General features: G+C 68.8%; 56 protein-coding genes and 2 pseudogenes (2 of these 58 only partly in view). 32 read left to right on the forward strand and 26 right to left on the reverse strand.

What is annotated here, in order from left to right:
* The 5 genes and pseudogenes from SK854_RS44550 to SK854_RS44570 form a co-directional block, all read left to right on the forward strand.
* On the forward strand, positions 1–145 hold the final stretch of the coding sequence (locus tag SK854_RS44550; RefSeq protein ID WP_319981239.1) for a sulfate adenylyltransferase subunit 1. Its footprint begins 1,124 nt before the window's first position; only the last 145 of its 1,269 coding nucleotides appear in the window; its start codon lies off the left edge, out of view; its stop codon occupies positions 143–145.
* Positions 138–1,529: an FAD/NAD(P)-binding protein gene (locus SK854_RS44555; protein WP_319981240.1), complete on the forward strand. Its 1,392-nt coding sequence runs from the start codon at positions 138–140 to the stop codon at positions 1,527–1,529. The genes SK854_RS44550 and SK854_RS44555 overlap by 8 nt, the downstream gene beginning before the upstream one ends.
* A gap of 5 nt (positions 1,530–1,534) precedes the next feature.
* Positions 1,535–3,106, forward strand: coding sequence for an aldehyde dehydrogenase family protein (locus tag SK854_RS44560; protein WP_319981241.1), 1,572 nt, complete (start codon positions 1,535–1,537; stop codon positions 3,104–3,106).
* Positions 3,103–3,468: pseudogene (locus SK854_RS44565) on the forward strand (SRPBCC family protein); the annotation flags it as partial. The gene SK854_RS44560 and the pseudogene SK854_RS44565, both read left to right, overlap by 4 nt.
* 66 nt (positions 3,469–3,534) lie before the next feature.
* Entirely contained in the window at positions 3,535–4,581 is a 1,047-nt protein-coding gene (locus tag SK854_RS44570; RefSeq protein WP_319981440.1) for an NAD(P)-dependent alcohol dehydrogenase, read from the forward strand.
* Here SK854_RS44570 and SK854_RS44575 read toward each other — a convergent pair.
* Positions 4,578–5,474, reverse strand: a complete 897-nt coding sequence (locus tag SK854_RS44575; RefSeq protein WP_319981242.1) for a LysR family transcriptional regulator — start codon at positions 5,472–5,474, stop codon at positions 4,578–4,580. The two genes, SK854_RS44570 and SK854_RS44575, sit on opposite strands and share 4 nt — an antisense overlap.
* A gap of 71 nt (positions 5,475–5,545) precedes the next feature.
* Here SK854_RS44575 and SK854_RS44580 point away from each other — a divergent pair, with 71 nt between their 5' ends.
* Positions 5,546–6,214, forward strand: coding sequence for a nitroreductase family protein (locus SK854_RS44580; RefSeq protein WP_319981243.1), 669 nt, complete (start codon positions 5,546–5,548; stop codon positions 6,212–6,214).
* Positions 6,215–6,243: 29 nt separating this feature from the next.
* A complete protein-coding gene (locus tag SK854_RS44585; RefSeq protein WP_319981244.1) occupies positions 6,244–7,107 on the forward strand; it encodes an AraC family transcriptional regulator in 864 nt (287 codons plus the stop codon).
* Here the strand turns inward: SK854_RS44585 and SK854_RS44590 are convergent.
* Genes SK854_RS44590 through SK854_RS44600 form a run of 3 tightly spaced genes read right to left on the reverse strand, consistent with a single transcriptional unit; the run spans position 7,085 to position 10,769 of the window.
* Entirely contained in the window at positions 7,085–8,263 is a 1,179-nt protein-coding gene (locus SK854_RS44590; protein ID WP_319981245.1) for a hypothetical protein, read from the reverse strand. The two genes, SK854_RS44585 and SK854_RS44590, sit on opposite strands and share 23 nt — an antisense overlap.
* 3 nt (positions 8,264–8,266) lie before the next feature.
* Complete coding sequence (locus tag SK854_RS44595; RefSeq protein ID WP_319981246.1) at positions 8,267–9,082, reverse strand: SDR family NAD(P)-dependent oxidoreductase; 816 nt, start codon at positions 9,080–9,082, stop codon at positions 8,267–8,269.
* 37 nt (positions 9,083–9,119) lie between these two features.
* A complete protein-coding gene (locus SK854_RS44600) occupies positions 9,120–10,769 on the reverse strand; it encodes an AMP-binding protein (protein WP_319981247.1) in 1,650 nt (549 codons plus the stop codon).
* A gap of 94 nt (positions 10,770–10,863) precedes the next feature.
* Between SK854_RS44600 and SK854_RS44605 the strand changes: the two genes are divergently transcribed.
* Together SK854_RS44605 and SK854_RS44610 are read left to right on the forward strand one after the other, a co-directional pair.
* Positions 10,864–11,625: a LuxR C-terminal-related transcriptional regulator gene (locus SK854_RS44605; RefSeq protein ID WP_319981248.1), complete on the forward strand. Its 762-nt coding sequence runs from the start codon at positions 10,864–10,866 to the stop codon at positions 11,623–11,625.
* Positions 11,626–12,048 (forward strand): nitroreductase family deazaflavin-dependent oxidoreductase, encoded by a 423-nt coding sequence (locus SK854_RS44610; protein WP_319981249.1) that lies wholly within the window; start codon positions 11,626–11,628, stop codon positions 12,046–12,048.
* Here the strand turns inward: SK854_RS44610 and SK854_RS44615 are convergent.
* Together SK854_RS44615 and SK854_RS44620 are read right to left on the reverse strand one after the other, a co-directional pair.
* Entirely contained in the window at positions 12,004–12,567 is a 564-nt protein-coding gene (locus tag SK854_RS44615; protein ID WP_319981250.1) for a hypothetical protein, read from the reverse strand. The two genes, SK854_RS44610 and SK854_RS44615, sit on opposite strands and share 45 nt — an antisense overlap.
* Positions 12,564–13,127, reverse strand: a complete 564-nt coding sequence (locus SK854_RS44620; protein WP_319981251.1) for a TetR/AcrR family transcriptional regulator — start codon at positions 13,125–13,127, stop codon at positions 12,564–12,566. The genes SK854_RS44615 and SK854_RS44620 overlap by 4 nt, the downstream gene beginning before the upstream one ends.
* A 130-nt stretch (positions 13,128–13,257) precedes the next feature.
* Here SK854_RS44620 and SK854_RS44625 point away from each other — a divergent pair, with 130 nt between their 5' ends.
* Both SK854_RS44625 and SK854_RS44630 read left to right on the forward strand, forming a co-directional pair.
* Positions 13,258–14,691 (forward strand): trypsin-like serine protease, encoded by a 1,434-nt coding sequence (locus SK854_RS44625; RefSeq protein ID WP_319981252.1) that lies wholly within the window; start codon positions 13,258–13,260, stop codon positions 14,689–14,691.
* Between the two features lie 211 nt (positions 14,692–14,902).
* The gene (locus SK854_RS44630; protein WP_406601902.1) at positions 14,903–16,120 is read left to right on the forward strand and encodes a family 16 glycosylhydrolase; all 1,218 of its coding nucleotides are present in this window, start codon (positions 14,903–14,905) and stop codon (positions 16,118–16,120) included.
* 103 nt (positions 16,121–16,223) lie between these two features.
* Here the strand turns inward: SK854_RS44630 and SK854_RS44635 are convergent, their stop codons facing one another.
* Genes SK854_RS44635 through SK854_RS44645 form a run of 3 tightly spaced genes read right to left on the reverse strand, consistent with a single transcriptional unit; the run spans position 16,224 to position 18,109 of the window.
* Entirely contained in the window at positions 16,224–17,081 is an 858-nt protein-coding gene (locus SK854_RS44635; protein ID WP_319981253.1) for an ornithine cyclodeaminase family protein, read from the reverse strand.
* A gap of 25 nt (positions 17,082–17,106) precedes the next feature.
* Positions 17,107–17,268, reverse strand: a complete 162-nt coding sequence (locus SK854_RS44640) for a DUF397 domain-containing protein (protein ID WP_319981254.1) — start codon at positions 17,266–17,268, stop codon at positions 17,107–17,109.
* 10 nt (positions 17,269–17,278) lie between these two features.
* Positions 17,279–18,109 (reverse strand): DUF5753 domain-containing protein, encoded by an 831-nt coding sequence (locus SK854_RS44645; RefSeq protein WP_319981255.1) that lies wholly within the window; start codon positions 18,107–18,109, stop codon positions 17,279–17,281.
* Here SK854_RS44645 and SK854_RS44650 point away from each other — a divergent pair.
* Positions 18,108–18,425, forward strand: coding sequence for a zinc finger protein (locus tag SK854_RS44650; protein ID WP_319981256.1), 318 nt, complete (start codon positions 18,108–18,110; stop codon positions 18,423–18,425). The genes SK854_RS44645 and SK854_RS44650 overlap by 2 nt on opposite strands.
* Complete coding sequence (locus tag SK854_RS44655) at positions 18,350–18,655, forward strand: hypothetical protein (RefSeq protein WP_319981448.1); 306 nt, start codon at positions 18,350–18,352, stop codon at positions 18,653–18,655. The genes SK854_RS44650 and SK854_RS44655 overlap by 76 nt, the downstream gene beginning before the upstream one ends.
* A 77-nt stretch (positions 18,656–18,732) precedes the next feature.
* Here the strand turns inward: SK854_RS44655 and SK854_RS44660 are convergent, their stop codons facing one another.
* Positions 18,733–19,584, reverse strand: a complete 852-nt coding sequence (locus tag SK854_RS44660) for a DODA-type extradiol aromatic ring-opening family dioxygenase (protein ID WP_319981257.1) — start codon at positions 19,582–19,584, stop codon at positions 18,733–18,735.
* Positions 19,585–20,063: 479 nt separating this feature from the next.
* On the opposite strand from SK854_RS44660, the gene SK854_RS44665 reads away from it, so the two are divergent.
* Both SK854_RS44665 and SK854_RS44670 read left to right on the forward strand, forming a co-directional pair.
* Entirely contained in the window at positions 20,064–21,749 is a 1,686-nt protein-coding gene (locus tag SK854_RS44665) for a DEAD/DEAH box helicase (RefSeq protein WP_319981258.1), read from the forward strand.
* A 106-nt stretch (positions 21,750–21,855) separates the two neighbouring features.
* Positions 21,856–22,365 (forward strand): hypothetical protein, encoded by a 510-nt coding sequence (locus SK854_RS44670; RefSeq protein ID WP_319981259.1) that lies wholly within the window; start codon positions 21,856–21,858, stop codon positions 22,363–22,365.
* A gap of 1 nt (position 22,366) precedes the next feature.
* Here the strand turns inward: SK854_RS44670 and SK854_RS44675 are convergent, their stop codons facing one another.
* The 5 genes from SK854_RS44675 to SK854_RS44695 all read right to left on the reverse strand — a co-directional run bounded on the left by SK854_RS44675 (position 22,367) and on the right by SK854_RS44695 (position 28,942).
* Complete coding sequence (locus tag SK854_RS44675) at positions 22,367–23,104, reverse strand: methyltransferase domain-containing protein (protein WP_319981260.1); 738 nt, start codon at positions 23,102–23,104, stop codon at positions 22,367–22,369.
* A 191-nt stretch (positions 23,105–23,295) separates the two neighbouring features.
* Positions 23,296–26,697, reverse strand: a complete 3,402-nt coding sequence (locus SK854_RS44680) for a S8 family peptidase (protein WP_319981261.1) — start codon at positions 26,695–26,697, stop codon at positions 23,296–23,298.
* 64 nt (positions 26,698–26,761) lie between these two features.
* Entirely contained in the window at positions 26,762–27,160 is a 399-nt protein-coding gene (locus SK854_RS44685; protein WP_319981262.1) for a VOC family protein, read from the reverse strand.
* Complete coding sequence (locus tag SK854_RS44690; RefSeq protein WP_319981263.1) at positions 27,157–27,957, reverse strand: helix-turn-helix domain-containing protein; 801 nt, start codon at positions 27,955–27,957, stop codon at positions 27,157–27,159. The genes SK854_RS44685 and SK854_RS44690 overlap by 4 nt, the downstream gene beginning before the upstream one ends.
* 10 nt (positions 27,958–27,967) lie before the next feature.
* Complete coding sequence (locus SK854_RS44695; protein ID WP_319981264.1) at positions 27,968–28,942, reverse strand: ROK family transcriptional regulator; 975 nt, start codon at positions 28,940–28,942, stop codon at positions 27,968–27,970.
* A gap of 38 nt (positions 28,943–28,980) precedes the next feature.
* Between SK854_RS44695 and SK854_RS44700 the strand changes: the two genes are divergently transcribed.
* From SK854_RS44700 to SK854_RS44740, 9 genes and pseudogenes are all read left to right on the forward strand, one after another.
* Positions 28,981–29,988 (forward strand): Gfo/Idh/MocA family oxidoreductase, encoded by a 1,008-nt coding sequence (locus tag SK854_RS44700; RefSeq protein ID WP_319981265.1) that lies wholly within the window; start codon positions 28,981–28,983, stop codon positions 29,986–29,988.
* On the forward strand, positions 29,985–30,455 hold the full coding sequence (locus SK854_RS44705; protein WP_319981266.1) for a heme-degrading domain-containing protein: 471 nt from the start codon (positions 29,985–29,987) through the stop codon (positions 30,453–30,455). Before SK854_RS44700 ends, SK854_RS44705 begins: the two co-directional genes overlap by 4 nt.
* Positions 30,456–30,860: 405 nt before the next feature.
* Complete coding sequence (locus SK854_RS44710; RefSeq protein ID WP_319981267.1) at positions 30,861–32,267, forward strand: family 2B encapsulin nanocompartment shell protein; 1,407 nt, start codon at positions 30,861–30,863, stop codon at positions 32,265–32,267.
* A 3-nt stretch (positions 32,268–32,270) separates the two neighbouring features.
* A pseudogene (locus SK854_RS44715) lies at positions 32,271–33,320 on the forward strand (terpene synthase family protein); the annotation flags it as partial.
* 46 nt (positions 33,321–33,366) lie between these two features.
* Positions 33,367–34,350, forward strand: a complete 984-nt coding sequence (locus SK854_RS44720) for a terpene synthase family protein (protein WP_319981269.1) — start codon at positions 33,367–33,369, stop codon at positions 34,348–34,350.
* Positions 34,351–34,386: 36 nt separating this feature from the next.
* A complete protein-coding gene (locus SK854_RS44725; RefSeq protein WP_319981270.1) occupies positions 34,387–35,787 on the forward strand; it encodes a family 2B encapsulin nanocompartment shell protein in 1,401 nt (466 codons plus the stop codon).
* A 3-nt stretch (positions 35,788–35,790) separates the two neighbouring features.
* Positions 35,791–36,837, forward strand: a complete 1,047-nt coding sequence (locus SK854_RS44730; RefSeq protein WP_319981271.1) for a family 2 encapsulin nanocompartment cargo protein polyprenyl transferase — start codon at positions 35,791–35,793, stop codon at positions 36,835–36,837.
* A 22-nt stretch (positions 36,838–36,859) separates the two neighbouring features.
* Positions 36,860–37,801, forward strand: coding sequence for a 4-hydroxy-3-methylbut-2-enyl diphosphate reductase (locus SK854_RS44735; RefSeq protein WP_319981272.1), 942 nt, complete (start codon positions 36,860–36,862; stop codon positions 37,799–37,801).
* Positions 37,791–39,497: a 1-deoxy-D-xylulose-5-phosphate synthase gene (locus SK854_RS44740; protein WP_319981273.1), complete on the forward strand. Its 1,707-nt coding sequence runs from the start codon at positions 37,791–37,793 to the stop codon at positions 39,495–39,497. The genes SK854_RS44735 and SK854_RS44740 overlap by 11 nt, the downstream gene beginning before the upstream one ends.
* Here SK854_RS44740 and SK854_RS44745 read toward each other — a convergent pair.
* Entirely contained in the window at positions 39,460–40,557 is a 1,098-nt protein-coding gene (locus SK854_RS44745; RefSeq protein WP_319981274.1) for an acyltransferase family protein, read from the reverse strand. The genes SK854_RS44740 and SK854_RS44745 overlap by 38 nt on opposite strands.
* A 59-nt stretch (positions 40,558–40,616) precedes the next feature.
* Positions 40,617–41,216 carry a TetR/AcrR family transcriptional regulator gene (locus tag SK854_RS44750; protein WP_319981275.1) on the reverse strand — a complete coding sequence of 200 codons (600 nt, stop codon included), beginning with the start codon at positions 41,214–41,216 and terminating at the stop codon, positions 40,617–40,619.
* Positions 41,217–41,306: 90 nt separating this feature from the next.
* Between SK854_RS44750 and SK854_RS44755 the strand changes: the two genes are divergently transcribed.
* Positions 41,307–42,167, forward strand: coding sequence for an alpha/beta fold hydrolase (locus tag SK854_RS44755; RefSeq protein ID WP_319981276.1), 861 nt, complete (start codon positions 41,307–41,309; stop codon positions 42,165–42,167).
* Positions 42,168–42,218: 51 nt separating this feature from the next.
* Here SK854_RS44755 and SK854_RS44760 read toward each other — a convergent pair whose 3' ends face one another.
* On the reverse strand, positions 42,219–43,340 hold the full coding sequence (locus tag SK854_RS44760) for a citrate synthase (RefSeq protein ID WP_319981277.1): 1,122 nt from the start codon (positions 43,338–43,340) through the stop codon (positions 42,219–42,221).
* 42 nt (positions 43,341–43,382) lie between these two features.
* Here SK854_RS44760 and SK854_RS44765 point away from each other — a divergent pair, with 42 nt between their 5' ends.
* Entirely contained in the window at positions 43,383–44,498 is a 1,116-nt protein-coding gene (locus SK854_RS44765) for a citrate/2-methylcitrate synthase (protein ID WP_319981278.1), read from the forward strand.
* A gap of 1 nt (position 44,499) precedes the next feature.
* Here the strand turns inward: SK854_RS44765 and SK854_RS44770 are convergent, their stop codons facing one another.
* The gene (locus tag SK854_RS44770) at positions 44,500–44,649 is read right to left on the reverse strand and encodes a hypothetical protein (protein ID WP_319981279.1); all 150 of its coding nucleotides are present in this window, start codon (positions 44,647–44,649) and stop codon (positions 44,500–44,502) included.
* 70 nt (positions 44,650–44,719) lie between these two features.
* Here SK854_RS44770 and SK854_RS44775 point away from each other — a divergent pair, with 70 nt between their 5' ends.
* Entirely contained in the window at positions 44,720–45,664 is a 945-nt protein-coding gene (locus tag SK854_RS44775; protein ID WP_319981280.1) for a helix-turn-helix domain-containing protein, read from the forward strand.
* Here the strand turns inward: SK854_RS44775 and SK854_RS44780 are convergent.
* Positions 45,569–46,048 (reverse strand): MarR family winged helix-turn-helix transcriptional regulator, encoded by a 480-nt coding sequence (locus SK854_RS44780; protein WP_319981281.1) that lies wholly within the window; start codon positions 46,046–46,048, stop codon positions 45,569–45,571. The two genes, SK854_RS44775 and SK854_RS44780, sit on opposite strands and share 96 nt — an antisense overlap.
* A 148-nt stretch (positions 46,049–46,196) precedes the next feature.
* Between SK854_RS44780 and SK854_RS44785 the strand changes: the two genes are divergently transcribed.
* Complete coding sequence (locus tag SK854_RS44785; RefSeq protein WP_093604141.1) at positions 46,197–46,754, forward strand: YceI family protein; 558 nt, start codon at positions 46,197–46,199, stop codon at positions 46,752–46,754.
* Here the strand turns inward: SK854_RS44785 and SK854_RS44790 are convergent.
* Complete coding sequence (locus tag SK854_RS44790; protein WP_319981282.1) at positions 46,741–47,544, reverse strand: universal stress protein; 804 nt, start codon at positions 47,542–47,544, stop codon at positions 46,741–46,743. The genes SK854_RS44785 and SK854_RS44790 overlap by 14 nt on opposite strands.
* Positions 47,545–47,628: 84 nt before the next feature.
* On the opposite strand from SK854_RS44790, the gene SK854_RS44795 reads away from it, so the two are divergent.
* Positions 47,629–48,279, forward strand: a complete 651-nt coding sequence (locus SK854_RS44795) for a response regulator transcription factor (protein ID WP_319981283.1) — start codon at positions 47,629–47,631, stop codon at positions 48,277–48,279.
* Between the two features lie 88 nt (positions 48,280–48,367).
* Here SK854_RS44795 and SK854_RS44800 read toward each other — a convergent pair whose 3' ends face one another.
* Positions 48,368–49,933, reverse strand: a complete 1,566-nt coding sequence (locus SK854_RS44800) for a sensor histidine kinase (RefSeq protein WP_319981442.1) — start codon at positions 49,931–49,933, stop codon at positions 48,368–48,370.
* 157 nt (positions 49,934–50,090) lie between these two features.
* On the opposite strand from SK854_RS44800, the gene SK854_RS44805 reads away from it, so the two are divergent.
* Positions 50,091–50,741: a nitroreductase family protein gene (locus SK854_RS44805; RefSeq protein WP_319981284.1), complete on the forward strand. Its 651-nt coding sequence runs from the start codon at positions 50,091–50,093 to the stop codon at positions 50,739–50,741.
* A gap of 18 nt (positions 50,742–50,759) precedes the next feature.
* On the opposite strand, the gene SK854_RS44810 is transcribed toward SK854_RS44805, so the two are convergent.
* The 3 genes from SK854_RS44810 to SK854_RS44820 all read right to left on the reverse strand — a co-directional run bounded on the left by SK854_RS44810 (position 50,760) and on the right by SK854_RS44820 (position 53,360).
* Positions 50,760–51,434 carry a family 16 glycoside hydrolase gene (locus SK854_RS44810; protein WP_319981285.1) on the reverse strand — a complete coding sequence of 225 codons (675 nt, stop codon included), beginning with the start codon at positions 51,432–51,434 and terminating at the stop codon, positions 50,760–50,762.
* A gap of 123 nt (positions 51,435–51,557) precedes the next feature.
* Complete coding sequence (locus SK854_RS44815) at positions 51,558–52,715, reverse strand: hypothetical protein (protein ID WP_319981286.1); 1,158 nt, start codon at positions 52,713–52,715, stop codon at positions 51,558–51,560.
* A gap of 81 nt (positions 52,716–52,796) precedes the next feature.
* Positions 52,797–53,360 (reverse strand): CGNR zinc finger domain-containing protein, encoded by a 564-nt coding sequence (locus SK854_RS44820; protein WP_319981287.1) that lies wholly within the window; start codon positions 53,358–53,360, stop codon positions 52,797–52,799.
* An 81-nt stretch (positions 53,361–53,441) separates the two neighbouring features.
* Here SK854_RS44820 and SK854_RS44825 point away from each other — a divergent pair, with 81 nt between their 5' ends.
* Together SK854_RS44825 and SK854_RS44830 are read left to right on the forward strand one after the other, a co-directional pair.
* Positions 53,442–53,876, forward strand: a complete 435-nt coding sequence (locus tag SK854_RS44825) for a nuclear transport factor 2 family protein (protein WP_319981288.1) — start codon at positions 53,442–53,444, stop codon at positions 53,874–53,876.
* On the forward strand, positions 53,873–54,562 hold the full coding sequence (locus SK854_RS44830; protein WP_319981289.1) for an MOSC domain-containing protein: 690 nt from the start codon (positions 53,873–53,875) through the stop codon (positions 54,560–54,562). Before SK854_RS44825 ends, SK854_RS44830 begins: the two co-directional genes overlap by 4 nt.
* A 115-nt stretch (positions 54,563–54,677) precedes the next feature.
* On the opposite strand, the gene icmF is transcribed toward SK854_RS44830, so the two are convergent.
* A protein-coding gene (gene icmF, locus SK854_RS44835; protein WP_319981290.1) for a fused isobutyryl-CoA mutase/GTPase IcmF crosses the window boundary here: on the reverse strand, positions 54,678–55,835 show its 3' portion. The gene runs 2,049 nt beyond the window's last position; only the last 1,158 of its 3,207 coding nucleotides appear in the window; its start codon lies beyond the right edge, outside the window; it ends in the stop codon at positions 54,678–54,680.

A 55,835-nucleotide genomic window follows, 5' to 3' on the forward strand; every position in this document is an offset into this window, starting at 1 on the left:
GGAGGTCGCGGACGCGCTGCCGTTCGACGCCTACACCGACTGCGTGGCAACGGGCGCGTTCCTGCTCATCGACCCCAACGGCGGTGACACGCTCGCGGCCGGCCAGGTGGGCGACACGTTGTCCGCGGTGACCGGTGATGCCTGACCGCGTTGTCGTCGTCGGCGCGGGCGCGAGCGGAACGCTGGCGGCGATCCACCTGTTGCGCGCCAACGCTTCGCTGGAGCTGGTGCTGGTCGACCGCAGCGGGGAGTTCGGACCGGGGCGGGCCTATCGCACCGGAGATCCGGGGCACCTGCTCAACACCGCCGCGGGGAAGATGAGCGCGCTCGACGACGATCCCGGGCACTTCGCGCGGTGGAGCGGGGCCTCTGCGGAGGAGTTCCTGCCGCGTGGGGAGTACGGGCGGTATCTGGCGGAGACGTTGCGGGCGGAGGAGGAGAGGGCCGCAGCGCGGCAGGTCACCGATGCCGCCACGGGATCCGGCGCCGCTGCCAGCGGCACCGCCACACGGCACGCCTCAGGCACCGCCACCACACCCACCCGCCCCAGCAACGGCACCCTTGTCCGGCACATCGCCGACACCGCCACCAGAATCACCTCCTCCCCCGCCGGTGTGACCGTCGAACTCGCCCGAACCGGCCCCGTCCACGCGGACTTCGCAGTCCTGGCCCCTGGCGTGGGCAGCGGCAACCCGCTCGCCGGTCTTCTGCCGGAGGACTCACCCCGGTACGTGGCCGATCCCTGGGCGGGCCCGCTCCCCCACACCGGCGGCGCACCCGTCCTGGTGCTCGGCACCGGACTGTCCATGATGGACGTCTCGGTCGCGGTGGCACGCGACTCCGTGGTGCACGCGGTGTCACGCCACGGCCTGCTCCCCCAGCCACATCACCGCCGCCCAGGACCGGCACCGTCCCTGCCAGATCCACCGCGCCGCGGTTCGCTCAGCGAGCTGATGCGGTTCGTGCGGCGCAGCATCTCGGCCGACCCGGACCGCTGGCGTGACGTCGTCGACCAGCTGCGGCCGCACACGCACCAGCTGTGGCGGCAGCTCGACGTGCCCGAACGGCGCCGCTTCCTCGACCGCGTCGGCCACTACTGGAACGTGCACCGCCACCGGGCCGCGCCCACCACCCACCGCCGGGTGCGCAGGCTGATGGACGAAGGCCGGGTGAAGCTGCACCGAGGCCAGGTCACGGCGGTCCGGCCCACCGAAGAAGGGTTCCAGGTCGACCTGACGGGCAGCCGGACGCTCACGGTGGGCTGGCTGGTCAACGCGACCGGGTTCCGCCAGGACGGGCCGTTGGTGCGCGGGCTCGTGGCCGACGGCACGGCTCGCCCGGACCCGATCGGGCTCGGCGTGCGGACCGGTGGCGGCGGCCGCGTGCTGGACGAGGACGGCGTGCCGTGCCGCATCTTCACGCTCGGCGCGCTGCGGCGCGGTGAGTTGTTCGAAAGCACCGCCGTGCCGGAGATCCGCGCCCAGGCGGCCGAGATCGCGGCGACCGTGGCCGCGCACAGGACGAGGTGAGGACCATGAACGACCTGCTGATGTACCCGGCCTACATCGACGGCAAGGACGTCGAGCACCCGGAGGGCCGGTACGTCCACACCGTCGCGGCGCGCGCGGTGCTGGAGGACACGATGCCCGCGCTGGCGTTGAAACGCGACCTCGACGCCGGACTGATCGACCCGCGCGACGCGGGCCCGGACGTGACCGGTGGCTGTGCGCTGGCCGACGACCGGATGGCCACCGACGCGCTGGAAGCCGCCGCGCGGGCGGCACCGGAGTGGGCGCGCGTGCCGTTGATCGACCGGATGGAGGTCGGGAGGCGCATCGGCGAACGGTTGCGCGAGAAGCGCGACGAGATCGTCGAACTGCTGGTGGCCGAAGGACAGCCGCGCGACCTGGCCGGGCCGACGCTCGACGAGTACTGGCAGGCCGACTTCAGCGCGGAGACGCTGACGTTCTGCGCCACGCAGATGCAGACCACCAAACACCGCGGCTGCGGCGGTCACGCGGTGGTGCGCCGCGTGCCGGACGGCGTCGTCTGCGTCAACCCGCCGCAGAACGCCTCCACGCCCAACGCCCTGTTCGGCGTGACGGCACTGCTCGCGGGCAACGCCGTGGTGATCCGCGCGCCCCGTGGCGTCCCGCTGGCGACTACGCACGCGTTGCGCGAGGTCGTCGTGCCGGTGCTGGAGGAGGCCGGCGCGCCCACCGGCGTGTTGAACATCCTTTGTGGACCGCCGATGACCGACCTGTGGCTGGAGAGCCCGCACGTCAACGACATCGTCTACGTCGGCGGTAGCACGAAGGGCCTGGAGTTCGAACGGGCCGCCGTCGCCGCGGGCAAGAAACCCGTGCTGGAACTGGCGGGCAACGACTGCGTGGTGGTGTGGGCCGACGCCGACCTCGACGCGGCCGCCGCGGCGATCACCGAGAACTTCCGCCAGTCCGGCCAGATCTGCAACATCCCCAACCACGTCATCGCGCACCCGGCCATCGCCGATGCTCTGCTGGACCGCCTGGTGACAGCCGCGGCCGCCACGAAACCCGGCTATCCCGACCAGAAGGGTGTCGTGCTGACGCCGGTGCTGATGGCGGAGAAGTACTTCGCCGACATCGCCGACGCGGTCCGCAGAGGCGCGCGTCTGCTGCACGGCGGACGACGGCTCGAAGTCGACGGAACGCCGTCCGGCACGGGGTTCTTCGTCGAACCGGCGGTGCTCAGGATCGACGGCCTCGACCTCGCGCGCCGAACCCCGGCCGTCCAGGAGGAGACCTTCTCGCCGCTGCTGCCGGTCGTCGTGCCCGAGGAGCACGACGGGCTGTTCGACGAGGTGCTGAAGTTCGTGGGCGCCAACCGCTACGGGCTGCGCAACTCGTTCTGGGTGGAGGACGAACGGCTCATCAACGCCATCACGGCCGGCGTGACCACCGGCGGCGTCGTGAACGTCAACGACTCGCACTCGGCGTTCCGGCCGTTCCTGCCGACGCACGGCGGCACCGGCCTGACCGGCGGCGTCTTCGGCGAGGCCAACTACCTGATGCTGCGGACCACCCGTCTGCAGGGCGTCAACGTCAAACGGGGAGGAGCCCGGTGAAGGACCACAGCATCACACTCAGCACGGCCGCACCCGCGGACGAGGTCTTCGACCTCCTGCTGCACCCTTCCCGTTTCGCCGCCGCCGACATCGCGTCCGTCGAGCCGTCCGCCGAGGGTGACCGCTACGCCCTGCGCTTCCGCGGCGGCCTCGCGAGGTGGATCCAGCGCACCGAGGCCGACCACGCCGCGCGGGTGCTGCGGTTCGAGCAGGTCAGCGGCGACTTCGTGGACTTCGGCGGCAGCTGGGAGGTCACGCCCGACGGCACCGGCAGCCGGGTCGTGCACCGGGTCGCCTTCCGCACCAGCGTCCCGCACCTCGCCGGAGCCATCGAACCGATGATCGCGCGCGTGCTGCTGCGGGCGGCGGCGGACGTGGTGAACGGGCTGGGTCCGGCGAAGATCGTCGAGGGCACGCTGCACGACGAGATCCCCGCGTCCTCGGTCGCCGCCTACGCCGCTCCTTCCCCTGGCGCGCCTCTGGAACCGACCACCATCGAACGCCGCCCCCTGCGCACCAACGACGTCGCCATCGCCATCCACTACTGCGGCGTCTGCCACTCCGACGTCCACCAGGTCCACGGCGACTGGGGCGACGGCACGTTCCCGATGGTCCCCGGCCACGAGATCACCGGCATCGTCACCGACATCGGCAGCGAGGTCTCCAAGCACGCCATCGGCGACCGCGTCGGAGTGGGCGTCATCGTCGACTCCTGCCGCGACTGCGACCAATGCGCCCAGAACAGGGAGCAGTACTGCCCTCACTCGGTCGAGACCTACGCCGCCATCGATCCCCACGACGGCGAACCGACCCGAGGCGGCTACTCCACGCACATCGTGACCGATGAGCACTTCGTCCTGCGCATCCCGGACGCAGTGCCCCTGGATCAAGCCGCCCCGTTGCTGTGCGCGGGCATCACCACCTACTCCCCGCTGAAGCACTGGAACGCCGGCCCCGGCAAGAAGGTCGCGGTGCTGGGCCTGGGCGGACTCGGCCACCTCGCCGTGAAGATCGCGCGCGCGATGGGCGCCGAGGTCACCGTCCTGTCCCGCTCGCTGCGCAAGGAGGACGACGGCCGGAACCTGGGCGCCGGCCACTTCCACGCCACCGACGACCCGGCGACGTTCGAACAACTCGCCGGCACGTTCGACCTCATCGTGTGCACGGTCTCGACCCGGCTCGACGTGGACGCCTACCTGTCGATGCTCGCCCACGGCGGCACGATGGTCTACCTCGGCATCACCGACGAACCGCTGGACGTGAGCGTGTTCTCGTTGCTGCGCGACCGCAGGTCCCTCGCGGGCTCCCAGATCGGCGGCATGGCCGAGACGCAGGAGATGCTCGACTTCTGCGCGGAGCACGGCATCGGCGCGGACATCGAGGTCATCGACGCCGCGAAGATCAACGAGGCGTTCGAACGGGTGCGGCACGGCGACGTGAGGTACCGGTTCGTCATCGACGCCTCGACGTTCTAGAACAAGCCCGCGCAGTGCTCGGCGAACGCTTGCGCGCGGCGCGTCAACGGCCCACTCGCCCAGCCGAGCACCACGGGTGTGGTGGGCACGTTGTCGCGCAACGGCAGTGCCAGCACCTCCAGCCCCTCGTACGACCGGGCCAGCGCCGGTTGCTGGACGGTCATCGAGTAACCGATGCCGCGCGCCACCAGCGATCGGGCCAGCTCGAAGCTGCGCGCCCGGTGCGTCACGACCATCTCGACACCCGCGGCAGCGAACACGGAACGGAAGTAGCGCTCGCTCGGCGGCACGTCGAGCAGCACGAACGGATCGCCGGCCAGCTCGCTCAACGCCACCGCACGCCGCCGGCGCAATCGATGATCGGCGGGCAGCAGGACCCGGGGCGGCTGGTCGTACAACGTCCGAGTCTCGATGCCGGGCACCAGGTCCTGGTCGTAGAGGAACGCGATCTCGCACCTCCCGGAGATCAGGTCCTCCCCGATCTCCGGCAGGCTTCCCTCCACGAACCGCACGGACACCTCCGGATGCGCCCGCTCGAACGTCGCGATCGCCGCGGGCAGGTGGAACGGCGCGATCGGCGCGTAACACCCGACCGTCAGCACACCGCTCACGGTCGAGCTGAGTCCGCGCGCCTCGGCACCAAGATCCCCCATCGCCCCCACGACCCGCCGAGCGTCCGCCAGCACCTGCGTACCCGCCGCCGTCAAAGCGGCACCCCGGCGCGGCGACCGGACGACCAGCCGCAGGTCCAGCACTCGTTCCAACTCGGTCAACGCCAAGGAGATCGCGCCCTGCGAGACGTGGCAACGCGCAGCGGCCGACGTCAACGAGCCCGTCTCGGCCACCGCGATCAGATATTCGAGCTGCCGCACCGTCACGTTGGGCAGATTCATGAGCTGAGCTTATAACTGACCGGAGAAACGTGAACTGGCCAAAAGAGTCGGCCACGGGCATCGTCCGAACAGTGACGCGACCGCACTCCCACCCGTTCATCCCGTACACACCGCCCCGGCTGCCGATCGAGGACGGACTCGACCACGGCAGGGCGTTCCACCGGCTGCTCGACGAGCGGAGGTCGGTGCGCTGGTTCTCCCCCGACCCGGTTCCCCGAGAAGCGATCGAACTGGCGGTCCAAGCCGCGAACACCGCCCCGAGCGGCGCGCACCAGCAGCCGTGGCGGTTCGTCGCCACCCAGAACCCGGAGCTCAAGCGCCGCATCCGGGCAGCCGCCGAGGAAGAGGAGCGCCGCTTCTACCACGAACGCGAGATCCCGGACTGGCACGCGGCACTCGCCCGGCTGGAGACCGATGCCGACAAGGAGTTCCTGGAGGTCGCGCCCTGGCTGGTGATCGCGTTCGCGCAGAAGCAGCAGGACGGCAAGAAGACCTACTACACCAACGAAAGCGTCGGAATCGCCTGCGGGTTCTTCATCGCGGCACTGCACTCGATGGGCCTCGCGACGCTCACGCACACCCCGAACCCGATGACGTTCCTGACCGATCTGCTCGGGCGCGAGGGCGAACGGCCGTACATCCTGTTCCCGATCGGCTACCCGGCCGACGACTGCGAGGTGCCGGACCTGCACCGCAAACCGCTCACCGAAGCACTCACGTTCGCTGACGGACTTGCCTGATTCCCCCACTGGCGGGGAGCATCAAGCTCGTGGACGAACTACGCGCGTTGCTGGCCAAGCACGCCCGGCCCGACATGAGCACCATCATCGAGGACGTCCTGGTCTCCAGGACCACGCTGGGCGGGCCGCCCACGCCGTCGATGTCCGGCACGATCCTCGCGTTCGTCGCCCAAGGCCGCAAACGGATCGCGTTGGGTGAGCGCGTCTACGACTACCGGGCCGGCCAGTACCTGGTGGCCTCGGTCGACATGCCGATCACCGGCAACTACGTCGACATCAGCCCCTCCGAGCCCGCGCTCGGCATCGGCCTCGTCCTCAAGCCGGACAAGGTCGCCGAGCTGCTCCTCACCAACGACCTCCCGAAACCCGCGGGCACCCCGGAGGGACTGGCCGTCAGCGACGCGAGCCCGGAGCTGATCGACGCCGTCACGAGGCTCGCGCGCCTGCTCGACCAGCCACGCGACGCGCGAGCGCTGGCGCCGCTGATCAAGCAGGAGATCCTCTGGCGGGTCATGACCGGCGAACAGGGCGCGGTGGTCCGTCAGCTCGGCACCCAGGACAGCAGCCTGAGCCACATCGCCAAAGCGGTCAAATGGATCCGCGAGAACTACGCCGAGTCGTTCAAGGTCGAGAACGTCGCGCGGATCGCGGGCATGAGCGAGTCGGCGTTCTACCGCAACTTCCAGGCCGTCACGGCGATGAGCCCGATCCAGTTCCAGAAGCAGATCCGGTTGCAGGAGGCCAGGTTGCTGCTCGCGACGAACCGGGACGTGACGAGCGTCAGCCACCGCGTCGGCTACGACAGCCCGTCGCAGTTCAGCCGCGAGTACCGCCGTCAGTTCGGCGCGCCGCCCAGCCAGGACGCGAAGCTCACGCTCCAGCCCGTTCCCTGACGTTCAGGTACACCGCGCGGACCTCCAGCGTCCGTTCGACCTTCTCGATCACGGGCGCGAAGAACTGGCGCCGGTGCTCGGCATCGCTCATCGAGATCACCGAGAAGTACATGCTGCCGAACGCCGCGAACAGCGTGGCGTTGCGCAACATCGCGGACGGCACACCCAGCCACGACATCTCCGGCGGCTCCCCGATCCACAGCTCGGCGATCGCGGGCGTCACGACGATCAGGCCCAGCACCACGAAGAACGCGAACAGCGCGAGCCCGATCACCGCGGCCTGCACGAGCTGCCGGATCGCGAGCATCACCAGCAGGTTGCGGGTCTGGCGGCCGTTCAACCGCCTGGGCGGCAACGGTTCGGTGATCTCCACACCGGACAGCGGCGTGCCCTTGCACGCGACCTGCAACACTTCGGGCCGCAGGTCCTGTTCCACGCGGCCGATCTCGTCGCGCAACCGGGCGGCCGCCGCCAGCACGGTGATCGCGGCGAACAGCAGCACGACGAGGCTGACCCGAGGCCAGCGCAGCTGGTTCATCGCCTGCCACAGCTCACCGGTGAAGAACAGGAACAGCGTCACGAACAGCATCGGCGGCAACGCCCGGCCGAGCAGGTGCACGCTGTTGCTCAGGTCGGCGATCACGTGCCGGATGGCGGCCTTGAGCAGTGCGCCCAGCCCGTAGGTGGTGGCCAGCATCGTCGCCACGAACGCCACGCCGAAGACGACCACGAACCAGACCAGGGCGACCCACACCGACTCGGCCTCCTCGTCCCCGTCCGGCGCGGTGAACCTGATGTCGATCGCGGACTGGATCAACGGCGTGATCACCGGTATCGCCGCGTACACGACCAGCAGCAACACGGTCATGCGCGGCGAGAAGCTCGGCAGCCGCCGGACGAACAGCGAGAGCAGGATCCACGCGGACACCATCGCCGCGACGATCGCCCCGAGCAGCACCCACCGCGACAACCCGGCGGACTGTTGCAGCACCAGCCAGGCGAGGCTGCCGACCGCCACGAACGTCAGCGCCGGCAGCATTCGCGGCAGCACGTGCGACCGGAAGCCGTAGCCCTCGATCATGGTCGGCGCGCCCTGCCGGACGAACCACTGCTCGGTCCGCCGCACGACCGTCTCCGAAGCCACGGCGAGGATCATGCCTCACCGTTCGAACAGGCGCGCCATGATGCTGTAGTAGTGGGTCGGGGTGATGCGGGCGAGCGCGTCGAACACGTAGGCGTCCGGCCCCACCAGCACGCGCGACTTTCCCTTTTCAACCCCGCGATGGATGACCTCGGCGGCCTTGTCCGGGGTGGTCAGCGCGATCTTGTCGAAGTCCGCCGCGATCTGCTCCAGCGACCGGCCCTGCTCGTCGAGTTCGGTGTGGAAACGCCCCTTGCGGACGATGTTGGTCTTGATGCCGCCGGGGTGCACGGCGACCGCCGAGACGCCGGTGCCGCGCAACTCCTGGCGCAGCGAGTCGGTGAAGCCGCGGACGGCGAACTTCGCGGCGCAGTAGGCGCTCTGGTTCGGCATGCCGCACAGCCCGAACACGCTGGAGGTGTTCACGATGACGCCGTAGTTCTGCTTGACCAGCAACGGCAGGAACGCACGCGTCCCGTTCACGACACCCCAGTAGTTGATGTCGAACAGCCAGGAGTCGTCCTCCGCCACGGAGTTCAGCACGCTCGTGGACGTGGCGACGCCCGCGTTGTTGAACACCGCGGCGAGCGGGAGGTCCAGCCAGGCCTGCACCTCCTTGGCGAACCGCTGCACGTCGTCGGCGTCCCGGACGTCGAGGATCCGGCTGAGCACCGGACCCTTCAGCGACGCGGCGGTCTCCTCCAGGCCGATCTCGTCGACGTCGGCGATGATCACCGGCGAACCGTGCCGGGACAGTCGCTGCGCGAGGCTGCGGCCGATTCCCGAGGCCGCCCCGGTGATCACCGCCGGACGTCCTGAGATCTTGCGGACCATGTGCGCTCCTGTCGTCGAGGACGGCGGAGCACTCACGTTAGCGGCGCAACTCGGGGAACTGATCGTCCCGCCACTCTTCTGTTCCGTCGAAGCCCTTCTCTTCCCGCGTGCGCAGATCGACGCGCCGGATCTTGCCGGACACGGTCTTCGGCAGCTCGAAGAACTCCAGCCGCCGGATCCGCTGGAAGGGCGCCAGGTGCTCACGGGCGTGCCTCAGGATCTCCAGCGCCGTCTCGCGGTTCGGCTCCCAGCCCGCGCTCAACGCCACGTACGCCTTGGGCACGGCGAGCCGCAGCGGGTCCGGGGCAGGCACGACCGCGGCCTCGGTGACCGCCGGGTGCTCGATCAGCACGCTCTCCAGTTCGAACGGCGAGATCTTGTAGTCCGACGCCTTGAACACGTCGTCCGTGCGTCCGATGTAGAACAGGTAGCCGTCGTCGTCGCGGCTCGCGATGTCACCGGTGTGGTAGTAACCGCCGGCCATCGCGTCGGCGTTGCGTTCGTCGTCGCCGTGGTAGCCGACCATCAACGACATCGGGCGTTGCGCGAGGTCGATGCAGATCTCGCCCTCCTGAGCCGGTTCGCCGGTGATCGGGTCGACCAGCACGACCGGAACGCCCTGCAGCGGCCGTCCCATCGAGCCGAGCTTCACCGGGGCACCAGGGACGTTGCCGACCGACAGCGTCGTCTCGGTCTGGCCGAAGCCGTCGCGGATCGTGAGGCCCCACTGCTTCTGGACCTGCTCGATCACCTCGGGGTTGAGCGGTTCACCGGCGGCCACGACCTCGCGCAACCCGCCCGGCCCGCCGCTGAGGTCCGCCTTGATCAGCATCCGCCACACCGTCGGCGGCGCGCAGAACGTGCTGACGTTCTTCGCGCGGATCTGCCCGAGCAACGCGCCCGCGTCGAACCGGGCGTAGTTGTAGACGAAGATCGTCGCTTCGGCGATCCACGGCGCGAAGAAGCAGCTCCAGGCGTGCTTGGCCCAGCCGGGCGAGCTGATGTTGAGGTGCACGTCGCCGGGCTTCACGCCGATCCAGTGCATGGTCGTGAGGTGCCCGACCGGGTACGAGGCCTGGGTGTGCTCGACGAGCTTGGGACGGCTGGTCGTGCCGGAGGTGAAGTACAGCAGCAGCCGGTCGTCCGCCGTGGTCTTCGGGTGCGGCAACGGGGTGTCCGGCGCCTCGGCGGTCTCGGCGTAGCCCAGCGGGCCCGTGCCGCCGACCGTGACCACCACAGGTCCCTCTTCGAACTTGCCGGCGTCCTCAGCCCGTGCGATGACGTGCCGCACCGAACCCCGCTGCAGCCGGTCCGCGAGATCAGCGGGCCCCAGCGCGGTGGTCGTCGGCATGATCACCGCGCCGAGCTTCATCACCGCGAGCATCGACTCCCACAGCTCGATCTGGTTGCCCAGCATGATCATCACGCTGTCGCCGCGACCGACTCCCTGCCGCGCGAGCCAGTGCGCGACGCTGTTCGACCGGCGGCGCAGTTCGTCGAACGAGTAGGCGCGCTCGGAGCCGTCCTCCTCGACGATGTGCAACGCCGTGGTGGCGTTGCCCTCCGCGATGGGGTCGAACCAGTCGTGCGCCCAGTTGAAGCTGCCGTCGAAGCTCGGCCAGGTGAACGCGTCGGGGTCCGTGAGCATCAGGTCGCGGGCCGCGCGGTAGATGTCGTGACTGGACATGACGCAGAGGGTGGGAGTGCCGGGGCCGCCGGTATACCCCCGGACGGGGGTGTACCCCTTTTCGAGGGTGCCGCCGTCAGCGAAACTGCTGGACGTGCTGCCAGACCGTTTCCAGGCAATGCTGCCGCAGCGCCTGGACATGCTCCGCCGAGCCACCGGGCTGCCCGTCGTGTTCGGTGGGGCGTTGACGCCTGGCCACGAGCTGCTGCTGAGCAGTTTCCTCGGCACGCACGGCTCGTCGTTGCACGGACTGCGCGTCGGCACCGGCCGGGGCCTGGGCGGCACCGCGATCGCGATGGGCACCGCGGTCCGCGTCAACGACTACGCCACGACCAGGGCGATCACCCACGAGTTCGATCAGATGGTGGTGGTGAACGAACGCCTGACCTCGGTGTTCGCCTACCCGGTGACCGTGCGGGGCACCGTTCGCGGCGTCCTCTACGGAGCCGTGCGCGGGCAGACGACAGTGGGTGACCGGACGATCAGGATGGCCGGCGCCATCGCGCAGGGATTCGCACAGGACCTGGACATGCCTTCCATTCACCAGCAGGCCGCACTCCGCGAGCTCGCCGAGGTCGCCAAGCTCGTCGGCGATCCCGTGCTGCGCGAACGACTCCGCAAGGTGCACCAGAACCTCGGCGGCGAACCACCCGTCAGCGTCCCCAGCGGCCTGACCCCGCGCGAACTCGATACGCTTCGGCTGGCCGCGGTCGGTGCGTCCAACCGGGAGATCGCCGCCGAGCTCGGGCTGAGCACCGAAACCGTCAAGGCCTACCTCCGGGGCGCGATGCGCAAACTGGGGGTGCACAACAGAACCGCCGCCGTCCACGCGGCGAGGTCGACGGGAGCACTCTGAATGTCCTGGCAGGAAAAGGCCGTTGTCGGCACCGATCGCCTGCTCTACAAGCTGACCGGTGGCAAGGTCGGTCTCGTCTCGTTCAGCAAGCAGACCGGCCTCACGCTGATCACCGTCGGCGCCAAGTCCGGTGAGCGCCGCGAGAACCAGGTCCAGTACGTCGCCGACGGCGACGCGATGCTGGTCGTCGGGTCGAACTGGGGCAAGCCCCATCACCCCGCCTGGACCACGAACCTGTTGAAGAACCCGGACATCCAGGTGAACGTGCGCGGCGACGTCCGCGACGTGCGGGGCACGTTGCTGGAAGGCGCCGAGCGAGAGGCCGCCTGGACTCAGATGGTGGCGGCCTATCCCCCGTTCCAGGACTACGTGGAGCGGTCAGGCGGCCGCGAGCTGCGGGTCTTTCGCCTCACTGCGCGCTGAGTCCCACGCCAGCCACACGCAGCCGACGATCATGAGCACGCCGTGGGCGATCCGCACCGCCGGCGGCGTGAAGAACTGCGGCAGGAACAACGCGAACCCGGCCGCGAACACGATCGCCGCCGTGGTGCGGAGCTTCAGCGCGACCATGATCGCCGCGACGCCCATCGTGACGAGCCCGATCGCGAAAGTCGTGACGGCGAACGGGTTGTAGCGCACGGCCTCGGCCAGTTCGAGGACGTTCGGCTGCGCGGCGATCGCGTGCAGGCCGAAGTCCTCGGCGCCGTAGTACGGCAGCGTGAGGCCCGCGCCGACCCAGAACGTGATCGCGGCCGTGCGGTGGATCTCCAGCAACGCGATCGGCACGAGGATGAAGCCGATCATCGCGAACAGGTGCGACAGCACCCACGCGGTCGAGCCCATCGAGGCCGCGGCGCCCGCTGCCGTCGTTTCGTCGTGCCACGGTCTCAACGCCGGGTACAGCAGGAAGAGCAGGCCCGCGGCGGTCAGCGTCCACTTCATGATTGCCCCCTGAGATCGTCGAGATACATCCGGACGAGCTGGTCGTAGGTGTCGTCGAGTCCCTCCGGCAGGCCGAAGCCGCCGCTGGACTCGATGGACGCGAAGCCGTGCACGATCACCCGCAGCCGTCGCGTGGCGTGGATGGCGTCCGAGCCCTCCAGGCCGTAGCTCCGCAACGTGGCGAGGATGAGTTCCATGAACTTGAGACCGGCCTCCCGCTGCAGTTCGTCGTGCAGCGGATCCATCGGCGCGGCCAGATAGCGCTTGGGGTGTTCCCGCACGTACGCGCGGTACGCGTGCATGAGCGCCCGGACGGCGTCGTCCCCCGACCTGCCGACGACGGCCTGGGTGAACCGGGCGGTCATCTCCTCGGTCACCCGCAGGCCGACGTGGCCTTTGAGCTCGCCGAGGCTCGCGATGTGCTTGTACAGCGAGGGCGTGGCGACACCGGTCCTGGCGGCGACGGCGGCGAGCGTCAGTGCCTCGACGCCGTGCTCGTCGACCAGTTCCAGTGCTGCGTCCACGACCTTGGCGGTGGTGAGACGGTGGCGAACAACCATAGCTCAAAAGCTAACGCCATTAGCCCGTGGCGTCAAGCGAAGGTTTTGTGGAGATCTTGTGGAACCTCGGCGCGAGCGGCCCGTCCCCGGATATGAATGGCAAGTCACTCGCATCGGCAAGGAGAAAGCATTGCGATTAGCCAAGATCCTGGGGGCGGTCACCGCGAGCGTGCTGTTCGCGTCGACCATCGCGGCTGCGCCGGCCACGGCCGGACCCACGACCACGATCGACCCGAGCACCGTCAAGGAGTCGATCGAGTACCTGATGCAGACCTACCGCATCAGTGAGCGGGAGGCGTTGCGCCGGCTGGAACTCCAGAACAACGCCGCCGAGCTCGAAAAGAGACTGAAGAGCGAGGCCGCCGGTGAGTACGGCGGCATGTGGATCGACCAGGAGGCGGGCGGCAAGCTCGTCGTCGCGATGACGAAACCCGCTGCCGCGCAACGACACATCGCCTCGTTGCCCGACCGCGCGAACGTCAGCGTCCGCACGGTCAAGAACTCCCTGGCCACGCTTCAGGCCACCTACGACCGGATCAGCGGCCAGGTCGGCGCCAAGGCGGAGTCGGTGTACCTGCCGGCCGTCAGCCAGACCGAGAACAAGGTCGTCGTCTGGGAACGCGCCTGGCTCAAGAAGCCCGGGATCGCCTCGCAGGCCGAGCCGCGCACGTTCGACGCCGACCCGAACCTGGTCTCGGCCCGCACGCTGAAGAAGCCGACCCCGTACTCGGCCGACCCGATCGACTGGGGTTTCTGCCACCCGCTGTACTGCACGAACTACGGCCCCATGCGCGGCGGACTGCGGCTGGACATGAGGCGTGACAACGGCACCACCGGTGGCTGCACCAGCTCGTTCAACCTGCGCACGACCGGCGGCGCGTTCCCGGGAGTGCCGTGGGTGCTGACCGCGGGCCACTGCATGGCGACCAAGACGAACAACGTGCCGACCGAGCACAACCGCGAGGTGATCCTCAACCAGCACGGCATCGAGAAGAACTTCTACCCCTACGACTACGCCGCCCTGCGGTACGTCGACGCGGCCGCCGCGAACAGGTGGCTGGAGAGCCAGACCAACCGCAACATGGTGCTCAAGTACTGCCGCAACGGCGGTCTGGACAGCAACGGCGACACCCCGTGCGGCCCGCAGGTGACCTCCCAGAACCAGGAGATCACCTCGGTCACGCCGCTGGCGCAGGTCCTGCCCGGCGCGATCGTGTGCTCCTCGGGTGCCGGTGCCAGCTCGGTGAACTACCCGGACTCCTACGACAGCGGCCCCGGCGCGGACTACCTCCCCGGCACGCGTTGCGGCCGGGTTCTCTCGACCGACGTCGGCATCAACACCGACCTGTGCTCGCGCAACGGTGACAGCGGCAGCCCGCTGTTCAGCCAGGTCACCAAGTCGGCCCTGGGCATCCTGGAGGGCAGCCAGCAGGCCCGCAGCGGCCCGTGTCAGCTGGGCGAACTGACCGACTACGCCCCGATCTCGACGATCCTCGAAGACCTCAGCGCCCGCCAGGCGAGCGGTGGTTCGGTCTTCAACGTGATCACGACCCCGCAGGGCTGATGCCCGCAGTCTCCGGAGGGACCGGTTCGGGCCCTCCGGAGACGCACCTTCACGTTAAGCAGCCTTAAATCCACTGGTAGCGGGCCAAATTTCCTGAGAGCGCTCTCATCTGACAAATTCGTGAAAACCTTTACACGTTGACCGAGAGTCACAGCGCGACAACACTTCCGAACCACTGGGCGCACAACTAACACCCGGAAAGGTCGGTTCGATGCAGCGACGCATCGGGACGGCCCTTGCCGCTGCCTTGATGGTTGCCGCAGGGATCACCGTCGCCACCACCAGCCAAGCTCCCCCTGCCAACGCGGCGGTGACCTGGGCCGACGAGTTCAACGCTCCCGCCGGTTCAGGTGTCGACGGCGGCAAGTGGAACATGGAAGTGGGCAACAACAACGGCAACAACAGGGAAAGCCAGTGGTACCAGTCGGGTACCTCCAACGCCGCGCACGACGGCCAGGGCAACCTGGTCATCACCGCCAAGCGCGAGAACCCCGGCAACTACAACTGCTGGTACGGACGGTGTGAGTACACGTCCGCCCGCATCAACACCGCGAACAAGTTCACCCAGACCTACGGCCGGTTCGAAGCGCGGATGAAGATGCCGCGCGGCAAGGGAATCTGGCCGGCGTTCTGGATGCTGGGTGCCGACATCAACACCGGCAACCCGTGGCCGGGCTCCGGTGAGATCGACGTCATGGAGTTCCTGGGACACCAGACGAACACCGTGTACGGCACGATCCACGGCCCTGGTTACTCCGGCGCGGGCGGCAAGTCGCACGCCTACAACGGCCCGAACTTCTCCGACGGTTTCCACAACTTCGCGGTTGACTGGAAGCCCGGCGAGATCACGTGGTCGGTGGACGGCAACGTCTACGCCCGCAACACGCCGACCGACGTCAACGGCAACCCGTGGGTGTTCAACAAGCCCTTCTTCATCATCATCAACCTCGCGGTCGGTGGCGAGTGGCCGGGCTACCCCGACGGCAGCACGACGTTCCCGCAGCAGCTCGTGATCGACTGGGTCCGCGTCTCCAACGACACCCCCAGCGGTGGTGGCTCGGAGATCCGCGGCATCGGCGGCAAGTGCCTCGACGTGCCCTGGGCGAACACCGCCAACGGCACGCCCATCCAGATCGTCGGCTGCAACGGCAACGCCGCCCAGAAGTGGAGCCGTCCCGGTGACGGCACGATCCGCGCGCTGGGCAAGTGCCTCGACGTCAACGGTGGCGGTACCGCCAACGGCACAGTGGTCCAGCTCTGGGACTGCAACGGCTCGGCTGCCCAGCAATGGGCCGTCAGCGGGGCACAGGACATCGTGAACCCGCAGGCCAACAAGTGCCTCGACGCCATCGGAGGCTCCTCGGCCGACGGCACGAGAACCCACATCTGGGACTGCCTCGGCGTCGCCAGCCAGAAGTGGGCTGTCTGAGATCTCTTCTAGTCAGGTCGCGCATGGCCTGACGAGGAGAATCACGGCGCTGGACGTGAACCCCCGCGGCGGATGGGTTCACGTCCAGCGCTTTTCTCGTGCCTTACGCCAAAAGCCTTGCGACGGCCCAGTCCTGCACCGCGACGCCGACCGACTTGAACACCGTCCGGCCTTCCTTGAGCGGCGGATTCCCCAGCGCCGCACCGAGTTCGACGAGCGACTCCAGCCTGAGCACGCCGGACCGCACGGCCCGGATGATCTCGCCGGCCTCACTCAGCGCCGCCTCGACCTGGTCCACCACCACGACTCCGGCGGTGGCCAGCAGCTCCTCCGGCAGCTCCCGCATCACCGGCCGGTACGACCCGATGGCGTTGACGTGCACCCGTTCCTTGAGCGAGTCGCACCCGAACAACGGCACGGTCGACGCCGTCGCGCAACACACGATGTCCGCGCTCTCGACCGCTTCGTCCGGGTCGTTCGCGACGTCCATGACCGTGTCCGGCAACTCGTCCTTCATGCTCTCCAGCAACGCCTCGGCCTTCTTGGCGTTCCGGTTGAACACGACGAGCTTCTTCAACGGCCGCACCGCGTGCACGGCCCTGATCTGGTCCGCGGCCTGCGCCCCGGCACCCAGCAACGCCAGGTGCGAGGCGTCCTCGTCGGCCAGCAGATCCGTTGCCACACCGACGACAGCGCCGGTCCGCAGCGTCGTGAACGGCACCGCGTCCGTGACGAACTGACCGTCCGGATGCGAGAACACGACCGTGCCCGTGATCACCGGATCCCGTTCGAGCTCGATGCTGATCACCTTGACCGCCGTGGACCGCGTGGGCCGGTGATGCGCCGCCATCACGAGCGACCGGCTGTCGCTGAACGCGTGCCGCGCGGGCAGGTCGAACTCCTCCGCGCTGAGCCCGACGAACGCTTCTCTCACGGCATCGATCGCTGCGGGCATGGTCATGGTTCGGATGGTAACGACCTGCCGGTCAGCGCTCCCGCGTGACGCCCGCCAGGAACGCGGACCAGGCGGCGGCGCCGATCTCGATGTGGGTGGCAGGCGCCTTGCTGTCGCGGATGCCTATGCCGGTGGCGACTTCGACGCAGTCACTTGCGTTAGCGCTGTAGGTGCTCTTGCGCCATTCGGCCATGTGCGTCTCCTCAACCGGCGATGTCCTTGATCAGACTCCTCGATTGTTCCTCGTCCAACGCCGTCCGAGCGAGTGATTCGACCACCGCGTCGTAGCTCTTGATGGGGAGCGGCGACTCGATGATCAGACTGGCGTTCTCGCTCTCCACGAAGACGACCGGCTCGATCTTGTGGAACCGCAGCAGGCTGAACGGCCCCGAATGCCCGGCGTGCGCGCCCAACGACGTCGGAATGACCCTGATGACGACATACGACCGCATCGACACCTTCTCCAGGTGCTGCAACTGGGCACGCATGACCTCGTCGCCGCCGACCGGCGTCCTGAGCACGGACTCGTGGAGGTAGAAGGTCGCCTTCAACCCCGGCCGGAGCGCCTCCTTCCGCATCTCGCGCGCCACGACGCGCTCGCCCACCTCGTCCTTCGGCACGTTCGCGTTCGCCTCGACCACGGCCCGCGTGTAGTCGGGAATCTGCAACATGCCGTGCACCACCAACGGCTGCCAGCTCACGAGCGTCTTCGCGATGGCCTCGTGCTGGACGAGGGTGCGCGGCAGGATCGGCTCGGCGGCGCCGTGTTCCTGCAGCCACCCCTTGACGTTCGTCGCGCGGAAGAGCTTCTGCAGGTGTTCCCGCTCGTCCGACGGCGTCCGGCACGCGCCCAGCAACAGCGCGAGCTCCAGTTCGGTGGCGCCGCCCTTGCCGTTGATCAGGTCGGACAGCTTGGCTTCCTGCCAGTCGACGATTTCGGCGATCTTGCGCGAGGTCATGCCCGTGGCGGCGATGGCGGCGCGAAGCCCGTCACCGAACTCCCGACCCCTTGCAGTGGAGAATCTTTTCGGCATGGCGAGGACCGTAGACCCATTCTCAGGGGCTACAGAACGTTTATCACCAACACAACCCAAAAGGGCGTTAGCTTGGAGCTCCTCCAAGTTGCAGAATAATCCTGTGAGATTTCGATGGACGCCCCACGAAGGGCGGCGACACGCCATCTACGACGAGCCGGCCAGGGGGCGGCTCGTCGAGACTCTATGCGGCGATCCCTTTGTGCCACAAGAGTTCAACCTGTGGCGGGACAAGATAGTGTGGCCGACGTGCTGGGACTGCGACGGCATCTGGCGCGAGAGCGAGGGGATCCTGCCATGGCCGCGGAAATCCTGACCGAAGACCTGCTGCGCACTTCTCTTCAGCGCCTCTCGCGTGAGGTGGTGAAGACTTATCCACAGTTCGGAGAACTACTCGCACAAAACATGCTGCGCACCTGCGGCCTGATTCCCGACCTGGAACGCGCCGCGCACTATCGCGAACTCGGCACGTTGCTCATGGACCTGGGCCGCCTTTACCTGGCCGAGGCCGACGAACTCTCCACCGTCGACCTCCCACCGGCCTGACGACGATCCGCCGGTGCACCTCGGGTTCTCGGCGTCCGGCATCTGGATCCTGATCATCATCGCCGAGGCCGCGCAGCTCACGCCGACTCTGTGATCACGACCGCGCGGCCGCTGGCGTCGAACTCGTGCGCCAGGGTCCGCAGCGGCTGAGCACCGGCGGCCCAGGCGGCCGTCCAGGTCAGGCACTCCGCGGCGCCGTTGCCGCCGCGCTCGACCAGGTCGGTGCCGATCTCGTCGAGCCATTCCCACGACGTGCCACAGATTCCCGCCAGGAACGCCTCGTCCCAGGTGCGCACGAGCTCGCGGATCGTTCCTTCACGCCGTGCGCGCTCGTTGACGTCCTTGATCCACGTCTGGCGCTCCTCCTCCGTCAGCACCGCGCCCGTCTCGGGTTCGCGGAAGCCCGGCAGGTCGTGCGCCAGCCCGCCCGAGCCGACGTACAGCACGCGCTTGTCCGCGAAGAACTCTCCGACGCGACGGCCCAGTGCGGCCGCGCGGCGGAAGGTCGCGTGCGGCGGCGAGGCGCAGTTGACGAAGATCGGCAGCACTGGCTTGGCGTCGACCGCGCCCAGCAGGTCGCGGGTCGTGTGACCGAACGCGTGGTCCAGGGCGGCGCTGTAGGCCGTGGCGATGTCGAACTCGTGCGCCACGAGGTCGGCGACCAGCGCGCGTCCCAGATCGGCGGGCACGTCGTAGGAACCGGTGGGTCCGGCGACGTCGCCCCGCGCGGTCGCCTCCAGCACCACGGCGAAGGTCGGGACCACGGAACGGAAAGCGCGGCGGTGGTCGGTGCCGAAGAAGACGACGAGCTCCGGGTCGAACTCGTCGACGGCCTCGCGGGCGGCGCCGATCGCCTCGCGGACCGGGCCGTGAGGCGCGCCCGGCAGGGTGATCAGGTGCGAGGCGCAGACCGTGAGGCGTTTCTTCACCGGCCCAGTCTAGGTTCCGGGGCGTGACGAGCCCGCGCGTCCACTGTGGACGGCCTGCCGTTCGTGATCGACGGCAAATCCGGCAAGGCACTCGCGGAGGCGGCGGGTTCACCGGCTGGACGCTCCCGCAACGGTGTCAAAGCCGAGATCCGGCCCATGTGGACGCACTCCAGGTGCGGGCTCCGTCCACCCCGCGCTCCGGCGCTGCGGAAACGGTTGCGGCGACGGTGAAACAGGGGGCCTCGCAGTTGCCTGCGCGATGTCCGATGGGCGCGATGTGGGAAGGGTCACGTGGTCTGCACGTCGCCGAGCTCGGACCGGGCACCGGTGTCCTCACCGGAATAAGGCCTGGTCAGGTCAAGATCTCGGTCACGCCGAACGGCGTACCGAGCGGCGCGGACGTGCGCGTTGGCCCGCGGGAGACTGCTTGACCTGGTCTGAGTGAGTGCGGTGTGAGGCGGTGAGGGAAGATACTCGCCATGACCACCGCCGACAACGGTTCCGCCGAAAACGGTTTCGCCGACCTGGGGCTGCGGCCCGACCTCCTCAACGCCCTCAACGCGCTGGGCTACGAGGAGCCGACGCCGATCCAGAGTGAAGCGATCCCGCCGTTGCTCGCGGGCAACGACCTGCTGGGCCAGGCGGCCACGGGCACGGGCAAGACGGCGGCGTTCGCGCTCCCGCTGCTCGAGCGCATCGCCGACAGGATCGGCAAGGGCGAGAAGCCGCTGGCCCTCGTCCTCGCGCCGACCCGTGAGCTGGCCGTGCAGGTGTCGGAGGCGGTCCACCGCTACGGACGCCACATGGGCGCACGCGTCCTCCCCATCTACGGCGGCCAGCCCATCGGCCGTCAGCTGCGCGAGCTGTCCCGCGGCGTCGACGTGGTGGTCGCGACCCCGGGCCGCGCGATCGACCATCTCCAGCGCGGCACGTTGCAGCTGGGCGACCTGCGGGTCGTCGTGCTCGACGAGGCCGACGAGATGCTCGACATGGGCTTCGCGGAGGACATCGACGCGATCCTGAGCGAGACGCCGGCCGAACGGCAGACCGTGCTGTTCTCGGCCACGATGCCGCCGCGCATCGACCGCATGGCCAAGAGCCACCTGCGCTCGCCGGTGCTGATCCAGATCGAGCGCGAGAAGACGGAGCCGGGCGAGGCCCCGCGCGTCCGGCAGACCGCGTACCTGGTGCGCCGCGAGCACAAGCCCGCCGCCCTCGGCCGCGTGCTGGACGTCGAGTCGCCGACCGCCGCCGTCGTCTTCTGCCGCACGCGCGACGAGGTCGACCAGCTCACCGAGACGCTCAACGGCCGCGGCTACCGCGCCGAGTCGCTGCACGGCGGCATCAGCCAGGAGCAGCGCGACCGCGTCATGTCGCGCCTGCGTTCCGGCACCGCCGACCTGCTGGTGGCCACCGACGTCGCCGCCCGCGGCCTCGACATCGAGCAGCTCACGCACGTCGTGAACTACAACGTGCCGTCCGCCCCCGAGGCGTACACGCACCGCATCGGCCGTGTGGGCCGCGCCGGCCGTGAGGGCGTCGCGATCACCCTGGTCGAGCCGCGCGAGAACTCGATGCTCAAGACGATCGAGCGCGTCACCAAGACCAAGATCCCGGTCGAGAAGGTCCCGACGGTCGCCGACCTGCGCGCCCGTCAGCTGGAACTGACCCGCTCGTCCCTGCACGAGTCGCTGCTGGAGGACGACCTCTCGCGCTTCCGCGTCGTGGTCGAGACGCTGGCGGACGAGTTCGACGTCATGGAGATCGCGCTCGCCGCGGTCAAGCTCGCGCACGAGGCCTCCGGTGCCGCCGCCGACGAGGAGGAGATCCCGGAGGTCCGCCCGCGCGAGGACCGTCCTCGCCGTGACGGCGTCGGTGGTGCGCCCGCCGGACCGCGCCGCGAACGCCGTGGCCCGACCGAGGGCATGACCAGGCTGTTCCTCGGTGCCGGCCGCTCGTCGGGCATCCGGCCGCAGGACATCGTCGGTGCCCTCACCGGCGAGACGAACCTGAAGGGCCGCGACATCGGCGCCATCGAGATCGCCGACCGGTTCTCGCTGGTCGAGGTGCCGGGCCCGGCCGCGAACGACGTGATCGAGCAGCTGCGCGACGCCACGATCAAGGGCAAGCGCGTCACGATCCGCCGCGAGCGCCAGCCCCGCTAGTCCGACACGACAGTTGCCCCCTCCGGAACTTCCGGTGGGGGCACTGTGCTTTTCAGGTACTACTGGTCCGGAAGCGCTGCCCACCCCAGGCGAAACGAGGACCGGATTGAGCCCGCGGTACGAGTACTACGCCCTGCTGACCGACTTCCATCCGGTACTTGACGGCTCCAACGGGATCGTCCGCCGATGGACCGACGACGCGGGCCAGGTCCACGACGAGCTCTACTCGCAGCGACTTCTCTGGGAAAGCACCCGTGACCTCGCCATGATCGAGAACGGCGAGTGGCAGGCGACGGCGTGCCCGATCCCGGAGGAGGCCGTCGAGGCGTACGAAGCGGCGGAGTACGCGCGCGTCCACGCCGACGATCCTCTGGACGGCGAGTACTCCTACTTCGCTCAGGTGGAAGACAACACGTCGGTGGACAACCCGACGTCGGTAATCCGCATGTGGACTGCCCCGAACGGCCACGAGAAGGAGCAGCAGCACATAGGTGGCCCCGGCTACGCCTGGAAAGCCAGTTACATCCAGATGGACATTTACGACGGTCGCAACCGCGGCGACCTGGTGCCCGTCACCGAGGAAGCCGCCACGCGGATCATCGAATCCCGCGAGTGACTCACGGTTTCCTGGCCTCCACCAGGAACCGCGTCGAGGTCGACACGAACTCCCCGTGCTCCTGGATGTGCGCGTGCATGTCCATGAGCCGGTCCCGATACCCGTCCACGGTGAACCCCGGCACGGTCCACAGCACCTTCCGCAGGAAGTGCACGACCGCCGCAACGTCGAAGAACGCCACCCGCAGCGACACCGGCTCCAGCCGCAGCACCTGCAGCCCGGCGGCCTCGGCGTCCGCACGGGCGACCGCGACACCGCGCGCCTCGCTCACCGGCTGCGGCCCCATCATGAAATCCGTGAGCTCCCGGTTCGTGCCGGTCCCGATCTGCTGCGAGAAGTAGGTCCCGCCAGGCCGGAGCACCCGTGCGATCTCGCCCCACGGCGTCACCACGGGATGCCGGGAGATCACCAGGTCGAACGTCGAGTCCCGGAACGGCAACGGCCCCGAGTCCGGCGCCTGCACCACGAACGGCAGGTTCCGCGACGCCACAACGGCGTTCGGCGGCCACGACTCGGTGGCGGCCATCAGCAGTGGCAGCACCGAAGCGGACGCCGTGACCTCTCCCCCGCCGGTCTGCAGGTCCAGAGCGGAAGCCACGCCACGGAGCCGCTCGGCGATCAGCGACGCGTAGCCCCACGGCGGGCGTTCCTCGGTGGCCCGGCCCTCGAACCACGAGAAGTCCCAGCCCTCCAGCGGCACGGCCGCGCCCTCGGCCACCAGCTCCTCGAAAGTCCCCATGGGCCGACATGCCATCACAGCGGCACCGAACCGGCCACCGAGAAAATGGCGGCACCTGCCCCGGGCGCAGAGACGCCGCGTCCCTGGATCGTCTCGCGCACGGCGGGGCAGGTGCCGCAGGGGGTTTCAACGACCGAACGGCCGCGCGGTTACGCCCTTAGGACGCAACACACACGGCCGTTCGGCCCATTTCAGCGCAGGCGGTATGCCCGCAGCACCGTCTGGTCGACGGTGTTGCCGTCCGCGTCGGCGGCCACCACGCGCAACGACACGAACCCGCCGGGCGCTCCCCCTGCCGGTACCAGCGACTTCACCGGAACCCAGGTGACCCCGTCGTCGAACGACGCGTACGCCTGCAGTGACCGCAACGAGGCGTTGCCCGCGCCCGCCTGACGCGACGCGGAGAACTTCGCCGGCATCGGCACGCCGGCCTTCCAGCTGTTGCGCAGGTCGACCGGCACCGAGTAGTCGACCTCCAGCAACGGCAACCGGCCATCGGCGGCACCCGAGAACTCCCACGTCGTCTTCACGCTCGTCGACAACGCCAGCGTGTCGCGGGAGGCGTCGAGCAGGAGCTTGTACCGGCCGTCGCGGGCGGGGGCGTGGAAGGAGCCCTGCCGGACGTCGGACCAGCCCTGCGCGACACCGTCGTGCTGCAGTTCGAGCGTGCCCCAGCCGCCGCGGTGCCAGTTCTCCACCCAGGTCGAGCCGCCGAACGGCGAGATCCGGGAGTTGATCAGGTCACCGGACCGCTCGACACCGCCGCCGTCCGCCCACGTCACGAGCGGCGAACCGCCCAGCCGGGGGGACGTGACCGCGCGGAGGTTGGTCCGCTCGTACTTCCTGCCCGCCTGGTAGGTCACCGGTGCGAGGTCGGCCCACGAGGTCGTGCTCGGGTCGTCGTCGCGGCCGAACATGCGGCCGTCGAAACCTTCCTGGTACCAAGTGCCCGGGCTGAAGTACTCGGTGCGCTGCATGGGAGCGGAGATCCGTTCGTCCAGCACCTCGCCCCGAGCGCCGTTGACGACCGGGGAGTTCCGTTGCGAGACCGAGCCGTCGGCGCCGGACGTGTGGTAGCGCGCCTTGACCTCGGCGAGGTCCGAGTGCCGGATCTTCTTGGTGCCGAACGGCAGCGCGCCCTTGTCCCGCAGGAACATCGTGTACGAGACCGGCGAACCCGCGATGGCCCGCAACGTCAGCTTCACCGGCGTGGTGGTCATGTGGTGTTCCGCCACCGTGATCACCGGAATCGCCGGCTGCGGTTCCAGGCCGAACGGCACCGGTCCCGCCCACAGCACGGCGACCGCTCCGGCGTCCTTCATCTCCTGGGCGACCGAGTAGGGGTCCTCGCCGGCCTGGCGAACCAGGGCGAGCTTGCCGCGCACGTCGGTGCCGCGTTCGGCCACGTCCAGCTTGTGCTCGCCCGGCGGCAGGTACTTGCTGCTCTCGTAGTACCGCACCGGGAACCCGCCCGGAACCGAGACCAGCGGCTGTCCGCCCTTGAGCCCGGAGTCGTAGGTCAGCTCCGGCAGCGGTGCCCCGAACGACAGGCCGTACAGCGGAACCCGGCCGTCGACGATGCTGGCGACCCCGCTGATCTTGCCGGGTTTGAACGGCACCGCCAGCGTGGCGTCGCGGTACCAGACCACCGAGTCGCGTTCGGGCAGCTCGACGCTGATCGGCTTGCCCTGCCTGGCGTCCAGTGCGACGGACACGTCCGCGTTCAGCGAGACCCTGCCCGCCACCTCGGTCGCGGAGACCGGTGTGAACCAGGCGTAGTTCGGCGTCAGCTCGTCGATGCGTCCGAGCACCGCGTAGTCCGCGACCGGCAGCCGCGACGTTCCGGTGCCGTCCACGATGGAGAGCAGTGACGCTTCCTGCGTGGACATGTTGACCACGACGACGAACTCGCTCGCGACCGGCTTGCCGTCGCGGCCGGTCATCGACACCTTCAGCTCGTGCCGTTCCTCCTGCACGTACGCGCCGACGGCGGTCGTGAGGGAGACACCGTCAGCAGAAGCCTTGAGATGCCCGAAGAACGTGCCGTTGCCCTTGCGCGGGTCCAGCACGACGTCGACCGTCGCGCTGCCCTGAGCCGGCACGGTCACCGACGCCGGGACCGCGAAGTCCGCGCCGAGGTTGTGCTGCAACGCCAGCGTCAGCGGCGCGGTGCCCGCGTTCGAGTAGGTGATCGTCTTCGTGAACGTCCTGGTGTGCGGCCATTGCAGCAACCCGAACGACAGGCTGCCCACTGACGCGCGGACCTGCTGATTCACCGCGCGTTCGACGTCGAGCAGACCGGTGCCGACACTCGTGGGAGAGTCCGCGACCGGCTTGACCGTCGCCATCAGCGCGGCCTTGAGCTCGGCGGCCTTCCACTCCGGGTTGCGCTGCGCGAGCACCGCCGCGGCACCGGCCACGTGCGGCGTCGCCATCGACGTACCGGTCAGCTTCGCGTGCAGGTCGTCGACCGCGTGATCCCACAACGTGTTCTCGGCGCGGGCGGCCACGATGTCCGTGCCCGGTGCCGCGATGTCCGGCTTGACCGCGTGGTCGTTGATTCGCGGGCCGCGCGACGACCACTCCTCCAGCACGCCCTGCTTGGTCATGTTCGCCACGGCCAGCGCCGCGTCGGCCGCCGCCGGTCCGGAGACCTGCCGCCGGGTGCCGTAGTTGCCCGCCGCGATCACGAACAGCGCGCCGGTCTCGGCGGTCAGCTCGTTCACCTTGAGGGACAACGGGTCCGTGCCGTCGGACTGGTCGCCGCCCAGCGACATGTTGACGATCTTGGCCTTGACGTCGCGCGCCGCCCACTCCATGCCGGCGATCACCGCGCTGTCGAAGCAGTACTCGGCCTCGCAGACGCGGCCCACCGCGAGCGAGGCGCCCTTCGCGACGCCGACGTACTGGCTGCCGCGCCCCGCGACCGTGGCCGCGACGTGCGTGCCGTGCCCGACGTTGTCCTGGATGCCCGCCGGGGTGAAGTCCTTCGACACCGAGACGACGCCCGCGAGTTCCGGGTGCTTCTGGTCGTAACCCGTGTCGAGGACCGCGACCGTGACCCCGGTGCCGTCGAACCCGGCCTGCCACGCGCCGGGCGCGCCCACCATGGGCACGCTCTCAGTCAGCGAGATCTTCGACTTGCCGTCCAGCCACAGCTTGCCGGCACTCAACGCGCTGGTGCGCCGCGCCGTCCACTGCTGTGCCGCGTCCTTCTTCTGCACCGCGCCGGCCGAGCGGAAACCGTTGTTCAGCAACGGAATCCGGTCGATCTTGTCGTCGGTGTACCCGTAGCCGTGCAACGAGGTGACGTCGAAGAAGCGCTTGTCGACGCGATCCTGCCCCACCGCGTCGACCGCGTCCGCCGGCACCACGTACTGGTGGTCGTTCTGGACGTACTGGGCGAACTGCATGCCGGGCCGCCCCTCGACCCTGACGAGTTCACCGCGCTCGTCGACGACGACCTTGTCCCCGCTGATCAGCGTGATGGTCGACGTCTTCGCAGCTCTCAACGGTTCCGCCTGCGCCGTCGCCGCCGGACTGAGCAGTCCGGCGGCGACGGCGGCGATCACCAAACATCGTGCAAGACGCACGTGTCCTCCCCTAGGTGTGAACCTCTCCACCCAGGGAGACTCCAAACTCCGCGTGGAGGTTGCGTCACGCTCCGCGATAGGTGCCGAAGCTCCAGCGGTTGCCCTCGGGATCGGCCACGGTGAAGCCGCGCGACCCGTAGTCCTCGTCGCGCAGACCACGGATTTCCACAGCCCCGTGCGCCAGCGACTGCGCGTGGAGCTCGTCGGGCCGGTCGGTCACCACGTAGATGGACCCGGCGCCGGCCTTGGTCGCCTCGACCTCGCCGACCGACCGCACGGCGGACCCCAGCATGACGCCGCCGCCCTCGGGCCAGACCATCTCGCAGTGCACGACCTCGCCGTCGGCCTCCCCCGGCACGACGAGGTGCTCCTTGAACCCGAACGCCTCCACGAGGAAGCGGATCGCGGTGGGAGCGTCCTGATAGGACAAACAGGGCCAACAGGTAGGTGCGGGTGTGCTCATGACGGCAACTCTGCGCCCTGACCGTGCTCGCTGCCTTGTACGAATGGAAGCTCGGCCGCGATCCACTCGGTCGGGGTCGCCCCGCACAGCGCGCGCCAGTCCCGGTTGAAGTGCGCCTGGTCGGTGTAACCGCAGGCAGCGGCCACCTCGGTCAGCGTGGGACGGCGCTCGCCGCGCAGCATCCGGTTCGCCCGCTCGAACCGCATCACACGGCCCATGACCTTGGGCGTGAGCCCGTACTCCGCCGCGAACCGCGCGCTCAGGTGCTGCCGGCTCCACCCGACCTCGGCGGCGATCTCCGCGACCGGTGTCCCCGCCGCGAGCCGTTGCCACGCCCACGCCACCTCGACCTGCTGCCGCACCGGTTTCACCAGGCCGCCCAGCATCTCGTCCAGGCGCGCGAACCGGTCCGTCCACGTCGGCGCTTCCTGCAGCCGTTCGCGCAGCTCGGAGGCCGGAGCGTCGAGGGAGTCGAGCCCGACCGTGACGGCGCTGAGCTCGCCGGCCGGCATGCCGAAGAACGCCCGCATCCCCAACGGCGTCAGATCGCACTGGACGCCGTGCTGGAACCCGTCGTGGGTGATGATCACGGCCTCGTCGTGCAGCCCGCCGCACAGCGCGGCGAACCGGCCCTCGGACAGGTCGACCGTGCCGTCCATCGTGACCACGAGCGTGAGCGAGCGCGACGGCAGGCCGCGGTGAATGCCGGGCTCGGTGCGCATCCGATACCCGGAGTACCGCGTGACGAACGGCCGCAGCCGCGGGTGCGGCAGGCCGACGACGTGCTCGACGTCCACGCCTCTGATGCTAAAACAATTCGCCCAGGACCAGCAGTGCGGCGCCGACCGGCACCAGGTCGGGGCCGTAGGACGTGACGCTCACGTCCACGTCCGGCATCGCCCGCAGGTACAACTCCGGCGACTCCAGCACTCTCCGTCCACTCAGGACGATCTGGTCCAGGTCCAGCAGCTGCACCAGGTTCGCCACCGCCGCGCCGAGCACCCGAGCCGCCTCCACACCGGTCGCGGTAGCGTGCACCGCCTCGACGCACCCGCGCCGTCCGCACACGCACAGCGGCCCGTCGAGCTGGATCGTCGTGTGCCCGAACTCGCCCGCGCCTGACCGTGCGCCGCGATGCACCTCTCCTCCGAGGAGCAGCCCCACGCCCAGGCCGGTGCCCACGAACACCAGTGCCGCGTCCCGCAACGGCCTTCGCCACGCCTCGGCGAGCACGGCGGCGTTGGTGTCCTTGTCGACGACGACCGGCAACCCGAGCCGTTCCTCGGCCAGCGCCCTCAACGGGACCGAGGACCAGCCCGGCAGGCCGTTGGGCGACACCACGCCGTCGCGGTGCTCCAGCGGGCCGGCGATGCCGATGCCCAGCCCGAGCACCTTCTCCCCGGCCGTGACCAGCGGCTCCAGGGCGTCCAGCACGTCGTCCGGCGTGAACATCGGGGCCAGCGGCACGACCGCGGCCGACACCACCTCGCCGGTCAGGTCGAGCCGCACCACCCGCAGCTCGTCGCGGTCGACGTAGGCCCCGTACGCGCAGGCCCCACCGGCGGCGAGTTGCAACGACATCCTGGGCTTGCCTCGGCCCCCGTCGCGCACCGCGCCGGTCTCCTCCAGCAGGCCCGCCGCGATGAGCCTCGCCACGATCTTCGACACCGCCTGCGGGGTCAGTCCGGCCTGCTCGGCGATGGAAGCCCTGCTCAGAGCACCGGAGCGGACCAGTCTGAGCACTGTCCTGTCGTTGTGCGAACGCAGCGAGGTGAGGTCCACGGTCGCAATTATTCAACAGCGTTGCTTTAATCGGAAGCATGACTCGAGTCGGACTTCTGGGCTACGGCATAGCGGGGCGGGTCTTCCACGCCCCGCTCATCTCCTCCACGGACGGCATGGACCTCGTCGCGATCGTCACGGCGAACCCGGAACGGCAGGCGCAGGCCCGTGCCGCGCACCCGGACGCCAAGATCGTCACCGCCGACGAGCTGTTCGAGCTGGACCTCGACCTCATCGTCGTCGCCACGCCGAACAAGACGCACGTCGAGTACGCGAAGCGCGCCATCGGCAAGGGGGTCGCGGTCGTCGTCGACAAGCCGTTCGCGCCGTCGTCGGCCGAAGCCGCGGAGCTCGTGGCCGCCGCACAGGCCGCACAGGTGCCGCTCACGGTCTTCCAGAACCGCCGCTGGGACAGCGACTTCCTCACCGTGCGCAAGATCATCGGCGAGCTGGGTGAGGTTCGGCGGTTCGAGTCCCGCTACGACCGCTGGGTGCCCGAGATCTGGGACAACTGGCGCGAGTTCGGCGCCCCGGAGGAGGCCGGCGGCCTGCTCTACGACCTCGGCGCCCACCTCGTCGACCAGGCGCTGCAGCTGTTCGGACCGGTCAGGACCGTCTACGCGGAACTCGACCGGCGCCGCCCCGGCGCGCAGGTGGACGACGACGTGTTCGTGGCGCTGACGCACGAGAACGACGTCCACTCCCATCTGTGGGCCAACGCGCACGCGGCGAGCCTCGGGCCGCGCTTCCGGCTGCTCGGCAGCGAGGGCGCGTTCGAGATCAGCGGCCTGGACGAGCAGGAGGACGCGCTCGACGCGGGCCGCCGCCCGACCGATCCCGGCTGGGGTGAGGAGTCCCGCACCGGACGGCTCGGCATCCTCGGCGACGCGACCGAGATCGCCGTCGAACCCGGTGCGTACCAGACCTTCTACACCGAGCTGCAGGCCGGACGCGTCCCCGTCGACCCCGCGAGCGCCGTGGACGCGCTGCGGGTCATCGAGGCCGCGTTCACGTCCGCGCGCGAGAACCGGGTGGTGGAGCTGTGAACCCCACGAGCGAGGAACTCCTGGCCCAGGAACGCGAGCTCCAGTTCACGCGCTTCGGCAACGACGTCGCGATCGACCTCGGCCTGCACCTGCTCGCCGCCGCCAAGGAACAGGGCCTGCCGATCGCGATCTCGGTGCGGCGCAACGGGCACCGGCTCTTCCACGTCGCACTGCCCGGCACCGCGCCGGACAACGACAGGTGGCTGGAGCGCAAAGCGCGTGTCGTCGACCTGTTCGGCCACAGTTCGTTCTACGTTGGCACGACGTTCCGCGAGAAGGGCTCGACGTTCGAGGTCGAGTCGGGCCTCGATCCGGAGCTGTACGCGGCGCACGGCGGCGTCTTCCCGGTGATCCTGCGCGGCACGGGTCCGGTCGGCACCGTCGGCGTCTCCGGACTGCCCCAGGCTCAAGACCACGCGTTCGTCGTCACCGAGCTGGAATCATTCCTGAACGGCCAAGAAGCGTAATAGCACGAATAGCCGTTGGTACAAAATCCGGTTAACGCTTGCCAGTATCACCGAGAGACGCGACGTCGTATTGATACACACCACTTCGAGTGGATTCCGCTCCACTCGAAGTGGCTGTGCATAGCATCCGGACAACGGGCGCTCGCCCGCTCGAAGGAGTGATCCTACTGGGCCAAACGAGTGTTCTATTCCATATTCGAAGGAATAGCACTCGATCACCCACCTGCCGATACAAGAGCGGTTGCATACGACAGCAGTTGTACGCTCCGTAGCATCATCAGGCCTAAACCACCCACCCGAATGTCGCCTTTTTGGCCCCTTCACAGTTCTCATCAGCGCGAACTAACGTCCGTTCCGGCTTATCGGTTTGGTCCATTAGCGCATTGAGATAGGTGGGTGTGGGTTGTGACTGTGACGGATTCTGACCTCAATGAGGGCCGTCAGCAGCTGAGTTTGGGCACGGCCGCCGCACGTAATCTGGCCACGACCACCAAGTCCGTCCCGCAGATGCAGGGAATCACTTCCCGCTGGCTGCTCAAGGTGCTCCCCTGGGTGCAGGCGGCAGGTGGTGCCTATCGCGTCAACCGGCGGCTCACCTACACGCTGGGCGACGGTCGCGTCTCGTTCACGAACATCGGCGCGGAGATCCGCGTGGTGCCGATGGAGCTCACCGAACTGGCACTGCTCAAGGGCTTCGACGACGAAGAGGTCCTCGCGGCGCTCGCCGGCCGCTTCACGCAGCAGGAGTTCGGCATCGGCGACGTCATCGTCGAGAAGGGCCGCCCGAAGGACACCGTCGTGCTGATCGCGCACGGCAAGGTCGACAAGGTCGGCACCGGCGAGTACGGCGGCGACACCGTGCTCGGCAACCTCGCCGACGGCCAGTACTTCGGCGAGACCGTGCTGGCCGGGCCGCAGGGCGAGTGGGAGTACACCGCCAAGGCCGTCACGCCGGTCACCGTGCTCACGCTGTCGTGGGAGGACTTCCAGGCGCTCAACGGGGAAGCGGGCGGCCTGCGCGCACACATCCAGCAGACCTTCAACAGCCGCAACAAGCCGCAGGACGAGTACGGCGAAGCCGAGATCGGCATGTCGTCCGGTCACGACGGCGAGCCCGTTCTGCCCGGCACGTTCGTCGACTACGAGCAGTCGCCGCGCGAGTACGAGCTGAGCGTCGCGCAGACCGTGCTGCAGGTCCACAGCCGCGTCGCTGATCTCTACAACAACCCGATGGACCAGGTCGAGCAGCAGTTGCGGCTCACGATCGAGGCCCTGCGCGAACGCCAGGAGCACGAGATCGTCAACAACAGGTCGTTCGGCCTGCTGCACAACGCGGACCTCAAGCAGCGCATCCACACCCGGTCCGGGCCGCCCACCCCGGACGACTTCGACGAGCTGCTGTCGATCGTGTGGAAGGACCCCGGGTACTTCCTCGCGCACCCGCGCACGATCGCGGCGTTCGGCCGTGAGCTCAACAAGCGCGGCCTCTACCCGCAGCACATCGACTTCAACGGCCAGCAGGTGCCGGCCTGGCGCGGCGTCCCCGTGCTGCCGTGCAACAAGATCCCGGTCTCCGACACCCGCACGTCGTCGGTGATGCTGATCCGCACCGGCGAGCAGAACCAGGGCGTCATCGGCCTGCACCAGACCGGCATCCCGGACGAGTACCAGCCGGGCCTGTCGGTGCGGTTCATGGGCATCAACGACCAGGCGATCATCAACTACCTGGTCAGCGCCTACTACTCGGCCGCCATCATGGTGCCGGACGCGATCGGCGTGCTGGAGCACGTCGAGCTCGGCCGCGAGGGATAGGTCTTGGCCTCCTTCACCATGCCGGAGTTCTACGTGCCGCACCCGGCGCGGATGAACCCCCACCTCGAACGCGCCCGCGTCCACTCGACTCAGTGGGCGCGGGACATGGGGATGCTCGACACCGGGGTGTGGACCGACGAGATCCTCGCGGGCGACAACTACGGGCACATGTGCGCGTGGACCCATCCGGACGCGCCCGCGGAGATCCTCGACCTCATCACGGACTGGTACGTCTGGGTCTTCTACTTCGACGACGAGTTCTTCGCGGAGTTCAAGCAGAGCAAGGACGTGTCGGGAGCGAAGGCGTATCTCGACCGGCTGCCGGCGTTCATGCCGCTCAACGGCACGGACCCGTGGCCGGAGCCTCAGAACCCGACCGAACGCGGTCTCGTCGACCTGTGGCAGCGGACCATCCCGCTGATGTCGCAGGACTGGCGGCGCCGGTTCACCACGAGCACCCACAACCTGCTGCTCGAGTGCATGTGGGAGATCAAGAACATCGAGAGCGGCACGGTCGCCAACCCGATCGAGTACATCGAGATGCGCCGCAAGGTCGGCGGCGCGCCGTGGTCGGCGAACCTGGTGGAGGTCTCCGAAGCAGCCGAGGTGCCCGCGTCCATCGCGGGTGCCCGGCCGCTGCGGGTCCTGTCCGACACGTTCTCCGACGCGATCCACCTGCGCAACGACATCTTCTCGTACGAGCGGGAGGTGTTGAAGGAGGGCGAGAACTCCAACGGGGTGCTCGTGTTCGAGAAGTTCTTCGGCCACGACACGCAGACCGCGGTCGAGGCCGTGAACACGCTGCTGACCTCGCGGCTGCACCAGTTCGAGAACACCGTCTTCACCGAACTGCCCGTGCTGTTCTCCGAGAACGGCGTGGACCCGCTGGAGCAGGCACGCGTGCTCAAGTACGTGAAGGGCCTGCAGGACTGGCAGTCCGGCGGGCACGAGTGGCACCTGCACGCCGGCCGATACACGAAGGTCGAAGGCGGGGCCGGCAACTCGGCGTTCTTTCGCACGATCCTGCGCGGGCCGACCGGCCTGGGCACGTCCGCGGCGTGGCTGGGGGTGCCCCGTGGTTGAGGTTCCCTCGTTCGACATGCCTTTCGCCGCAAGGCTTTCACCGCACGTCGACCGCGTCCGCCAGCACACGAAGACGTGGGTGCGGGACATGGGCATGCTCAGCGGCGCGCCGTGGACCGAGGCGTTCTACGACGCCGCGGACTACGGCGGCTTCGGCCCGCTGACCCACCCGACGGCGTCCCTGGACGATCTGTTGCACATCAACGACTGGCACACGTGGGGCTTCTACGTCAGCGACGCGTTCCAGGCCGGCTTCCTCCGGCCTCGCAACGTCGCGGGCGGCAGGGCGTTCGTGGCCGCGTTGAAGTCGGTGCTGAGCGGCTCGCTCCCCTCGTCGAACCCGGCCGAGAGGGGCCTGGCCGACCTGGTCTCGCGGTCCACTCTGGACAACGAGGACCAGGATCACCTGGTCGAGTTCTTCGACGCGTTGCTGTGGGAGCTGCACAACACCGCGCAGGGCCGGGTGCCCGACCCGATCGACCTCGTGGAGATGCGGCGCCGGTCGATCGCCACGGAGCTGTCCGCGAAGCTCGCGCGCAAGTCCGTCGGCGCGGAACTGCCCGCGGAGTTGTTGCGCAACAGCACGATGCGGGCTCTGGTGGACTCGTTCGGCGACGTTCCGGCGTTGCGCCAGGAGATCGTCGGCTTCGACCACGCCTACGCGACCGGTGGCAGCACCACCAGCGCGGTCCTCGCCGTGCAGCAGTTCTTCGACTGCGACCTCCAGCAGGCGGTCTCGGTCGTGTCGGACCTGATCGCCGCCCGGTTGCGGCAGATCGGCTCGATCCTCGGTGAGCTGCCGTCCATCGCCGACGAGTACGGCCTCGACGCGGAGGCCAAGGCCGGGTTGTCCCGGTATGTCGAGGCACTGAAGTCGTGGCTGGCCGGTGAACTGCTGTGGACACAGCGATCCGGCCGATTCAGCTACTCCCCGGTCCCCACCCGGAAGTCGTTCCACAGACCGTCAGGGCTTGGCACGGCCGCTTTGCTCGTTCGCTAGTTCCAACCTCGCACCAACAGATTGGCAGGACTTCCAGTGACTGTTACCGATCCGGGCCTTGGGGTCGAGGGCGGGCAGCTGAGCCTTTCCACGAAGGCGGCCCGCAACCTCTCGACGACCACCAAGTCCGCACCGCAGATGCAGGGGATCTCGCCCCGGTGGCTGCTGCGCATGCTGCCCTGGGTCGAGGCGAAGGGTGGTGCGTTCCGCGTCAACCGCCGGCTCACCTTCGCGATCGGCGACGGCCGGGTCACGTTCACCTCGGTGGGTTCCGAGGTGCGGATCGTGCCGCAGGAACTGGCCGAGTTCGTGCTGCTGCGCGGGTTCGACGACGAGGCGGCGCTCACCGCCGTCGCGAACCGCTTCGAGCAGCGCGAGTACCTGCCGGGCGAGGTGATCGCGCACCGCGGCGAGTCCGTCGACGAGATCATCGTCATCGCGCACGGCAAGGTCACCAAGACCGGGCTCGGCGAGTACGGCGACGACGTGGCGCTGGGCACGATCGCGGACGGCGAGTACATCGGCGACGAGCCGGTCCTGTCCGGCGCCGACAAGAGCTGGAGCTTCACCGCGCGCGCGTTGACGCCGACGACGGCCGTCGTGCTGTCCCGGGCGGCGTTCCGGCAGCTCAACGGGCAGATCGAACCGTTGCGCGACCACATCGCGCAGCAGCTGGCGAACCCGACGAACGCGGCGAACAAGCACGGCGAGGCCGAGATCGACATCTCGTCCGGCCACGACGGCGAACCGACGCTGCCCAGCACGTTCGTCGACTACGAGCTGCGGCCGCGCGAGTACGAGCTCTCGGTGGCGCAAACGATCGTGCGCGTCCACACGCGCGTGGCCGACCTCTACAGCCAGCCGATGGACCAGGTCGAGCACCAGTTGCGGCTGACGATCGAGGCCCTGCGCGAGCGGCAGGAGTTCGAGCTCATCAACAACAAGGAGTTCGGCCTGCTCGCCAACGCCGACCTCAAGCAGCGGGTCAGCACCACCTCCGGGCCGGTGACGCCGGACGACATGGACGAGCTGATCTCGCGGCGCCGCAACACCAAGCTGATCCTGGCCCACCCCAAGGCGATCTCGGCGTTCGGCCGGCAGCTGTCCTCGCGCGGCCTGTACGTGCCGACGGTCGAGGTCGAGGGCAAGCAACTGCAGTCGTGGCGCGGCATCCCGATCGCGCCGTGCGACAAGATCCCGGTCAACAAGAACGGCACCACGTCGATCATCGCGATGCGGCTCGGCGAGGAGAAGCAGGGCGTCGTCGGCCTGCGCCAGACCGGCATCCCGGACGAGTACGAACCCGGCCTCAACGTGCGGTTCATGGGCATCGACGAGCACGCGATGCTCAAGTACCTGGTGTCCACCTACTACTCGGCGGCCGTTCTCGTGCCGGACGCGCTGGGTGTGCTGGAGAACGTGGAGATCGGTCTCTAAGTCATGACAGCCGAGATGACCGAACCGCTGGCGGCCGGCAGGCCCGCCGGTGAGCTGCTCGCGTGGAGCCGGAGCCTCGTGCTTCCGGCTCTGCGCAAGGCCGTCGACCAGTTGCCGCCGTCGATGCGCACGATCGCGGAGTACCACCACGGGTGGCGTGACGAGTACGGCAACCCGGTGCTGGAGAACGGCGGCAAGGCGATCCGTCCCGCGCTGGTGCTGCTGGCGGCCGAGGCCGTCGGCGGCACCGCCTCCTCCGCCGTCCCGGCGGCGGTCGCGGTGGAGCTGATCCACAACTTCTCCCTGCTGCACGACGACGTGATGGACCGCGACACGACCCGGCGTCACCGGGCCACGGCGTGGACCGTGTTCGGCGTCAACGCGGCGATCCTGGCCGGGGACGCGCTGCAGATGCTGGCCGTCGACGTGCTCGCGGCATCAGGGCATCCGCGTGCCCTGGAAGCGATCCGGACGCTGGGCGACGCCACGGTGGCGTTGCTCGACGGGCAGGCGTACGACCTGGACTTCGAGACGCGGTGCGACGTGCGGGTGCCCGAGGTCGAGCAGATGGCACGGGGCAAGACCGGTGCTTTGCTGGGCGCCTCGACGGCTTTGGGCGCGTTGTACGGCGACGGGTCCGACGAGCAGGTCGAGGCGATGCGCGGCTACGGCGCCGAGCTGGGTCTGGCGTTCCAGCACGTGGACGACCTGCTCGGCATCTGGGGCGACCCCGCGGTGACCGGCAAGGCCGCGCACTCGGACCTGGTGAACCGCAAGAAGTCCCTGCCCGTCGTCCGCGCGCTGAACGCCGGCGTGCCCGCCTCGGCGGAGCTGGGCTCGTTGTACTTCGGCGAGCAGGAGATGAACGCGGAAACGCTTGCGCGGGCGGCATCCCTGGTCGACGTGGCCGGTGGTCGCGCGTGGAGCCAGACGCAGGCCGACGAACTCCACACGCAGGCACTGGTTCATCTCGGCGAGGCCTCACCGACCGCGCGTGCGGCGGTGGAGCTCGGCACGCTCGCCCAGCTGGTCACCCACCGGGACCACTGAATCCCCTTCTGGAAGGCACTAGATGACGGAACATCCGCCGCGTTCGGTGCTGCTCGCCTCACCCCGGTCGTTCTGCGCCGGGGTGGAGCGGGCCATCGAGATCGTGGAACGACTGCTGGACCAACGCGGCGGCCCCATCTACGTGCGCAAGCAGATCGTGCACAACGTCCACGTCGTGCGCTCGCTTGAGGCTCGTGGCGCCGTGTTCGTGGAGGAGCTGTCCGAGGTGCCTTTCGGTGCCACGGCGGTCTTCTCCGCGCACGGCGTCTCCCCCGCCGTGCGCGCTGAGGCGCGGGATCGCTCGCTGGACGTGCTGGACGCCACCTGTCCGTTGGTGACGAAGGTGCACGCCGAGGCGCGGCGTTTCGCCGAACGAGGCGACACCATCGTGCTGATCGGGCACGCCGGGCACGAGGAGGTCGAGGGCACGTTCGGCGAGGCTCCCGACCAGATGGTGCTGGTGGAGACCGTCGCGGACGTGGAGGCGCTGGAGATCACCGGTCCGGTGTCCTACCTGACGCAGACGACGCTGGCCGTGGACGAGACGACCGAGGTGATCGAGGCGCTGGAGCGGAAGTTCCCCCAGGTGCGCGGCCCCGGTTCCGACGACATCTGTTACGCCACCACGAACCGGCAGGTCGCCATCCGCGAGGTCGCCGCGCGGTCGGACCTGGTGCTGGTGGTGGGCTCGAAGAACTCGTCCAACTCGGTGCGGATGGTGGAGCTCGCGGCCCGTGGCGGCACTCCTGCGTACCTGATCGACGACGCCTCCGAGATCGACCCGGCGTGGCTTTCCGGTGTGTCGTCCGTGGGTCTGTCGGCCGGTGCTTCCGCGCCCCCTGAACTGGTGGACGAGGTCGTGGCGGCGTTGCAATCCCTGGGTTCCGTCTCCGTGTCGACGCACACGACCGCGACGGAGACGATCGCCTTCACGTTGCCGCTGGCGGTGCGCCGTGCTGGCTGACATCACCTCGCCCGCGGACGTCCGGGCGCTCTCCTCCTCCGAACTGTCTTCGCTGGCAGCGGAGATCCGGTCGTTCCTGATCTCCAAGGTGCACCGGACCGGCGGCCATCTCGGCCCGAACCTGGGCGCCGTCGAGCTGACGATCGGCGTGCACCGGGTCTTCAACTCCCCTGCCGACGTGGTGCTGTTCGACACCGGGCACCAGTCGTACGTGCACAAGATGCTGACCGGCCGGTGCTCCGACTTCGACTCGTTGCGGCAGGCCGGTGGCATGTCCGGCTATCCGTCGGCGGCCGAGTCGGCACATGACGTCATCGAGAACTCGCACGCCTCCACCGCACTGTCCTATGCGGACGGTCTGGCCAAGGCGTTCGAGCTCGGCGGCACCGATCGCCGGGTCGTCGCCATCGTCGGCGACGGCGCGCTGACCGGAGGGATGTGCTGGGAGGCCCTGAACAACATCGGCGGCGCTTCTCGTCCGGTCGTGGTGCTGCTGAACGACAACGGCCGTTCCTACGACCCGACGACCGGTGGTTTCGCGGCGTCCCTGCTGGCCGGTTCGGCGCGGCACCTGTTCGAGGCGCTGGGGCTCGCCTACATCGGTGAGGTCGACGGGCACGACGTCCACGCCGTCGAGAACGCCCTGTGGGAGGCCAAATCCCTCGGCCGCCCGGTCGTCGTGCACTGCAAGACGGTGAAGGGCAAGGGGTACGAGGCCGCGGAGTCCGACGAGGCCGACCGCATGCACGCCGTCGGCGCGTCCGGTGCCTCCGGCGGGCGGACCTGGACCGACGCGTTCTCCGACGAGATCGTGGCCATCGGTGCTTCGCGTCCGGACGTCGTCTGCCTGACCGCGGCGATGCTGGAACCGGTGGGGCTGCGGCCTTTCTCGGAACGCTTCCCGGCGCGGGTGTTCGACGTCGGGATCGCCGAGCAGCACGCCGTGACGTCCGCCGCCGGCATGGCCATGGGCGGCCTGCACCCGGTCGTCGCCGTCTACGCGACGTTCCTGTCCCGTGCCTTCGACCAGTTGCTGATGGACGTGGCCCTGCACCGGCTCCCAGTGACGTTCGTGCTGGACCGCGCCGGCGTGACCGGCCCGGACGGCGCGTCGCACCACGGCATGTGGGACGCCTCCGTGCTGCCCGTCGTGCCCGGGTTGAGGTTGGCCGCACCCCGCGATCCCGCTTCGCTGGCCGCGCTGCTGCGCGAAGCCGTCGAGGTGTCGGACGGCCCGACGGTCGTGCGCTACCCGAAGGCCGCCGTCGGCCCGGACGTGCCCGCTCTGCGGCGCGTGAACCACTTCGACGTGCTGCGCGAGGAACCGGACGCCGAGGTGCTGCTGATCGCGGTCGGCCCTCTGGCCGGCCAGTGCCTGGCCGCGGCGGAGGAACTCGCGGGGCACGACGTCCGCGTCACCGTGGTCGATCCGCGCTGGACCGCTCCCCTGGACCCGCACCTGGTCAAGTACAGCGGCCAGCACCGCCTGGTCCTCGCCGTGGAGGACACGACGTCGACCGGTGCCCTTGGCGCCCGGCTGGGTCAGGCGCTGGCCGGTTCTTCGACCTGCGTGGCGACTTTCGCGCTGCCACCGCGCTTCCTGCCGCACGACTCCCGCGCCCGCATCCTGCGAGCACACGGCCTGGACGCCGCCGGCATCACGACGAGCGTGCTGAAGCGCCTCGGCGTGAAGTGACGAACCAGCCGATCGCGAATGACAACGCGATCGCCCCCGCACCCACCAGCGGCGCCTTCACCTCGGCGGGAAGGTGCAGCGGGCGCAGGGCGGTCGCGAGACTGAGCAGAATCGGCCCCTGCACGACGAACGCGACGTAGGCGGACCGCGCCAGCCCCTCCGCGAAGGGCCCCTGGCGCGTCAGCCGGCGTTGCGCCAGCCCGATCAGCCACACACTCCCCGCCACCACGAGGATCCCCTCGATGAGGGCGAGAGTCAGCGCTTGCCACGTCCAGCCGCCGAGGAACGGTTCCGCGCTCTTGGCCAGATCCAGCACGCCCATCAGCGCGGCCGCGACCGGCAGGACCGCGATCGTCCCGATGACGACGTTGCGGGTCATCCGGTAGATCTCGTCCGGCACCCGTTCCGCGAGCTTGCGCCCGCCGATCGCCCCCAGCAGCAACATCCCGAGACACTGCGGCCACCACCAGAGGTGCAGATCCCCGACCTGCCCGCTGCGCGCCGGAAAGACCAGCCGCGTCAGGAACGTGGTCCCCGCAACGATCATCGTCATGCCCACGACGGTCTTGGTCGTGATGGCACGTTCTTTGATCGGCGGTGCCAGGGCGATCGCGATGCTGAAGATCAGCAGCACCCCGACGAACCACAACGACCCGCTGTCCAGGAACGGCCGCCGGTCCGTGAACGCCTGCCACCACGAGACGTCCCGCCCGGCCCCGTTGTAGGCGATCCACACGAACGTCGGCCAGACGACCAGGGCGGTGACGATCCAGGGCGTGCCGAGCCGCACGAGCCGGTCGGCGATGAACCGCCGCCGCCCTTTGCGCTCGATCGAGCCGGGCGTGAAGATCCCGGCCATGAAGTAGAAGGTGCCCATGAAGAACAGCCCCGACGGCCCGACCAACGCCGCCAGCACCGTCTCGACCCCGGGATGGAACGTGACCTCGTTGACCTCGTCGTACGGCCAGCCACCGATCGCGGCGTAGCCCAGCAGCGCGTGGCCGCCGATGACCCACGCCACCAGGATCACCTTCAGGTTGTCCACAGCGGACAATCTCATGGTTTCGATGGTCCGCTTCGGGACGCGATCACGCCAGCGGCCAAGCGAGGCAGCCCTCGCTAGGCGGAGAACAGCTGGCCGAGCCGGTAGTCGACGATCTCCTCGGCCTGCTTCGCGTCGTAGGCGTCGACCAGCATCGCGCTGAGGAGGCCGGCCGTCATGGTCGCGAGCGCGTCCGCCTCCAGCTGGAGGTCGAGGTGTGACGGGACCCGGTCGCGTTTCCGGGCGAGTCCGAGCTGGTCGACGAGCAGGCGCACGAGGTAGGGCATCATCGCCTGCTGGTCCGGCGCCTGACTGCCGCGCGTGACGTCCAGCGCGAAGTAGGCGATCTGCACCGCGCAGAGCATGCGGCTGCGCTCGTCCGTCGGCAGGACCGCGAGCAGACATGCCCGCATGACCGCGCGTTCGTCACCCGTCCGCATCGCCTCCGCGATGCGCTGCCCGGCACGTTCGGCGCCCAGCTCGGTGATCCGCTGCCAGGCGTGCCGCAGCATCTCTTCCTTGGTCGGGAAGTAGTACTGGATCTGGAACATCGACACGCCCGCCTCCGCCGCGACCGCGCGCAACGTCACCGACTGAAGGCCTCGTGTCGAAGCGATCCGGAAGAGCGCCTCCGCGAGGTCACGCCGTTTCTCCTCGTGGTCGACGCGCTTCGGCATGTGATCACTGTGTCACAACGACCGGTGTCGACGAGCACCGCGCGACGCTGTTACATTGCATCTGCATTAGAAAACTTACCTGGGGGTGTGATGGTCGGGAAGTTCGTGGACCAGAAGGCGCAGGAGCGGTACTTCGCCACCTACGAGGCGATCCGGCGGAAGTGGCCGGTGCCGTCGGAGGAACTGGACGTGGAGACGCGGTTCGGCGCGACCCGTGTCCGGCGCAGCGGCACCGGCACGCCGATCGTGCTGCTGCACGGCGCCATGGGCACTTCGTTGTCCTGGTACCCCTTTGTCGCCGACCTGGCGGCGCGGCACACCGTGTACGCCGTCGACATGATCGGCGAACCGGGGCGCTCGGTTCAGACCCGGCCCATGGAGAGCACCGACGACGAGGCGGACTGGCTCGCAGACGTCCTCGCGGGGCTCGGCCACGAGAAGGTCCACCTGGTCGGGATCTCGCGCGGTGCCTTCCTGGCGCTGAACCTCGCCACCCGCCGTCCTGCCGGGGTCGCCGGCGTCCTCGCCTTCGAACCGGGCGGGTTCGGGATCGCCTTCCTGAGGTTCGTCCTCTGGAGCATCGGCGAGCTGTCCCGCTGGTGGCTGCCCACCGCGATCTTGCGCCGGGTCAGCGCTGGTGATCCCTCCGTGCGCCACACGATGCGCCCGCTGGTGTTCCGCGGCATGAAGTTCAAGATCCAGATGGCTCCGCTGCACGTGTTCACCGACGACGAGCTGCGGTCGATCGACGTGCCCACCTACTTCATCCTGGGCGAGCGCAGCTTGATCAAGGCACCGGAGCTGGCCGCGCGCGTCGAGTCCCTCGTCCCGAACGTGCGCACCGAGATCGTGCCCGGGGCGACGCATGCGCTGAACCTGGAGGAACTCGAGCTGACCAACGCGCGGATCCTCGCCTTCGCCGGGGAGGACCACGCCGGCCTGCCGGACTGAACGAGCTCCGAGGTGCCGGGCGTCCTGGGGGTCGCCTGGCGCTTCACACGGCTACGGCCGGTCGCCCGTGTACACGCCCATCGTGCGGAACCGCAGGCCCGGCTCCTTGTACTCCTCCATCGCGTGCGCGATCCACCCCACGATCCGCGCGATCGCGAAGATCGCCTCGCCGGCGTCCGGCGCCATCTTGAACAGCAGGGCGAACTGAGCGAGCGCGAGGTCGACGTTCGGGAACGTCTGCGACTGGGTGGCGATCACCTTGTCCGCCACCAGGTCTCCGTGGCCGCGCAGCAGCGCGAAGAGGTGGTCGGCGCGCGGGTCGCGGCGCTGGTAGACGCGGTGGCCGAAGCCCGGGATCGGATGGCCGGAGCGCAGGTGTTCGGCGACGGTGCCCATCGGGTCGGACTGGGCCTGCAGCAGGAAGCGGTACGCGATCGTGGTGGCGGCGCCGTGCTTCTGGCCCTCCATGGCGCCCATGCCCGCCGATACGACGGCGTACGGGTTGGCGTGGGCGGAGGCTGCGACCCTGGCGGCCATGGTCGAGATGGCCAGGTCGTGGTCGGCCAGCAGGATCAGGGCGGCGTTGAGCAGGTCGGGCTGCGCGGGCTCCGGCGAGAGGCGGGCCCACAGGCGTTCGGCGATGTCGGTGCCCTGCGGCCTGCCGATCAGCGGGAGCGACTCGACGACGTCGGCGATCAGGGACTTGGCCGTGGTGACGGCCCGGTCGAGGTCGTAGCGCAGCGGGTCGCCGACGCTGGCCAGGGCGATGGCCACGCGGACCCGGTCGGTGAGGGTGGCACTGTCGGGCAGGGCCATCCAGATCTCCTGGCCCTCGGGGAACTGCATGCCCGTCGAGTCGATCTCGGTCCACAGCCAGTGCGCGACGTCCTCGAAGCGCTTGGTGCTCGAGAGTTCGGGGACGGACCGGCCGCGGTAGTGCAGGCGGTCGTTCTCCAGCAGCGAGATGCGGGTGCGGATGCGATCCGTCACAGCGGCCACTGCTCCGCGCGCACCAGTGCGCTGCGCCAGGGCCTCCACCTCGGCGACGCCGAACATGCTGTGGCGGTTCACCTTCGTGCTGGTCAGGTGGCCGCGGCTGACGTACGCGTAGACCGTCGCCGGTTTCACGCCCAGGCGGCGAGCAGCTTGATTCGTCGTCAACATTGATTCCATCAACGTTGACTGTACAAGACATGTTGACGGAGCCTGGTGTCCATGTTGATTGATGCACCCAAAGGGCTTAAAGACGTCGTCGTCACCACGACCCTGATCGGGGACGTGAACGGTGCCGCGGGCTATTACCACTACCGCGAGCACGACGCGATCGAACTGGCCAGGACGCGGTCGTTCGAGGACGTGTGGTTCCTCTTCGCGGAGGGCAGGCTGCCGGACCCGGACGAGGCCGCGCTGTTCGCCCGCCAGACCGCTGAACTGCGCACGGTGCCCGCGGCGATCCGCGAGGTGCTGCCCGCCGTCGCACGGTCGGGGTGCACCGCGCTGGCCGGGCTGCGGACCGCGTTGTCGATGCTGCCGGCGCAGCCGATGTGGGACGCGCCGATGAGCACCAGGAAGGCGGACGCGCTGAAGGTCAGCGCGATGACGCCGACGATCCTCGCCGCGCTGCACCGGCTCAAGCTCGGACTTGATCCCGTCAACCCCAGGGTTGATTTGTCAACGTCGGCGAACTGGTTGTACATGTTGACCGGGCATGAGCCGTCACCATGGGCAGCTCGTGCCGTCGAGCAGTACTTGATCGCCACGATCGACCACGGCTTCAACGCGTCGACGTTCACCGCGCGCGTGGTCGCGTCGGCGGGAGCGGACGTCGTGTCGGCGGTGACGGCGGCGATCGGGACGTTCTCCGGGCCGTTGCACGGTGGCGCGCCGGACCGGGCGCTGGAGGCGCTCGACCTCATCGGCACGCCGGGCAACATCGACGCCTGGGTGCGGGAACGCATCGAGCAGGGCGACCGGATCATGGGGTTCGGGCACGCCGTCTACAAGACGGAGGACCCGCGAGCGCGCCTGCTCAAGGACATCGCGCTGGAGCAGCCCACGCGGCTGACGGAGTTCGCGGTCACCGTGGAGCGCAGGGTCACGGAGCTGCTGGCCGAGCTCAAGCCCGGCCGGCAGCTGTACGCGAACGTGGAGTTCTACGCCGGCGTGGTGATGGAGCAGTGCGGAATCCCGCGCGAGATGTTCACGCCGACGTTCGCGTGCAGCCGGGTGATCGGGTGGTGTGCCAACGCGCTCGAACAGTCCGAGGACACGAAGATCATCCGCCCGGTCGCCCGCTACACGGGGCCGGAGCCCCAGATCATCGGGCACTGAATCAGGTGAGGTACCGCAGGTCGTTGCGCACGCGGGTGCGGTCGCGGTCGTTGACGTCGGACGAGCCCGCCAGACCGGCGGTGCGGTCGCGGTGCTTGTCGAGCCAGACGGAGAGTGCTGCTACTGCCAGGACGATCGCTGCAAGAGTCATGTCATAAATGTATGGTCGGCAATATCCCGCCAACAGTGGCAGATCTGACGCTGCGCGCTAATATCCTGCCATGCTGGCTTCGGTGGCGGTTCCCCTCATCGACGGCGTCGCGCCGTTCGAGTTCGGCCTGCTCTGCGAGGTGTTCGGCATCGACCGGACCGAGGAGGGCGTGCCGCCGATCGACTTCCGGGTCTGCGGCGAGCTCCCGAACGAGCCGGTGCCGACGAGCGTCCGGGGCGTGAGCATCACGCCGGAACACGGGTTCGACGCGCTGCAGAGCGTCGACCTCGTCGCACTGCCCGCCGCGCGGGTCCGCGACCACTACCCCGAGAAGCTGGTCAAGGCACTCCAGGAGACCGACGCGACGCTGCTCAGCGTGTGCAGCGGGGCCTTCATCCTCGGCGCGGCCGGGCTGCTCGACGACCGGAACTGCACGACGCACTGGCGCGAGGCGAGGCAGTTCCAGGAGCGGTTCCCGAAGGCCCACATGGATCCGGACGTGCTGTTCGTCGACGACGGCGACATCATCACCAGCGCCGGCACGGCAGCGGGGATCGACGCCTGCCTGCACCTGGTCCGGCGAGAGCTGGGCACCAAGGTCGCCAACATCATCGCGCGCCGCATGGTCGTGGCGCCGCAGCGCGACGGCGGTCAGCGGCAGTTCGTGGAGCTCCCGATCCCGGAGTGCAGCTCCGACAGCCTGGAGCCGGTGCTGGAGCAGGTGCTCGACACGATCGCGGACAACCACACGGTGGCCACGATGGCGAAGCTCGCCGTCATGTCCGAACGGACTTTCGCGCGCAGGTTCGCCGCGGAGACCGGCACCACCCCGAACAAGTGGCTGTCACTCCAACGGGTGCTTCACGCGCGCAGACTCCTCGAGGAGACCGATCTGGACGTCGACGCGGTCGCGACCAGGTCAGGCTTCGGGACAGCCGCTCTCCTCCGGCACCACTTCCATCGGGTCGTCGGCATCGCACCGAGCGATTACCGCCGCACATTCTCCTGTCGTTAGGCGCGCGAAGACCTTCTCGGAGATCTCCCGCAGCGCCGCCACCTCGGAGTCGTCGAGCAGGTCGAACACCAGTTTGCGGACCGTCTCGGCGTGCGACGGCGCGGCCGCCTCGATCGCCGACCGGCCCAGGTCCGTCAGCACGACGAACGACCCGCGCCCGTCACTGCGGCAGTTCTCCCTGCGCACCAGGCCGCGTTTCTCCATCCGTGCGACGTGATGTGAGATACGGCTCTTCTCCCAGTGCAAGGACCGTGCAAGCTCCAACACGCGCACGCGTTCATCAGGCGTGTCGGTGAGCTGCACCAGCACGGCGAAGTCAGCCATCGAGATGTCCGAATCGACTGACATCTGCCTGCTCAGATGCGCATTGAGCTCCCCCTGCATGCGGACGTAGGCACGCCACGCCTGCTGCTGCTCAGGTTCCAACCATCGTGTCACTGGTTCAGCATACGGGAATAGTTGACACATCATCCACGTTCCGGCAGGGTGAGTGACACTTCAACCAAATCGAGCAACCGAAGGACTTGACACCATGACCACCGCCACCAACCTCTCCGAACTGACCGGCGACTACGTCATCGACGCCTCGCACTCCCGCATCGGCTTCGTCGCGCGCCACGCGATGGTCACCAAGGTTCGTGGTGCGTTCAACGAGTTCGACGGCAAGATCTCCATCGACGGTGACAAGCCGGACAACACCACCGCCGAGGTGACCCTGAAGGTCGCCAGCATCGACACCCGCAACGCACAGCGCGACGGTCACCTGACCACCAACGACTTCCTCGCCGTCGAGGAGTACCCGGAGATCAAGTTCGTCTCGACCTCGGCCAAGCAGGTCGACGACGACAACTTCGAGATCACGGGTGACCTCACCATCAAGGACGTCACCAAGAGCATCACCATCCCGTTCGCCTTCGAGGGCGTGGCCGTCGACCCGTTCGGCAACACCCGCGTGGGCTTCGAGGGCTCGCACACCATCAACCGCAAGGACTACGGCGTGACCTGGAACGCCGCCCTGGAGACCGGTGGCGTGCTGGTGAGCGAGAAGGTCGTCCTCGAGTTCGAGATCTCGGCGATCAAGCAGGCCTGACGACGGCCACCGGGCACGGGGCGTGGTAGATCAGGGCCTGCGAGGTAGATCCGAGCAGCATCCCGGCGAATCCGCCACGCCCCCGAGACCCGACGACGAGCAGTCCGGCCCGTTGCCCGAGCTCCAGCAGCAACGGAATCGGCCGCTCCCCCACCACGAGTTGTTCCACCGCGACGTCCGGGTACTTCTCCTGCCACCCGGACATGCGCGCGTTCAGCAGCGACGACTGCTCGTCGACGTGCGCCATCGCCGCCACCAGCGGTACCCCGGACGCCGCCGCCTCCTCGAACCCGAAGCCGATGGCCGGGTCCGACTCGGGCGAGAGATCGACACCCACCACCACGGGCCCGTCGTGCTGACTGCCTCTGACCACCACCACGGGACACTCACCGTGAATCGACAGCGCCACGGCCGTTGAGCCGACCAGCGCTCCGGTGAACCCGCCCAGTCCGTGCGACCCCACCACCACCTCACGTGCGCGTGCAGACTCCGCGATCAACACGGGCGTGGGGTGTTCCATGCGCAAGTCGTGCTCCACGGACACATCAGGTGCTTCCGCCCGTGCGACGGCAACGGCCTGAGAAAGCCACATCCGCCCTTGGTCGTACATGGCCGAGCGCAGGTCACGCGCTGATGAGATGACCTCGGGGTACCCACGCGTCGGCAACGTGTACGCGTGCACCAACCGCAACGGCGCTCCATGATGCGCGCACGACCGAGCGGCCCACGCCACCGCGGCGAGCGCGGACGAGGAACCGTCGACTCCGACGACCACGGGAAGTCTGCTCATGATCCCAAAGTAGGCCCGATCGTCGCAGTGAGCCGCGTGCCGTTGGTCCCCTCATGTCAGGGTCTTTGGGCTACCGTGGCCCTCATGGCGACGCGTGTTTTCCTCGTCGACGACCACGAGATCGTCCGGCGTGGCATAGCGGACCTGCTCGGCGAGGAGTCCGATCTGCTGGTGGTCGGTGACGCCGCGTCGGTCACGGAGGCTCTGGCCAAGGTGCCGGGCGCCCAGGCCGACGTGGCGGTGCTCGACATCAGGCTCCCGGACGGCAACGGCATCGAACTGTGCCGCGAACTGCGCAGCCGGATCCCCGGCCTGCAGTGCCTGATGCTGACGAGTTTCGCGGACGACGAGGCCCTCTTCGACGCGATCATGGCCGGCGCCTCCGGCTTCGTGCTGAAGCAGATCCTGGGTGCCGACCTGGTCAACGCCGTCCGCACCGTCGCGGCGGGACAGTCCCTTCTGGACGCCCGCACGACTTCCGCGCTGCTCAACCGAATCCGCCGCGAACGCGAGGAGGGCGACCCGCTGCGCATGCTCAGCGAGCAGGAGCGCACCGTCCTCGACCTCATCGGCGAAGGCCTGACGAACCGGCAGATCGCCGAGCGCATGTTCCTGGCCGAGAAGACCGTCAAGAACTACGTCTCGCACCTGCTGGCGAAGCTCGGCATGCAGCGCCGCACGCAGGCGGCCGTGTTCGCGTCGCAGTTCCGCAAGGACATCGACAAGCCCCACTAGGCCGTGTCCTGGAGGGCTCGTCCGCGATGGTCGCGGCCTCCGGGTCTCTCGCCCTCGACTCTCATCTAACGGACCTGCAGGACACGGCCTAGCCCAGTGGCACGCGCCACACCAGACAGGCGCCGCCGCCCTCCGCCGCCCGCACCTCCAGCGACCCGCCGAACTTGGACGCGCGGTGGGCGAGGTTGCGCAGCCCGCTGCGGGCGGCATCGCCTGGAATGCCGACCCCGTTGTCCTGCACGGTGATCACCACGCCCTCACCGGCGTCGATGAGCACCGTCAGCTCGGTCGCGGACGCGTGCCGCACGCAGTTCGTGACGGCCTCGCGCACCACTGCCTCGACGTGCTCGGCGAGTTCGGGTGGCACCGAGTTGTCCACGGTGCCGGACATGCGGACGGACGGCTTGAGGTGCGTCGCCTCGGTGAGGCCGGCGACGAGGTCCAGGAGTCTGCGCCGCAGCGAGGTGTTGTCCGTCGAGTGCAGGTCGAAGATGGACGTGCGGATCTCGCGGACGGTCTCGTCCAGTTGCTCGACGGCGGTCCGCAGGCGGGCGGCCACGTCGGGTTCGGTGATGCGGCGCTGGGTGGCCTGCAGGGTGAGGCCGGTGACGAACAGCCGCTGGATCACGTGGTCGTGCAGGTCGCGGGCGATGCGGTCGCGGTCCTCCAGGACGTCGAGCAGGCGTTGTGAGCGTTGCTGTTCGGCGAACTCCAGGGCAACGGCGGCCTGGTCGGCGAACGACGCCAGCATCGGCACCTGGTCGGGCAGGAAGCGCGTCGCGCCGCCGAGGCGCAGCACGACCAACGCGCCCGTGACGCCCATCTCGGACCGCAGCGGCACGGCCAGGGCAGGACCGAACGCCGTGCCCAGGTCGTCCACCAGCAGCGGGACGCCGGAGCGGATGACCTCGTCGACGGCGTAGTCGGCGGCGGTGAAGCTCTCGATCTTCACGCCCGCGCTCGCGGCGACGGACAGCGGCGTGTGGTCACCGTCGCCGAGCACGACGAGGGCCGAGTCGGCGCCGGCGAGTTCGACGGTGCGCTGGGTGATCAGGCGCAGCGCGTACTCGCCGGACGCGCCACCGAGCAGTTCGGAGTTGACCTCGCCGATCGCCTCCAGCCACCGTTCGCGCATGCGGGAGCGTTCGAACAGGCGGGCGTTCTCGATCGCGATGCCGGCCGCCGCGGCCAGCGCCTGCAGCACGGCCTCGTCGTCGGCGGTGAACTCGGCGGCACCGATCTTCTCGGTCATGTAGAGGTTGCCGAACACCTCGTCGCGCACGCGCACCGGCACGCCCAGGAAGCTGTGCATCGGCGGATGGTTGGGCGGGAAACCGACGGACATCTCGTGCCGTGCGAGGTCGTTCAGGCGCAACGGCGTCGGGTCCTTGATGAGAAGTCCGAGCAGGCCCTTGCCCTCGGGCAGGTGGCCCATCGACGCGCGCGTCACCTCGTCCACGCCGACGTGCAGGAACTCGGACAGGTCGGACCGGGTCCCGAGCACGCCCAGCGCGCCGTAGCGGGCGCCCACGAGGTCGGCGGCGGCCTGGACGATGCGCAGCAACGTCGGCTTGAGCTCCAGACCGGACGCGACGGCGAGCATGGCGCCGAGGAGCTCCTGCATCTGGTCGCGGGTGGTCACGATCTCGTCCATGCGGTCTCGAACCTCGTCGAGCAGCTCGTCGAGGTCGCGGCGACCAGGCACGTCAGGCACGCCGCCTAGATTCGCACATTTTCCGACAACTCACGGCCCTAGCAAGAGGGGACCTTCGGCTGTGGTCGATCTACGTCCCTGGCCGCAGAGTGGGCGCATGACGATCGCTGTGCCCGGCTCACTCGGACTCGCGGGTGAGGACGTGCGTGCCGTCCTGGCTCTTGCGAGGGACTCGGTCTCGGGCGTGCGGTTCGAGGTGCGGCCCGAACAGATCGAACTGCACACCTCCACTCCGCACGGCCGGGAGACGCGCGTTGCCTGCGGGGTCGCGCTGCTCAACGTCCGGCTGGCGCTGCAAGGGCACGGCATCCGTCCACTGGTGACGTTGCTGCCGGGGCCGAGCGCGCACGACTCGGCCGCGGCCATCAGGCTCGGCGGCTACCAGGAGCCGAGTCCGGACGTGCTGGCGTTGCTGCACTCCCTGCGCATGAACCGTCGCGCGTGGACGGCGTTTCCCGAGCTGGCCTCCTGGCGCGGGTTGCTGTCGCGGGCGGCCGAGGTCGAACGGGCGTGGCTGCACGTGCGGAGCGGGACCGAGCTGGTGCTGTGCACGTTCAACCAGGGGGCTGCGGCGGAAATTCGTGCGGGGCAGGCGATGCAGCGCGTCATCCTGACTGCGGGGACGATGGGGTTCGACGTCTCCCCCGCGCTCGGCGCGGTGGACCTGGCGGCGTTGCGCGCGGACCTGCGCCAGTGTCTCGGCAGCACGCTGGTACCGCAGATGGTCCTGCGGCTGGGCGCGCAGTAGACGCGCCCAGCGGCACGGTCAGGTCGTGATGAACTTCGTCGGGTCGGCCACGGGCGATTCGACGACGAGGTCCTTGTACTCGTCCTCGATGCCCTTGTTGTGGATCTGGATCGCCAACGGCGCCTCGCGGCCCGCGGGTTCCTTCTTGTCCTCGAACTTCAGGACCTCCTGCGCCTTGCACTTCACCGCGCCGCCGGGCAGCGGGCAGCACGCCATGCGCGCGATTCCGGTGTCACCGTCGGCGAGGATCTCGCACTGCGCCCACTTCTTCACGTCCCAGCTCGGGTGCGGGTACTTCGTGAACAGCTTGCCGCCGCCGTTGTTGTGGCCGGGCCGGTAGTCCCACGCGCCACCGTTGGGCGGCTGGAACTGGATGGCGCCCAGGCCGTTCAAGGCCGGGGTCGCGATCTTGCCCCAGATCAGCACGGTCGGCTTGTGGTCGCCGGAGACCTGGCGGAGCTTGAAGATCCAGCGAAAGCTCTTGTACTGCTGCTTGTTGTAGTAGATCCAGCCGCGCGAGGCGTTCTTCTGGCTGTGGATCGCGCCGTTCTTCACGACGAACGCGTCCTTGGCGTGCATGGTCCAGCCGTCGAGCGTCTTGCCGTCGAAAACGGGCACCAGCACGGGATCCGCGGCCTGCGCCGGCGTCGTGCCGGCCACCAGCGCCAGCGCGAAGGCCGCGATTATCCACAATGGATGACGAAACACTTGCCACCGTCCTCGGCTCCGAGGGTTGTCGGCAGCGACGGTGACCTCACCGTAGAACCGAGTCATCGGAGCAGTCAACGGCAACGCGTGTTTCTGAAAACGGACCAGCTACCGGGCCAGCACCGCCTTCCAGAGCAGCCGAGCCAGTTCCGGATGACAGATGTCGTTGTGCGCACCGGCGATTCCGTCGATGCGGCGGATCACCGACGTGCAGTCGACGTTGTGCACCTGCCCGCGCTGCAGCTCGCCAGGAGATCCGATGTTGTGACCGTGGGCGTAGGTGCCCTGCACGCCGTGCGAGCCGAGGCCGCCGTACTTCGGGTACTCGTCCAGGTCGACCTGGCGGCCCGATCGCGCGGCCAGCGGGTAGAACCTGCCGATGGCGTAGTCGTTCGACGACGTCGTGACGATGATCGGGCCGGGCACGCGCCCGAGCACACCGCGGAAGTAGCCGGAACCGGGTTCGCCGGGCAGCCGTTCGGCGAACGACCAGAGCGACATCGCGCCCTGCACCAGGGTCAGCGTCGCGGCGGGCACCACGTTCGCCATGGCGGTCGCGGTGATGCAGCCGAAGCTGTGGCCCATGAGGTGGACGCGCGCGTTCGGGGCGGCCTGGGCGACCTCGCGGGCGATCCTCGCGGCGCCGCTCTCGCCGAACACCTTGGCGCGGCGCTTCATCTTCCAGAACGTCAGGATCCGCAGCGGCGACAGGATCCCGCCCAGCGCCGGATCCTCCAGGCACGCCCGGTAGAGCTGCTCGGCGTCGAACGTCATCCCGTCCTCGCCCGGCAGGTCGGGAACCGAGCTCTCCAGGTAGTCGTAGGCCTGTTTGACCGCACCGGACATCCGGCACGGGTGCTGCCGCGCGGCCTCGACGATCGTGCGCACCGCGGCCATGCGTCCGGCGCCTCCGCCGAGGCGCTGGGCCTGTGCCTTGATGAACTCGTCCGACCGCACGTCCTCGTCGCCCCACGCCTTCGACGGCCAGTGCAGGCCGACGAGCAGGGACTTGAAACCGCCCGGAAGCCCATGCGCCGCTTCACGTTCGGCACGGCAGCCGGCCATCGTCGCGACCCACCGCCCGTACTGTTCACGGGCGGCCGGCACGTCGCCGTTCCACCCGTGGATGAAGAAGAAGACGTCGGTGACACCGCGGCGGGCGTCGTACAGGACGTCCGCGCTGTCGCGCCCCCGCTCGTTGCCTGTCTCGTCGAAGCAGACGAGGTGATAGCTGATGTCGTGACCTGGCACGGATTCTCGGGACATCGCGGATCACCACCACACAAAACGCGCCCAACTGTTGTCCGTTTAATCGGAACCGGGGCGGCTCATGTTTACCCCCGCTGATCAGGAAAACCCGTTCGGACCAGGGGATTCACCCCGATTGCGCCGGTAGTGGCGGGCCGCGCGGACCCTGTTGCCGCACGACGGCGAGCACCATTCACGGCGCGGATGGTCCTTCACGAAGTACAGCACGCAGCCCGGCGCATAACAGGCGCGCAACAGAACCCTCTCCTCACCGGTGAACAGCTCCACGGCCTCCGCGGCGATCGAAGCGCGTTCACGATCCGCGAGCGAGCCATCACTTTCGTTGAGCCGCAACAGTTCTCCGCCTTGCACGGCCAGTTGCGGCCATCGCTGCGCACTGCGCGCCGCACGGTTGACCTCACCCACGGCCCGTTCGAGGTCACGATCCTGTGCGACCGGACGCGCGTCCTCGGTGAGCACGCCCGCGAGGTCTCGAAGGGCCTGCCGCAACGAGCGGAACGCCGTCAGGTCGGCCTGATCCGCCGGTACACCCAGAAAGTCGCGGAGCCCACCGACAGTCGTCAGGTCGTCGTGCACCTGCGACCGATTGGCCCAGATGGTGTTCATCAACAGGACCGGACGGGGTTCGTCGGGCGTCAGCACATCTAACGGTAACACAGACTTGCATCCGTTAGACTCTCGTTCTAACGTTTGCAGCGTCGCCCAACCGTTGGAAGGACCGTCGTGAAACTCGTGCCCCCGTTCGACGCCGAGACCGCCCGGCTCAAGGTGCAGGCGGCCCAGGACGCCTGGAACACGAAGGACCCGCAGCGCGTCGCCGGCGCCTACACAGCGGACTCGGTGTGGCGCAACAGGTCCGACTTCATCCGCGGCACTGACGAGATCGTCGCGTTCCTGACGAAGAAGTGGGAACGCGAACACGAGTACGTGCTGCGCAAGTCGCTGTGGGCGTTCGGTGACGACCGCATCGCCGTGCGCTTCCAGTACGAGTGGCACGACGACGAGGGCCAGTGGTGGCGCAGCTACGGCAACGAGAACTGGGAGTTCGCCGAGTCCGGCCTGATGAGCAGGCGCGAGGCGAGCATCAACGACGTGAAGATCGCCGAAGCGGACCGCCGCATCGACCCCAGCTCGACCTACGAGATCCCGCAGGAGTGAGAAAAGTGCACGTCAAGGCGCTGTGGCGCTTCCCGGTGAAGTCACTGGGCGGCGAACCACTCCAGCAGGCCACGTTCACCCAGGACGGCGTGGAGGGCGACCGGCTCGTGCACGTGCAGGGCCCGCGCGGCGTGCTGACCGGACGCACGCGGTACGGCCTGCTCACCATCCCCGCCTCCACCGGTCCGGACGGCCCGCTGGTCGACGGACATCCGTGGGACAGCTGGCAGGCTCACGAGAAGGTGCTGCCGTTCGGCGGCAGGCTGACCCGCTACACCGGGCCGGAGCGCTTCGACGTGCTCAACGTCCTGGTGGCCACGGACGGCCAGGTGGAGGCCGCGGGCGTCGACGTGCGGCGGCTGCGGCCCAACATCCTCATCGGCGGCGTCGAGGCCGGCGAGGAGGACGGCTGGCCGGGGCACGCGCTGGTCGTCGGCGACGTGGTGATCGGGATGTACCAGAAGCGGGCCCGGTGCGTGGTCACCACGATCGACCCCGACACGGGCGCGCAGGACCTCGACGTGCACCGGCGCATCCGGCACGAGTTCGGTGGCGTGCTGTGCCTGGACAGCTGGGTGATCCGGCCGGGCGTGGTCGACGTCGGCGACACCGTCGAGCTGGTGCCGACCGACGAGCTCCCCGACCGCGTCGGCGGGTGGATCGTCGGCCGGCCCTATGCCGTCTAGGAGCCGCGTCCAGTGGTGTGGCCCGGAATGTCGCCGGGCGCATTCGCGGTCAGACGGGTGCGTCGTGGTGCCCTGCTGAGCGTGAATCACCCAGCCGGCATTCCGGGTCACACCACTAGATGTTGCGGCGGTACTGGCCGCCCACCTCGAAGAACGCCTCGGTGATCTGGCCGAGCGTGCAGACGCGGGCGGCGTCCATCAGCACGGCGAACACGTTCTCGTTCGTCTGCGCGACCTCACGCAGGCGGGCCAGCGCCTTCTGCGCCTCGTCGCGGTGCGCCGCCTGGTAGGCGCGGGTGCGGTCGACCTGCGACTCCTTCTCCTCCTCGGTGGCGCGTGCGAGCTCGATCTTCACGACCTCGCGCGTGCCGTCCTCCGGCAGGAAGGTGTTGACGCCGATCAACGGCAGCGAGCCGTCGTGCTTGCGCTGTTCGTAGAGCATCGACTCGTCCTGGATGCGGCCGCGCTGGTAGCCGGTCTCCATAGCGCCGAGCACGCCGCCGCGTTCGGAGATGCGGTCGAACTCCAGCAGCACGGCCTCTTCGACGAGGTCGGTCAGCTCGTCGATGACGAACGAGCCCTGCAGCGGGTTCTCGTTCGCCGAGAGGCCCCACTCCTTGTTGATGATCATCTGGATGGCCATCGCGCGGCGGACGGACGACTCCGTGGGAGTGGTGATCGCCTCGTCGTACGCGTTGGTGTGCAAGGAGTTGCAGTTGTCGTACAGCGCGCACAACGCCTGCAGCGTCGTGCGGATGTCGTTGAAGTCCATCTCCTGCGCGTGCAGCGAACGGCCGGACGTCTGCACGTGGTACTTGAACTTCTGCGAACGTTCCGCGGCACCGTAGCGGTCACGCATGGCCACGGCCCAGATCCGGCGTGCCACGCGGCCGATGACGCTGTACTCGGCGTCCATGCCGTTGGAGAAGAAGAACGACAGGTTCGGCGCGAAGTCGTCGATGTTCATGCCGCGCGCCAGGTACGACTCGACGTAGGTGAAGCCGTTGGCCAAGGTGAAGGCGAGCTGCGAGATGGGGTTCGCGCCGGCCTCGGCGATGTGGTAGCCGGAGATCGACACCGAGTAGAAGTTGCGGACCTGCTGCTGGATGAACCACTCCTGGATGTCCGCCATCATGCGCAGCGAGAACTCCGTGGAGAAGATGCAGGTGTTCTGGCCCTGGTCCTCCTTGAGGATGTCGGCCTGAACGGTGCCGCGGACGTTGGCCAGCGCGAACGCCCTGACCTTCGCGTACTCCTCCGCGTTCGGCTCACG

This window comes from Lentzea sokolovensis, from assembly GCF_033949975.1.
In the GTDB taxonomy this organism is placed as follows: Bacteria; Actinomycetota; Actinomycetes; order Mycobacteriales; family Pseudonocardiaceae; genus Lentzea; species Lentzea sokolovensis.

Excerpts from the sequence above, each read along its gene's own strand:
- SK854_RS44640 (WP_319981254.1), bottom strand. The coding sequence starts at position 17,268 with ATGGCCGAATGGCGCAAGAGCACCTACAGCGCTAACGCAAGTGACTGC.
- SK854_RS44630 (WP_406601902.1), top strand. The coding sequence starts at position 14,903 with ATGCAGCGACGCATCGGGACGGCCCTTGCCGCTGCCTTGATGGTTGCC.
- SK854_RS44620 (WP_319981251.1), bottom strand. The coding sequence starts at position 13,127 with ATGGTTGTTCGCCACCGTCTCACCACCGCCAAGGTCGTGGACGCAGCA.
- SK854_RS44815 (WP_319981286.1), bottom strand. The coding sequence starts at position 52,715 with ATGTCCCGAGAATCCGTGCCAGGTCACGACATCAGCTATCACCTCGTC.
- SK854_RS44785 (WP_093604141.1), top strand. The coding sequence starts at position 46,197 with ATGACCACCGCCACCAACCTCTCCGAACTGACCGGCGACTACGTCATC.
- SK854_RS44595 (WP_319981246.1), bottom strand. The coding sequence starts at position 9,082 with ATGGTCCGCAAGATCTCAGGACGTCCGGCGGTGATCACCGGGGCGGCC.
- SK854_RS44795 (WP_319981283.1), top strand. The coding sequence starts at position 47,629 with ATGGCGACGCGTGTTTTCCTCGTCGACGACCACGAGATCGTCCGGCGT.
- SK854_RS44560 (WP_319981241.1), top strand. The coding sequence starts at position 1,535 with ATGAACGACCTGCTGATGTACCCGGCCTACATCGACGGCAAGGACGTC.
- SK854_RS44575 (WP_319981242.1), bottom strand. The coding sequence starts at position 5,474 with ATGAATCTGCCCAACGTGACGGTGCGGCAGCTCGAATATCTGATCGCG.
- SK854_RS44600 (WP_319981247.1), bottom strand. The coding sequence starts at position 10,769 with ATGTCCAGTCACGACATCTACCGCGCGGCCCGCGACCTGATGCTCACG.
- SK854_RS44750 (WP_319981275.1), bottom strand. The coding sequence starts at position 41,216 with ATGCCGAAGCGCGTCGACCACGAGGAGAAACGGCGTGACCTCGCGGAG.
- SK854_RS44760 (WP_319981277.1), bottom strand. The coding sequence starts at position 43,340 with ATGGAATCAATGTTGACGACGAATCAAGCTGCTCGCCGCCTGGGCGTG.
- SK854_RS44730 (WP_319981271.1), top strand. The coding sequence starts at position 35,791 with ATGACAGCCGAGATGACCGAACCGCTGGCGGCCGGCAGGCCCGCCGGT.
- SK854_RS44700 (WP_319981265.1), top strand. The coding sequence starts at position 28,981 with ATGACTCGAGTCGGACTTCTGGGCTACGGCATAGCGGGGCGGGTCTTC.
- SK854_RS44555 (WP_319981240.1), top strand. The coding sequence starts at position 138 with ATGCCTGACCGCGTTGTCGTCGTCGGCGCGGGCGCGAGCGGAACGCTG.
- SK854_RS44650 (WP_319981256.1), top strand. The coding sequence starts at position 18,108 with ATGGCGAGGACCGTAGACCCATTCTCAGGGGCTACAGAACGTTTATCA.
- SK854_RS44635 (WP_319981253.1), bottom strand. The coding sequence starts at position 17,081 with ATGACCATGCCCGCAGCGATCGATGCCGTGAGAGAAGCGTTCGTCGGG.
- SK854_RS44755 (WP_319981276.1), top strand. The coding sequence starts at position 41,307 with ATGGTCGGGAAGTTCGTGGACCAGAAGGCGCAGGAGCGGTACTTCGCC.
- SK854_RS44770 (WP_319981279.1), bottom strand. The coding sequence starts at position 44,649 with ATGACTCTTGCAGCGATCGTCCTGGCAGTAGCAGCACTCTCCGTCTGG.
- SK854_RS44775 (WP_319981280.1), top strand. The coding sequence starts at position 44,720 with ATGCTGGCTTCGGTGGCGGTTCCCCTCATCGACGGCGTCGCGCCGTTC.
- SK854_RS44720 (WP_319981269.1), top strand. The coding sequence starts at position 33,367 with ATGCCTTTCGCCGCAAGGCTTTCACCGCACGTCGACCGCGTCCGCCAG.
- SK854_RS44800 (WP_319981442.1), bottom strand. The coding sequence starts at position 49,933 with ATGGACGAGATCGTGACCACCCGCGACCAGATGCAGGAGCTCCTCGGC.
- SK854_RS44615 (WP_319981250.1), bottom strand. The coding sequence starts at position 12,567 with ATGAAGTGGACGCTGACCGCCGCGGGCCTGCTCTTCCTGCTGTACCCG.
- SK854_RS44685 (WP_319981262.1), bottom strand. The coding sequence starts at position 27,160 with ATGAGCACACCCGCACCTACCTGTTGGCCCTGTTTGTCCTATCAGGAC.
- SK854_RS44790 (WP_319981282.1), bottom strand. The coding sequence starts at position 47,544 with ATGAGCAGACTTCCCGTGGTCGTCGGAGTCGACGGTTCCTCGTCCGCG.
- SK854_RS44590 (WP_319981245.1), bottom strand. The coding sequence starts at position 8,263 with ATGATCCTCGCCGTGGCTTCGGAGACGGTCGTGCGGCGGACCGAGCAG.
- SK854_RS44765 (WP_319981278.1), top strand. The coding sequence starts at position 43,383 with ATGTTGATTGATGCACCCAAAGGGCTTAAAGACGTCGTCGTCACCACG.
- SK854_RS44780 (WP_319981281.1), bottom strand. The coding sequence starts at position 46,048 with ATGCAGGGGGAGCTCAATGCGCATCTGAGCAGGCAGATGTCAGTCGAT.
- SK854_RS44610 (WP_319981249.1), top strand. The coding sequence starts at position 11,626 with ATGTCCTGGCAGGAAAAGGCCGTTGTCGGCACCGATCGCCTGCTCTAC.
- SK854_RS44735 (WP_319981272.1), top strand. The coding sequence starts at position 36,860 with ATGACGGAACATCCGCCGCGTTCGGTGCTGCTCGCCTCACCCCGGTCG.
- SK854_RS44805 (WP_319981284.1), top strand. The coding sequence starts at position 50,091 with ATGACGATCGCTGTGCCCGGCTCACTCGGACTCGCGGGTGAGGACGTG.
- SK854_RS44665 (WP_319981258.1), top strand. The coding sequence starts at position 20,064 with ATGACCACCGCCGACAACGGTTCCGCCGAAAACGGTTTCGCCGACCTG.
- SK854_RS44645 (WP_319981255.1), bottom strand. The coding sequence starts at position 18,109 with ATGCCGAAAAGATTCTCCACTGCAAGGGGTCGGGAGTTCGGTGACGGG.
- SK854_RS44745 (WP_319981274.1), bottom strand. The coding sequence starts at position 40,557 with ATGAGATTGTCCGCTGTGGACAACCTGAAGGTGATCCTGGTGGCGTGG.
- SK854_RS44675 (WP_319981260.1), bottom strand. The coding sequence starts at position 23,104 with ATGGGGACTTTCGAGGAGCTGGTGGCCGAGGGCGCGGCCGTGCCGCTG.